This is a genomic window from Ruegeria sp. YKSE079 (assembly GCF_059612845.1).
On sequence record NZ_JBXWRJ010000011.1, the window covers coordinates 1 to 57,671 of the forward strand.

Genomic DNA, 57,671 nt, shown 5'->3' on the forward strand with positions numbered 1-57,671 from the left:
CTCGGTTGACGCCATGGGCGGGGACGCGGGTCCTTCGGTCGTTGTGGCGGGCATCTCGATTTCGGCCAAGAAGAATCCGGAAATCGGATTCATCCTGCACGGCCCGGAAGAGCAGCTGCGCAAACTGGTTGCCAAACGGCGTGTCCTCGAGGGACGCGTCGTTTTTCGTGATTGTACCGATGTCGTCACGATGGAGGACAAGCCAAGCCAGGTTGTGCGCAACGGCAAGCAAACCTCGATGTGGTCAGCGCTCGACTCGGTTCGCGAGGGCGAAGCACATGGCGCCGTGTCCTGCGGCAATACCGGTGCGCTCATGGCCCTGTCCATGATGCGGCTGCGCAAACTGCCCGGTGTGAACAGGCCTGCCATCGCGATTCTGTTTCCGTCGCGAAACCCGCAGGGGTTCAACGTCATGCTCGACGTGGGCGCGGATGTTAGGGCGGACGCCAAGGATCTGTTGCAATTCGCGCTCATGGGCGCCTCTTACGCCCGCAACGGCATGCGCCTGTCACGCCCCCGGATCGGACTGCTGAACGTCGGCACCGAAGAGCACAAGGGCCGCGCCGAGTTAAAAGAAGCGCATGGCCTGATCGCAGAGTTTGCCGAGCAGGCAAATTTTGAATTCGCCGGTTTTGTCGAAGGCAGCGATATCACCGGCAAACGGGCCGATGTGATCGTCACTGACGGCTTTACCGGCAACGTGGCGATCAAGACCGGCGAAGGAACGGCCAGTCTGATCGGCGATCTCTTGAAAGAAGCGTTCAAATACTCTCCGCTGTCCCGTCTGGCGTCAGTTCTGGCGATCACGTCACTGCAGCGGTTGAAGAAAAGAATCGACCCGCGCCGCGTCAACGGCGGCGTGTTCCTGGGTCTGAACGGAACAGTCGTAAAATCTCATGGCGGTGCGGATGCGACGGGTGTTTCCGCAGCGGTGAAACTTGCGTTCACGCTGGCAAAGTCCGGATTCTCGGAAAAACTGGCGGCTCGGGTTGCAACAACCTCGGAGCTTGCTCAAGATGACGGTCAGGCAGCATCGCAGGCTGGACAATAACAAAAGGCGGTAACCGGGCATGGCAAGCCGAGCAGTAGTAGTAGGTGTCGGGCATTATTTGCCGGAACGCGTGGTCCCAAATTCGGAATTCGAAGTGACACTGGACACGTCGGACGAGTGGATTCGCACCCGCTCGGGGATCGAGCGCCGTCATTTTGCCGCCGAAGGCGAAACCACGTCGGATCTGGCGACTTGCGCAGCCGAGGCCGCATTGAAGGATGCGGGACTGACCGCTGAAGATATCGATGCCATAGTACTCGCCACGTCGACCGCCGACCTGACCTTTCCATCCGCAGCGACCATGGTGCAGGCCCGTCTGGGTATGACCAGGGGATTTGCCTTTGATGTCCAAGCCGTCTGCGCAGGTTTTGTCTATGCGCTCAGCAATGCGAACGCGCTGATCCTGTCGGGGCAAGCCAAACGCGTGATGGTCATCGGAGCCGAAACGTTTTCGCGAATCATGGATTGGACCGATCGTTCGACTTGCGTTCTGTTTGGTGACGGCGCCGGGGCAGTGATCCTTGAATCACAAGAAGGTGAAGGCACAGCAAAAGACCGGGGCATCTTGTCGACGGATCTCAACTCGGACGGACGGTACAAGGATCTGCTTTATGTCGACGGCGGAGTTGCAACACAAAACACCGGCTATCTACGCATGCAAGGCAACCAGGTGTTTCGCCACGCGGTGGATAAGCTGGCCAAAACCGCAGAAACCGCATTGGGCAAAGCTGGCTTGAGCAGCGCGGATGTAGACTGGATCGTGCCGCATCAGGCCAATATTCGCATCATTCAGGGCACCGCAAAGAAAATGGGCCTTCCAATGGAACGGGTTGTCGTCACGGTGCAGGATCACGGAAATACGTCGGCAGCATCCATCCCTCTGGCCCTATCCGTTGGTAAGCAGCGCGGACAAATCAAACCGGGTGATTTGATCGTAACCGAAGCAATCGGGGGAGGCCTTGCCTGGGGCGCCGTCGTCCTAAGATGGTAACAGGCGCGATAGCGCTTACACAGCCGCCCGCAATTCATTGATATTGACAGCGAATTTACCCTCCCCCTATGCTTTGCCAACAACAGGGGAAATGGCATGAGTGACAAAACACTGACTCGGATGGATCTGAGCGAGGCTGTCTTTCGCGAAGTCGGACTGTCGCGCAACGAAAGTGCACAGTTGGTCGAAAGCGTACTGGACCATATGTCTGACGCATTGGTGCGGGGCGAACAGGTCAAGATTTCGTCTTTCGGTACTTTCAGCGTTCGCGACAAGACCGCTCGCATTGGCCGTAACCCCAAAACCGGAGAAGAAGTTCCGATCCAGCCACGACGCGTGCTGACATTCCGTCCCTCGCATCTGATGAAAGACCGCGTCGCCGCCGGAAACCGCAAATAACTTCGGGATCGAGAGGACATGAGCAAATCTCCCGACGCATTTCGCACCATAAGCGAAGTTGCGGATTGGTTGGGGGTACAAGCCCACGTCCTGCGCTTTTGGGAAAGTCGCTTTTCTCAGGTCAAGCCAGTCAAGCGGGCTGGGGGACGACGCTATTACCGCCCCAATGATATGCAGTTGCTCGGTGGGATAAAACGGCTGCTGCACGATGACGGCCTGACAATCAAAGGGGTTCAGCGCATTTTGCGTGAAGAAGGAGTCGCCCATGTCGCACGATTGTCGCAAAGCCTGGATGAACCGGCGGTTCAACAGGCCTCGGCCAAGGGCAACGTAATACCCTTCATGGAACATGCGGACACCCGTCCGACGGCCACGCAAATGGACATGGACCTTGGGGACCCTCCCGCACCACGGCCTCCCCTCGGGAGCAATGCGTCGACCGGGCTTGCAGGTGAATTCAAGACTGAGGACGATACCCCAAAAGTTGCGGTTCATAGCGAGATCGAATCTGATGGCACGGAATCGGGAGTTCTGGCAAAACTTTGGTCGATCGATCGGTTTGACAAGAAAAAACTGGTCCTGATTGCTCCACTCGCGCGTGATCTGAGGGCATGGCTGGATAAGGTCGACAATCAGGCAGCGGGATAAGAAAAAGGCAATGTTTTTCTCTTGCTCCTGCCGGGAAAACCATTATGAACACCCCAACGTCGGGCTATGGCGCAGCCTGGTAGCGCGTCCGTCTGGGGGACGGAAGGTCGCAGGTTCGAGTCCTGCTAGCCCGACCAAATCACACCGACGTACCATATCCGCAGGCCAGAACATCTGGCCCACAGGGGGATCGGCATGACAGGCGTATGCCCGAACCAGCAAATCGAGCAGATGATCGAACGCGGCCAGATTGCCGCAACACACCCGATCCTGGCGGCGCAAGTGCAGCCAGCAAGTCTTGATCTACGTTTAGGAATAGTTGCTTACCGTGTCCGCGCCTCGTTTCTGGCGGGCGAAGGCAACACGGTCCAAGACCGGCTTGAAGAATTCGAGATGCACCGCATCGACATCAGCGATGGCGCGGTTTTGGAAAAGGGCTGCGTCTATCTGGTGCCGCTGATGGAATCGCTCGCCCTGCCCCCGGACATGAATGCGGTTGCAAATGCCAAGAGTTCTACCGGGCGACTTGATCTGCTGACACGAACCATCACCGACAGCGGCACCGAGTTTGACCGGATTGCATCGGGTTATGTCGGACCGCTCTATGCTGAAATCTGCCCCCGATCTTTCTCGGTTCTGGTACGTCCCGGGATGCGGCTCAACCAGATCCGGTTCCGTCAGGGTCAGGCGATCTTGTCTGATACCGATCTAAGGACGGTGCACGCCAAAACTCCGCTGGTGGATGGCCCTGCGGTTATTCAGGACGGACTTGGGTTTTCCGTTGACCTGCGTCTACCCAACACTGATTTGGTGGGCTATCGCGCCAAACCGCATACCGGGGTTATCGATTTAGATCGAATCGGTGCCTATGAGCCGTTGGAATACTGGGAAGAAGTGCGCAGCAAGGATGGGCGCATCATTCTTGATCCCGGCGCGTTCTATATTCTCGTCAGCCGCGAGGCGGTTCACATTCCCCCGATGTATGCCGCTGAAATGGCTCCCTATCTCGCCATGGTCGGCGAGTTCCGGGTGCACTATGCGGGTTTCTTCGACCCCGGTTTTGGACATGCGGCCGCTGGCGGTGCGGGATCACGCGGGGTGCTGGAAGTGAGATGCCACGAAGCGCCCTTTGTGTTGGAGCACGGTCAGGTTGTAGGTCGCCTAGTTTATGAACAAATGGCCGAGTTGCCGACCCAGTTGTATGGCGCGGGCATCGCGTCGAACTATCAGGGTCAAGGCCTAAAGCTGTCAAAGCACTTTAAGGCGCCGTTGTAACCTACTACGTTGACTTAAAAACGTATAAACTTCCGCATCTGGCGCGAAATGCGTTGTGCCTGTCGAAATTTCTGTTTTTGATCTCGCGAGAGCTTTTGTCTCGGCTGCGTCTTTTCAGCCGAGGTGGCTTGGTCATCCAATCTGCGGGTCGCGGCGAAATCGACCCCAGTGTCGACGCCACGCTTTAGCAAGTGGCGTATAGCCTCTCGTACAATCCGGTCAATCAACCTGTTCAGGTTCATGTCATTCCTCTTCGAAGAGTTCGGACTGCCCGTCCTCACCTTCTACTTCGTCCCGCCCTTCGCCTATGGGCATCGCTCCGGGTGGTGGACGATTTTCCAACAATCCAGCGGCGCGCAGTTCTTTCAGGCCCGGAAGATCGCGGGCGCTTTCAAGGCCGAAATGGTCCAGAAACTGGGGGGTCACCACAAATGTCACGGGACGACCCGGCGTCATACGCCGCCGGCCCAACCTGATCCATTCCATTTCCAGCAACTGGTCGATTGTTCCGCGCGAGACAGAGACACCGCGAATTTCCTCGATTTCGGCGCGGGTACAGGGTTGGTGATAGGCGATGATCGCCAGCATCTCGATCGCCGCGCGGCTAAGCTTGCGTGTCTCAACCGTTTCCTTCTGCATCAGAAAGCCCAGATCGGGGGCAGTTCGAATAGCCCAGGCCTCACCCACCTGAACCACGCGTACACCCCGTCCTTCGTAACGCTTTTTCAGTAACTCCAGGGCCTGGCTGGCATTACTTCCATGCGGCATCCGGGCTTCGAGATCGGCAATACTGACTGGTTCGGCGCTGGCAAAAAGCACCGCTTCGACCATACGTTCCTGTTCAGCCAAAGGAGGGGCATCGAACAGGTTCCCCGAAGTGTCATTCTGGGTCGCGTCAGTCACGTCGCTCTGTCCTCTTGCGCAATTGGATTGGGGCGAAGGTATCACTTTGGCGGATTTCCATATGCCCTTCCTTAACCAGTTCCAGAGAGGCGGCAAAGGTTGCCGCCGTTGCCGATCGGCGACGCATCGGGTCGGCGTTCCAACCGTTTGGTAAATAGCTGGCCATGTCCGTCCATGTGCCGGCAAAACCGATCAGCGGACGCATACGCTCCAACGCTTGTTCCATCGTGAACACCGCGTCGCGATCCATGACGAATGGGCGGAACTCATCACGGGTGCGAATGCGAGCATAGCCCTGCATCAGATCAAGCAGCGTCGCCGAATAACTGACCGTGCGGATACGTGTGACATCTTCACCCTGGCCGCGCCTGAAAAAGTCTCGTCCCAACTGGTCCCGGGCCATCAGCCGCGCAGCCACATCGCGCATCGCTTGCAAACGTTCAAGCTGGAACGCGAGATGGGCGGCCAGTTCCTCGCCCGACGGGCCTTCTTCATCAGGATCCGGGGGCAGTAGTAGCCGTGACTTCAGAAAGGCTAGCCATGCCGCCATCACGAGATAATCTGCGGCCAATTCAATTCGCAGTGCGCGGGCACGCTCCACGAAGGCCAGATATTGATGCGCCAACGCCAGAACCGAAATCTTGCGCAGATCTACCTTTTGCGTTCGCGACAAAGTCAGCAGCACGTCGAGTGGGCCTTCGAAGCCGTCGACATCAACGATCAACGCCTCGGCCGCCAAGCGATCCGTGACCGAGATCGTATCTTCGGTAAAAAGGTTATCCGACATACACCTGCCCGCCCATGAGGCGAGATAGTTCCGCCTCGGCGGCGTCGATGTCAAGTTCCTGCGGTGACTTGCGCATCGCTAGCGCCTGTTCGGCACGTTTTTGTGCGGCCTCCGTCATCTCTCCGGCGGCTTCCATCACCGCTGTACGTTCCGCGAGGGTTCCATTGCAGTGCAAAACCACATCACATCCGGCAAGGATCGCACGCCGGGACAAATTGCCCAACGAGCCATTGAGAGCCTTCATCGAGATATCGTCGGTCATGATCAACCCGCCGAAACCGATCTTTTGGCGAATAACCTCCATCATACGTGGCGAAATGGTCGCCGGCTCGTTGTCGATACGGTCATAGACCAGATGTGCAGTCATCCCCATCGGTAGATCGTTTAGCGCGCGGAAGGACGCGAAATCGGTTTGTTCAAGCTCTTCCAATGTCCGGCCTACATGGGGTAGGTCGAAATGGCTGTCCAAGGTCGCCCGGCCATGTCCAGGGATGTGTTTGACCACAGGCAACACGCCACCATCAAGATGGCCCTGCGCCACTGCGCGACCCAATCTCGATACGGTATCGGCATCGCGGCCATAGCAACGATTGAGCAGAAAAGAGTGTGTTTCAGGCTGTGCCACATCGACCATTGGCGCGCAGTTGCTGTCGATACCCAAGCCCATCAACTCGTGGGCGATCAGACGGTACCGCAGGTACATCGCGCGTTCCGCGTTATCTCCTGCCCGATCGGCATGATCCAGTGGCGGCAACCACTCCCGCGCAAGAGGCGCATGCAATCGCTGCACCCGACCACCTTCCTGATCGATGGTGATCGGGCAATCACGCCCCACTGCGTCGCGGAAATCACTGCACAAGGCACGGACTTGGTCTGCAGTATCAATATTGCGGGCAAACAAAATGAACCCGAACGGGTTCAGTTTGCGAAACCGCTCTTTTTCCTCAACCGTCAGGCGAAGACCTTCGGCATCGGTAATCGTGGCCCCGAATCTCACCGCACGGAAACCGGGATACAATCAGCCCCCTGTGCCACCAATGCCGCACAGAACTGACGTGAATCACTCAGATCCTCAAACCCCATTGCGCGAAGACGATAGAATGTCCGCCCGCCGCTCGAGGTTTTTTGAATAACCCTTTGCTTTCCATCCATATAGTCGCCGAAACGACCAAAAAGCCGGTCCCATTCAACCTGAGCAACTTCGGCGCTTTCATAAGCGCCAAGCTGTGCAAGTCGTGTTCCAACTGCCAAGGTATCGGGATCAACATCCAGACCTGCGGCGGCTTTGACCGCCGCGTTGATGGCGGCCTGGGTATCGCTGCTCAGCTCGGTCCCGCTTGGCGTGGCCCGCGCAGGCCGACGGATCGGTCGAAGAGATTTGCGCACGCCTGGCTCACTAAGCAGAGCGTTGTCGGGCTGGCTCGCGATCAGATCGGCAGGATCGATGGCCGGTTCCTCATCGGGCAGTTCGAGAGCGGCGAGTTGCAACTCGTCCTGTTCCAGTGCTTCCACCGGGTCTTCGTTGGTGCCCGACAACTCTGCAACCAAAGAATCGACAGTGTCCTGCCGCAGGTCAGCGGCTTCCTGATCAGAGATTTCTTCTTCGACCACCAGTACGGCGGGCGTGGGCTTCAGCAAGCCCATCGGCGCGTCTTCATCGACGAGCGAAACTGGTTTTGGAGCCAGGATGAGACGATCGGCAGGAGGCGCCGCGGACCCCTGCGCCGCAACTGTGTTGACCGCCAATCCCTGATGATCCGCCGGAGTGCCGCCCGGACTTTCGGGCTGGATTCGCATTGGCCCCTCAATCGCACGCACGACCGGAACGCCGCTGACATCACGCATCACCAGTTTGTAACCCCAGATGCTGATACCTGCGACCAGCGCCAGCGAGGCAACGGCACCAAGAACACTGACCATCCGGCCAAAACCGCCCGACGGCGGGAGAGCGTCCGAGAAATCGGAAATGTCCTGATAATCCGGATATTCCTCATCACCCGGAGAATGCATCTGATCCGTATGATACTCGTTCGCGGGGCCTGACAGCCCCGACTGATAGTAACTCGCCATATCCGCCTCACTGCCCGCATGCATCCAGCTCGGACGCGCGGGTCATTTCTTGCCTTGCTCCTCGGGCCGGCGGTTCGGGTGATATTGATTATCGCATCTCCTGCGCCGGCTTGACCCCAAGAATACCCAAGCCAGCCGAAATCACAACCGCAACGGCACGCGCCAAGGCTATTTTCGACTGGCTTGTGGCCACATCGCCATCCTGAAGGAAACGCAGCGAAGTTTCTTCGTTGCCCCGATTCCAGAGTGCATGAAAATCTCCTGCGAGTTCATAGAGATAGAACGCAATCCGATGCGGTTCATTCGTTCGCGCGGCAACTTCCACCAGACGTGGCCATTCGGCCATCTTTCTGGCCACTGCGAGCTCAGCCTCGTGATCGACCCGGGTCAAATCAGCAGCGACAAGTGTCGGAATGTCAGCCTGGATACCGGCCTCTTCGGCGCGGCGCAGTACGCTCATGATACGAGCATGAGCGTACTGAACATAAAACACTGGGTTCTCGCGGCTTTGTTCCAGCACCTTGTCGAAATCGAAATCCAAGGGAGCGTCATTCTTACGTGTCAGCATCACGAAACGGGTCACATCCGGGCCAACTTGATCTACAACGTCGCGCAACGTGACAAAATTCCCGGCCCGCTTTGACATTTTGAATGGCTCGCCATTCTTCCAAAGCTTCACCAGTTGGGTCAACTTGATATCAAGCGACACCTTGCCATCGGACAGGGCCGACACTGCAGCCTTCATCCGCTTCACATAACCTCCGTGGTCGGCGCCAAAGACATCGATCAGAGCGTCATAGCCGCGCGTAACCTTGTCATAGTGATAGGCGATATCCGGGGCGAAATATGTCCAGCTGCCATCCGATTTCTTGACAGGGCGGTCCACATCATCGCCATGCTCAGTAGATTTGAACAGAGTCTGTTCGCGTGGTTCCCAGTCCTCGGGTTTTTTTCCCTTTGGCGGTTCCAGTACACCTTCGTAGATCAGCCCTTTGCTGTCCAGCGACTCCAACGCCGCCTCGATCCGACCGGTGCCGTAAAGAGATTTCTCCGAGAAGAATACGTCCATCTCGACGCCGAGTTCTTTCAAATCGGCGCGGATCAGATCCATCATCGCATCGGTCGCGAAGTTTCGGATATCCTCCAGCCACTCAGATTCCGGACGATCAATCAGGCTGTCGCCATATTTGTCTTTGAGTGCCTCACCGATAGGGATCAGGTAATCGCCTGGATAAAGACCTTCGGCAATCTCGGGACTCAGCCCGTTGGCCTCGCGGTAACGTTCATAGGCCGACCGCGCCAGAACATCGACCTGAGCACCGCCGTCATTGATATAATACTCGCGGGTCACCTCATAGCCGGCATAGTCAAGCAGGCTAGCCAGCGCGTCGCCAAATACCGCGCCGCGTGTATGCCCAACGTGTAAAGGCCCGGTCGGGTTCGCCGAGACATATTCAACGTTAACTTTTTTGCCTTGCCCCATGTCGGAGCGCCCATAACCAGTCCCTTCAGACAGAATCGCCGACAAAACGCCTTGCCAGACCGATGACGCAAGGCGCAGGTTCAAAAAACCAGGGCCAGCAACTTCGGCATCGGTGATACGCACGTCGGAAACAAGTTTTGCAGCCAAAGCTTCGGCGATATCGCGCGGTTTCATCTTTGCTGGTTTGGCCAGCACCATCGCCGCGTTGGTCGCCATATCACCGTGTGCCGCATCACGCGGCGGTTCCACGGCGACATTGTCAAAGCTTAGTCCTTCGGGCAGCACGCCCTCGGATTGCATCTGTACCAGCGCGCCCAGAACGAGGCCGCGGATGTCGGAAAACAGGTTCATCGTGATGTCCTTTTGCTTGCCCGGCGGTTTATCACGCAAGACGACAAGGTCAATGGAACGCTTTGCCTTACTGCATCGCGTTCAGATCCGTTTCAGTTCGCCCCCGGTCAGGCGTGCATGGTCTTGCAGCGCAAACCGGTCGGTCATGCCCGCGATATAGTCAGACACCAATCGGGCCAGCGCGGTCTCATCCTGAGCTGTCTCAATGTCGGTATGCCAATGGCGCGGCAACTGTCTGGGATCGTGCAGATAGATCGGAAACAGCTCGTCTACGACTCTGGCAACCTGCGCGCGCACTTCCATGACGGACGGGGCGCGATACATGCGGGAAAAAAGGAAGGCGCGTATTTCTTTCAACTGCCCCCAGAGTTTGGGAGAGAACTGGATGACGGGGTAACCCAAGGCGCGTATTTCTTCTACGGATTTGGCGCCCGATTGCAAGAACAGTGCAAGTGAGGTTTTGATCACGTCCGAGACCATGACGCCAAAAACGCGCCGCAGCGCCTCGTGCCGACGACGATAGGCGTCAAGTTGCGGATAGGCCCGATCCACCTCGGCATAACAATCGCCCACAATGGGCAAAGCCGCGATTTCCTCGTCGGTGAACAAACCTGCCCGCAACCCGTCATGTAGGTCGTGGTTATTATAGGCGATATCGTCCGACAAGGCGGCCACCTGCGCCTCGGCACTGGCATGGGTGTGCAGTTCCAGGTCAAAGGCGGCATTGCATTCCGCCAGGGCCCAGGGCAACTCGCCAACAACCGGACCGTTATGTTTGGCAATAGCTTCAAGCGTTTCCCAGGTCAGGTTCAGGCCATCAAACTCGGCATAATGCCGCTCGAGCTTGGTGACGATCCGGATTGCTTGGGCATTGTGGTCGAACCCTCCATATGGCTTCATCAGCGCGTGCAGCGCGTCCTCGCCCGTGTGTCCGAATGGCGTGTGGCCCAGATCGTGAGCCAAGGCGACAGCCTCAGTCAACTCGGCGTTCAAACCCAGGGCACCTGCAATAGTCCGTGCTACCTGCGCCACTTCGATGGAATGGGTTAGACGAGTGCGATAGCTATCACCTTCGTGCTCGACGAATACCTGCGTCTTGTGCTTGAGCCGTCGAAAGGCGCTGGCATGGATGATCCTGTCGCGGTCTCGTTGAAAGCACGACCGGAAACTGCTTTCCTCTTCGGGTACGCGCCGCCCTCTTGCACGCTCGGGTGTCGAGGCAAAAACCGCTCTATCCAAAGCTCTAGTCCTTGTGACCTGTTGTTGCGCTTTCTATATTGTAGGTCGCTTGAGAAGAAAACCTTCGGAGATCGTTATGAACCTGCCCCCCAGAGTCACGGATCGCGCCTTTGACCGCCTGGCTGAAATCGGCGCGGCAGAGCAGGGTCAGGCCTTGCGCGTGGCAGTCGAAGGCGGCGGATGTTCTGGATTTCAATACGAAATCGCTCTGGACACACCAAAAGACGACGATCTGGTATTAGAAGGGAACGGCCAAAAAGTCGTTGTGGATGCAATCTCGCTGCCATTTCTGGAGAATGCAACGATCGATTTCAGCGAAGAACTGATCGGTGCGAGGTTCGTGATCGATAACCCAAATGCTACCGCGTCTTGCGGGTGTGGCACCTCATTTTCCATGTAAGCGTCAGTAGGGGCTTTGCCCCCAAACCCCCAAGATATATCCGGCAATGTAAAGCAGGGCTCAATATCCGGATTCAAAGCCAGAGAACTCAAAATTAAGCGAGCATCGGCATCTCCGCCTGAACCACTCAATTGTCTCGAAGAAATTGGCTAAGGATCCGGTTACTAAATCAACTGATGCTCACCCCGGAGCGCGAGGCAGAGCCGCGCAAACGACCTCAGCACCTTGCCGTCGGGTCGGTTCTACGCGATAGGTTGCCTCAGAATTACGGAGGATCGCGCATGAAAATCGCCACATTCAATATCAATGGCATTAAGGCACGAGCCGAAGCCTTGCCCCGTTGGCTGGATGATGCGCAACCAGACGTGGTGCTGCTGCAGGAAATCAAGTCTGTCGACGAGAATTTTCCGCGCGAATTGTTCGAGGAGCGTGGGTACAACGTCGAAACTCACGGGCAGAAAAGCTTCAACGGCGTGGCGATCCTTTCAAAGCTGCCGCTGGAGGGTGTCACGCGCGGATTACCCGGCGATGACCACGACGAGCAGGCCCGATGGATCGAGGCGACAGTTGTGGGCAGGACCGCTTTGCGTATCTGCGGCTTGTACCTTCCGAACGGGAACCCGGTCCCGGGTCCGAAATATGGATACAAACTGGCATGGATGGAGCGCCTTTATGACCGTGCAAAGGCGTTGCTGGCGTCCGAGGAGCCGGCGCTGATGGCAGGTGACTACAACATCATTCCTCAGGTCGAGGATGCCAAGCGCCCGGACGCCTGGCGTGAGGATGCTCTGTTTCGTCTGGAGAGCCGTGAAGCGTTCCGCAAAGTCCTAAATCTCGGCTTTACCGACGCGTTCCGGGCATGCACGCAAGGCCCAGGTCACTACTCTTTCTGGGACTACCAAGCTGGGGCTTGGAACAAGAATGATGGCATCCGGATCGATCATTTCCTGATGACACCACAGGCCGCTGACCTGATGCTGGACTGTCGCATTGACGCCGAAGTGCGCGGGCACAACAAGCCTTCGGATCACGTGCCGGTCTGGCTGGAAATAGATATCTGACCCGATCAGGCGGTCACGTCATAGTCGTAGATCCACTCGTAACGACGGCTGAGCCTCGGCCCAATTGTTGCCAATGCCAATTGCGCAGCCAAACGTAGTGGCCCGCGAAGATGGAAATTTCGCGCATTGTTTGCCGCCGCCGCGACCACCTTTTGTGCACGTTTCACTCTTGCGTCCTCGTACGTCGCGAGAGCTTGCGGGATACTGCTTGCGCTTTCGAACGATCGAGCCAAAACCCATGCGTCTTCCAGGGCCAGACACGCGCCTTGCGCCATGAATGGAAGCGTTGGATGCGCGGCATCGCCCAAAATAGCCATATATTCGTTATGCCAACGGGACGCGACGGGGCGCAGGAAAAGAGCCCAAAGGAACGTATCCTGCACCTCGCTCAGGATCTCGGCAACTTCACCGCCGAAGTCATGGAACCGGGCACGCAGATCATCCGGGTCACCTTTCCGACGCCACCCCTCCTCGCGCCAGTCGGAACGCTCTTCGACAGCCACAATGTTCATCAATGCATGATTTCGCAAGGGATACAAAACGACGTGGCGACCCGGTCCTATTGTGAGGCTGGCGTTCGTCTGCTTGGGTTTCTCACTCCAGGGGATTGTCGCGCGCCAGGCAACCTGATGCGTGAATTCCGGCGCTTCCTGTTCGTTCAACTCGGCCCGTAATCGGCTGCGGCCACCATCGGCAGCTATGACGCAATCAGTCGCGAGTTGTTCGCCGTCATCCAATTCGATTGTTGCGCCGTCCCCATCAGGCCGCGTCGCCACGACCGTTTTCCCAAGATTGATCTGGACCCCGTACCGAATAGCCGTTTCGTACAGCAAGCCGATCAGGTCGGCGCGATGAAAGTAATAGGTAGGCCCGATGCGCGGCACAGGCAATTTGGCGATGCGACGTCCGGTTCGATAATCTCGCACGACGGTACCGCTGGAGCACAGTCCGGCTCGCGGCGCATCGTCTATGATGCCAAGGGCACGCAGGACCACAATGCCGTTCGCACTGATCTGCAGCCCGGCCCCGACCTCGGCGATCTCCGGCGCCTGTTCGAGGATCCGAACCAAAGCGCCACGTTTTCGCAGCGCGATAGCGGCGGCAAGGCCTCCGATACCGCCCCCCACCACGCAAATTCTTAATCCAGTGATATCCATTCCGTTGGCATAACGAAAAAACGCCGAAGCGAAAGGCCCCGGCGTTCAATTCATCAAAGATGACTCAGCGATCAATCGTCGCGGTGAACTTTTTCGCGCCGTTCGTGCCGTTCCTGTGCTTCCAAAGTCATGGTCGCGATCGGACGTGCATCCAACCGCTTGAGCGAGATCGGGTCACCGGTTACTTCGCAATAGCCATATTCGCCCTCGTCGATCCGACGCAGCGCGGCTTCGATTTTGGCGACAAGTTTTCGCTGGCGGTCGCGGGTGCGTAATTCCAACGCGCGATCCGTCTCCTCGCTGGCGCGGTCGGCAACGTCGGGAATATTGCGCGTATTTCCCTGAAGTCCTTCAATCGTGTCGCGGCTTCCCGCCAATAGTTCACTTTTCCAATTCAACAGCTTACGACGAAAATACTCAAGCTGGCGATCATTCATGAAAGGCTCATCTTCGGCCGGACGATAGTCCTCCGGCAGAAAAACTTCCTGTTTCATATCTGCTCCCTCGGCATGGCCGGACGCGTCGGTCATTGTTGCTTCACCTGACAATCGGCTCTCTCCTACTGCGGTGCGTTTATCCGACGGAACGAGGAATGTCACTACACAAACGCCGCGAAATCCGACCCGAATATCAACTTGTCTAAATATGAGACATCTTGCAGAAGAACCTTGTTTTTCTGTGATCTTTGTCTGGCATTTCTGCGGCACCATAGCTAAAGGCAAAGCGCTGTGCGCCGAATCAAGATCCCTTCGGTTACTGGCCAATGAGCGATCCATGCGACCCGGCGTCGGACTTGTAAATCGCCGCACCCGCGAGTAACCCGATGGCATCACCTATTGCTCTGATCAGCCGATTGACGAGAGATTCATGACCACACGTTTTCAAGGTACCGCTGAATATGTGGCGACCGATGACCTGAACATCGCCGTGAATGCCGCCGTAACACTGGAACGCCCCCTGTTGGTCAAGGGTGAACCTGGAACCGGCAAAACCGAATTGGCCAAACAAGTGGCTGGCGCGCTTGGGCTAAAGATGATCGAGTGGAATATCAAATCCACGACGCGGGCACAGCAAGGCCTGTACGAGTACGACGCGGTGAGTCGTCTCAGAGACAGCCAACTGGGCGAAGAGAAAGTTCACGACGTCAGCAATTATATCAAACGCGGCAAGCTGTGGCAGGCGTTCGATGCCGACGAGAAGGTGGTTTTGCTGATCGACGAAATCGACAAGGCCGATATCGAGTTCCCCAATGATCTGTTGCAGGAACTCGACAAGATGGAGTTCCACGTCTACGAGACCGGCGCGACGGTTCGGGCCAAGCATCGGCCCGTCGTGATCATCACGTCCAACAACGAAAAAGAATTGCCGGACGCCTTTCTGCGGCGTTGCTTCTTTCATTACATCCGGTTTCCCGACGAACCGACGATGCGCCGGATTGTCGAAGTTCATCATCCTGGTATTAAGGAAGCCTTGCTCACAACAGCGCTAACCCAATTTTATGAAATCAGGGAAACGTCAGGCTTGAAAAAGAAACCGTCGACGTCAGAAGTGCTTGATTGGTTAAAACTGCTTCTGGCCGAGGATCTGAGCGCTGAAGACCTGAAACGCGATGGGGCCAATGCTCTGCCGAAACTGCATGGGGCGCTGTTGAAGAATGAACAAGATGTTCATCTTTTCGAGCGCTTGGCCTTTATGGCCAGAAGACAACGCTAGACGGAGTTCGCAATATATGTACCCCTGCCCGCTTGCCTTGGCCGGAGCAGGATGCGACCATGCTATGCGATGAGACCAGTGCAGGCTGGCCAAAACCGGGGATATGAGCGTGACCAGTGAACTCCTGATCAGGGAATTGCGCCCAACGGACCGCTCCGAATGGGCCGAGATGTGGCAGGACTATCTGGTGTTCTACGAAACTTCGGCGACGGATGACATCTATGAAAGCACGTTTGCGCGGCTGCTGGGGGACAATCCTCAGGATTTCTCATGCTTCGTGGCCGAGCTTGATGGGCGACTCGTGGGACTCACTCATTACCTGTTTCACCGACACGCGTGGAAGATTGAAAACACTTGTTATCTGCAAGACCTGTATTCCCGCCCTGAAACTCGTGGACGCGGAGTTGGTCGTGCTCTGATCGAGGCGGTCTATGCCGAGGCTGATCGGCAGGGCGCGCCGTCGGTCTATTGGCTGACGCAGGAGTTCAACGAAACTGCACGCAAGTTATATGATCGCGTCGGCAAACTAACCCCGTTCGTCCGGTACAACCGCCAATGATACGTTTCGCCGCCCTGATATTGTCTACGATCCTTGCCGGATGCAGCACCTTTCCCCCGCAAGAAACCGCCACACGCTCGCAGATAGCTAGCAGTGTTCTGCCGCCGATGAAAAGCTTTACGACCGCGCACCCGAAAGCACCAACGCGGTCGAACGCCAATATTGCGGCAGATTTCCTTTCGTTGCATTTCGAGTTGGAAAGCGGACGCGAACTCCCCGTTTTCACGCGCTTTGAAACGCCAATCACGGTACGCGTCACCGGGTCGCCGCCTCCGACCATGACTGCCGATCTGGACCGTTTGCTGACACGGTTGCGCAGCGAAGCCAGAATCGACATTCACCGCACATTCGAAAGCAACGCGAACATTACAATCGAAGCGGTCAGCCGCGACCAGATCCACCGCGCGCTTCCTCAGGCCGCCTGTTTCGTTGTTCCCAATGTCTCAAGCCTGGCAGAATACCGCCGCGACCGGCGCAGCCCCAAGACCAACTGGTCAACCCTGACAAAACGGGAGCGGCTGGGCATCTTCATTCCCTATGACGTCAGTCCGCAAGAGGTCCGAGACTGCCTGCACGAAGAACTGGCGCAGGCATTAGGGCCACTCAACGATCTCTATAGATTGCCGGATTCAGTCTTTAATGACGATAATGTACATACCGTTCTGACCGGGTTCGACATGCTTGTTCTGCGCGCGACCTATTCACCTGAATTGCGCAGTGGCATGGGGCGCGGACAAGTGGCGTCGGTTCTGCCGGGGCTGCTGAGCCGTCTCAATCCGAACGGCGATTTCGTTCGTTCCGCAACATATTTCGAAACCCCTCGCAGTTGGATCGAGGCCGTACAGATTTCTTTGGGACCAAACGCCGATCCATCGCAGCGCCGCCGGGCCGCAAATCGTGCTGCCGTGATCGCCGAGCAATCTGGATGGAACGATCAGCGCCGCGCCTTCCCGCATTACCTTATCGGGCGGATGATCCAATTGGATGACCCCGAGCAAGCGCAGCTTCATTATGGTACTGCACTACATTTTCTATCTCAAACACCGGACACGGAGTTGCACCGTGCCTATGTCGCGGCCCAGACTGCGGCATACGCGATCTCGCAGGGCGATGGCACCACGGCCCTGCGCCAGATCAACCCCAGCATCGACGTGACCGCCCGCGCCGAGAATGCAGCAATGATGGCCACTCTGATGATGCTCAAGGCCGAGGCGCTGGATCTGACCGGCAAACCGGATCAGGCCCGCAACCTGAGGCTGGACAGCATTGGATGGGCGCGCTACGGGTTCGGCTCGGATTGGGAGGTTCGCTCGGTGATGGAAGACATCGCACTCTTGAACCCTCGCAAAAGATTGGGCGGATAAGAACAGATGATCGTTTTGGCTTTGGCCGCATTGGGGGCAATCGTGGGTGGTCTGACTGCCCGTAGACGCAACGGTAGCCGGGCGGATATTGCCCAATATTCCGCCGGATACGCCATTGCGTTTGCATTGGTGGGAATGGTCGCCACTTTGATGGTCCACAGGTTCATGGTTTGACACAATGTTCCTGCCTTTCTTCGAAAATCTCAGGAAAGCAGGCGTTCCCGTATCGCTGCGCGAATATCTGACCTTTCTCGAAGGAATGAAGCGGGGATTGGCTACCTACGACATCGAGGCATTCTATTACCTTGCCCGTGTTTCGATGGTGAAGGATGAACGCAACATCGACAAGTTCGACCGCGCCTTTGCCGCGAGCTTCAAGGGGTTAGAGGAGATCGGATTCGAACGGGTGTTGGAAGCCGTCAACATCCCTGCAGACTGGTTGGAAAAGATGGCCGAGAAACATCTGACCGATGAGGAAAAAGCCGAAATCGACGCTCTTGGCGGCTTTGAAAAGCTGATGGAGACACTGCGCGAACGGCTCAAGGAACAACAAGGCCGACATCAGGGTGGTAACAAATGGATCGGCACTGCCGGTACCTCGCCTTTTGGCGCCTATGGTTACAATCCCGAAGGGGTACGGATCGGCCAAAAGGAAAGCCGTCATCAACGCGCAGTCAAGGTCTGGGACAAGCGCGAGTTCCGTAATCTGGACGACACAGTCGAGTTGGGCACCCGCAACATCAAGGTGGCGCTCAAACGTCTGCGTCGTTGGGTTCGAGAGGGCGCCGCGATGGAACTTGACCTTGACGGAACCATCCGCGCCACTGCAGAGCACGGCTATCTCGACGTCAAGGAACGGCCCGAGCGTCACAACGCGGTCAAGGTGATCCTTTTCCTGGATGTGGGAGGATCAATGGACTCGCATATCAAGGTCGTCGAAGAACTGTTCTCGGCGGCGCGCGCCGAGTTCAAGCATCTGGAATACTACTATTTCCACAACTGCCTTTATGAAGGCGTCTGGCGCGACAATCGTCGCCGTTGGGACGCACAGACACCTACGCACGAGGTTCTGCGCACTTATGGGCCTGACTACAAATGCATCTTCGTGGGAGATGCATCAATGTCACCCTATGAAATAGCTTACCCCGGTGGCGCCAACGAACACTGGAACCCCGAGGCCGGACAAATCTGGTTGCAACGCGCCCGCGAGCAGTGGGCGTCGAACCTGTGGATCAATCCAGTCCCCGAGAAATACTGGGACTATACCCATTCCATTGGCATGATCCGAGAAATCTTTGATGACCGCATGGTCCCGATGACGCTGGCCGGGTTGGAACAGGGCATGCGTGGTCTAACCCGCTGATTGCGACCAGAACCTTATTGATCGATCCTCAGACTTTCCAGCAACGACGGAACACCTGATCCACTTTCGGGCAGTTCAACATCCAGAAGCACTTCTCGTTTGGCCGGTATCTCGCCTTGACGCCCGGAAAACAGCACAAGCCGATGCGGGCGATGCGTCGTTTCCAGATAGAGTGTTGTCGGCTGGCTGTTCTGGAAATTGCCACTTACCATTTCAGCATCGAGCCGGAACTCGACCTGATAATTGTTCTGCACGGTCTCACTCAATCTGCGCGCCTGTTCTTCAGTCATGGGAATTTCGGAAACCTGCGGGAAAAACGTGTTTCTCATACCGAAACCGATCGGCAGCGACTGATAATTCTGATTTTGAACGCTAAAACTTTGTACTGGCAGAACCTTCCTGACAGGGTCGTAGGCGCCGACCTGAAGGGCCCCGCTGAAAGTCATCATTGTCGGCCCTCGGGTTTCACCGAATTCGGTCAAGACCTGTGCAGCGGTTTTTTTCGGTTGTACGCCACTATTCACATAAGTCTGCGCCAGATATTCCGCGACAGCATCACTGTCCGACAATGTTCCGATCGCGCGCACGAAATCCTCGCCGAAGGATACCGGACGCAAGAGAAATTCTGCGACCTGATCCGCCATTGTCTGACGGTCAGCCAAAGCCGGGGTGTAGTCGAACAGTATTTGAGACAGTCCCGGATCGGCAAACAGCGCGATTTGTTCGAGTTCCGTATCGCGCACGTGATGGCGGTTGGAAGCATAATGTTCCAGCGACGGCGGAACGTTTGGCGTTATCCGGGCAAAAACTGCCAGATAGAGACGATTGTCATTGCGCTGCCGCAGATAGTTGTCCAGTTGTCGCGCCTGCTCCACGCTTGCAACAAGTTCGTTCGGCAAGACGATGCCATCAAAGGCATTCGACACTTGCATGTTTCTCCAGCGTGGCGCGTTGTAGCCGCGTAGTTGTTCGCCATTCAATGGGAACGACCCAGTGTTAAAATCATACTCCCCAAGTTGAATCGCAGCCACATGGTAAACGTTGATCGGGCCGGTTTGACGACGTGTATCCAGCCCCTGCGCCAATTGGGTGCGCACCCGGTTGGCCAGATCCCGGCGCTCGAATACGGACCATTGATGTGCCTGTTTACCGGCAAGCGGCCCCTGGAATTGCTGGTATTCCACCGGCGTCAGCATACGTTCCGCGATCTCAACGGCCAGTTCGTCGTTTTGAAGGAATTCAGGGTGCTCGGCATAAGCACGAGCAGCCAATACGCGGGACCAGATATCGTCGTTATTGAGCGGCAGGTATCCTCGAACCGACTTCACCGGTCCAAAAACTCCTGCAAATTGCTCTATCGCCAATCCCGGCTTGATTTCGGGCTCCGCGAATCCTGCCGTTTTTGGCTGTTCGACTTCAGACGCAGTTTGCGCAACCGTCTCCTCAGTTGATTCCTCCGGTTTGTCTTCAACAGTTGGATCGAGTAGCCAGCCATTGTCGCGCTGCACAGTGAATGAGTATTGAACACCACGGTCCTCGCCTGACACCGCCAGTTCTTCAACATCCGGACAGCTTTGCGCCAAGCCTTTTGCCATCTGTGATACCATCCGATTCACTGGAGAACGGTCTTCGGCGAAGAGTTCCGTTGCTGGGCCTTCCAGTATGAATTCGGGTGGTTCCGAACAGTCTATCGATGATGGTGCTGATAACGTCAGCGCACCTTCCGAAATTTCAATGCGATCCTGTGCCTGCGCGATTGTCGCAGACAATGCTAATACAGAAAGAGCACATCCGCCCCTGTGCCAAACATTCATAACCATTTCCCCGAAACAAATTGCTTTCATCGATTGTGCGGCCACGTCTTTGATTGTCAAGAATTTGGAGCTTTTCAAATTCCGGACGTCAAAAGTACGCCTTGCCGGGATTGTCCGCCTGCCCCATATCTAGGTCATGCTTAGAGTAACCCCGATCCTGCTGGCCTTGCTATATGCCATCGTGATGTACCGAATTTCTGTTTGGCGAACGCATCGGGAGCTTGATGCCAAATCGACCGAGCTTGCCGATCCGGTTCTGAAACGGATGACCGATCGGTTGGCCGCCGCCCTCGATCTGGCCCGGATACCTGTCTATATATATGAGATCGACCCGGTAAATGGTCTCGCGGCCCCGGACGGGCGGATATTCATAACCCGTGGATTCTACCGCAAGTTTCGCAACGGAGACGTGTCGGCAGAGGAAATGGCCTCTGTCATCGCGCATGAGTTGGGTCACGTCGCCTTGGGTCATGCTAGGCGTCGAATGATTGATTTTTCGGGTCAGAATGCCCTGCGAACCGTACTGATCATTTTCCTGAATAGATTCGTACCGCTGATTGGCGTCTGGATCGCAAATGCCTTGACCTCTTTGCTGGCCTCTCGCTTGTCGCGGGCGGATGAGTACGAGGCAGACGAGTATGCCGCCGCGTTGCTGACCAAGGCCGGGATCGGAATCGAGGCACAGAAATCCTTGTTTCGAAAGCTGGAAGACCTGACACAAAAGCGCGCGGGTGTGACGCCCGCCTGGTTGATGAGCCACCCAAAAACCGGCGAACGTATTGCCGCGCTGGAAAAACTTGAACAGCGCTGGAAGACAATAAGCTGAGCGTCGAACCCGAAGTTAATAAGGCGCCACAAGCGCCTTACCCAGTTTTGGCAGCCGGGCCTTCTTCATCAAGTTACGCAAGGTCCATTGGTTGCCGGAAAGACGGTTGGCTTCGGTCAGAACACGATCAGCAACCTGTGACAACCCGCTGGGATCATCGCGCCAGAAGCCATGCAACAGCGCGTCCGGGTCAATCCTGTCCAAACCTTCTTCGGCAAGAATGTGCTTTGGAAAATCTCGCGCGTTCAGGGTGATGATGACATCCGCAGCTCCTGAGACAGCGACGGCCAGAACATGAATATCGGCTGCATCCGGCAGCCAAAGCCGCTTTTCCACACCAGGCGCAGGCGGCAGTTCGGAATTGGGCCAGTTTGCACGGGTCAAAGCGATTTCCGCGCGCGCCTGTACCTCGCCTTCTGCGCCGAGTTTGCGCGACGCGCGAGCCCATTCCTCGAGAATTCGTGCGGACCATAGCGGCGTGAAATGACCGAGTCTGGCGGCTCCCAGAAGCATCTCGCGCATAACCGTGGGATAGATCACGCAGGTGTCAAGAACGGCCCTCACAGCCGGAAAAAAACCGCTTTGAGATAGCCGCTTTCGGCAAGTTGTGGCATCTGCGGATGATCTGGCCCCGCAAAGCCCGTATGGATGAGCTGTGCCTGCCGCCCTGCCCGTCCGATCCCACGCGCCGACGCATCTCGGAAGCGCCCCAGATCGGCTGCATGCGAACAAGAGCAGAGACCCAGATATCCACCCGGCTTGACCAGCGGCGCAGCCAGCCGCGCAACACGTTCGTAAGCGCGCAAACCGGCATCAAGCACTTGTTTCGACGGCGCAAAGGCAGGTGGGTCGCAAATCACGACGTCGAATTGCGCGCCTTCTTCACCCAATGCGGTCAGAACTTCGAATGCATCGCCCTGCCGCGTTGCGAACCTGTCTCCGAACCCTGAGGCTCCGGCACCGGCACTGGCCAGTTCCAATGCCGCAGCGGAACCGTCAACGGACAATGCCTGCGCGGCACCACCAGCCAGCATTGCATGGGCAAAACCGCCGACGTGGCTGAACACATCCAGAACCTGTGCCTCAGCGTGTACAAGCCGCGCGGCAAAGGCGTGGTTCAGACGCTGATCGTAGAACAGGCCGGTTTTCTGACCACCTGTCAGGTCGGCCATATAGATGGCCCCGTTCATGGGAACGGGCAACGTTTTGTCCGGCGTATCTCCACGCAGGGTCACACTGACGTCATCTAATCCTTCAAGCGCCCGCGTCCGCCCCGATGCGTTCTTGAGCACAGTCGTGACCCCGGTCACCTTCACCAGAGCGTCGACAAAAAGATCCAGATGACATTCCGCCCAAGCGGCGTTGGGCTGGATCACGCAAACTTCGCCAAAACGATCGATGATCACGCCGGGAAAACCGTCTGCTTCGGCATGGACCAGACGATAATATGGCGCATCGAACAAGCGTTCGCGCAAGGCCAGCGCGTAACTCAGCCGCGCCTCGAACCACGCCGGATCCAGCACCGCGTCGATGTTGCGGTCCAGCACCCGGCACATGATCTTGGAGTTTGGGTTGACCGCAACCAGCGCGATCGGATCCCGCTTGTCATCTTCCAGTACCGCGAGCGATCCCGCCGCAATCTTTCGAGTTCGCCGGTCTGTCACGATGTCGTTGACATAGACCCAAGGAAACCCGTGCCGAACTCCTCGGGCGTTGGCGTTGGCCTTGGGCTTGAGACGGATTCGTGGTCGAATGATGTTTGTCTGCGGCGCTGTCATGTGCGCCCTCATAATTCGCTTGCACGCGCTGGGGAAGCCCCCTTTGTCAGCCATGTCCGCGCGGACGCGACTTCCAACCGCCGCGGCGCTTTGGAGCTTTTGCTGCGCTCAAACCGTCGCTGAGGACCTCGGTCATCGGGTGTTCCGGCGCCTGGGGAGAATACACCGCATGAAGTTCGCGCAAAACCTGAAGCTGATCAAATTCAGCTGGCAGACTGAGTGCCCAATCCAGAAATATGCTACGACATTCGGGTAACGTGATTCCTTCAATGCGATAGGCCTCGCGAATTAGCCCCTTCGGGTCATTCGGATCGTTGCTGCTGGGCATCCATATTCTCTCCGATTGCGGTCTCGATCAGCAACGCCGCCGACCCATAACTTTGCTCCAGCGCAGCCTCAAGGTCTTCGATCCGCTCGAACCCGGTGGACCGGCACAGGAAGGCCGCTCCGCCCTCGCCGATCTTGTCGGTATCGATCGCATTTCCAGAAAGCAGGCGTGTCGCGGTCTGCACAGACCAACATAAGTCATAGTTGCTTTTCAGAGACTGGGCATCTGCGACACCAAGCAGACCGGCAGCGACCGCACCGTCAAGGCCGGCCTGAACATCCCTCTCCGTTCTCCCTGCCAGTAGTGCTCCGGTTTCAGCTACCAACTCGATGTCAAGCAAACGACCTGCCCCTGTCTTGGCGTCCCAGATCCCGGTAGGCGATTTCGCTTCGGCAAGACGCGTTCTCATCTCGGCAACCTCGTGCAGGGCTTTTTGCCGGTCCTTCGGCTGACATATCAGACTGGACCGGAAATCTTCGATATCCCGACACAGACTGTATTCCCCTGTAACGACTCGCGCGCGGGTCAGCGCCAGATGCTCCCATACCCACGCATCTTTCTGCTGGTAGTTCTTGAAACTTGTTAGACTTGTCGCCACCGGCCCTTGATTTCCCGATGGGCGCAAGCGCATGTCGACCTCGTACAACCGGCCCTGCGACATCGGCGCCGACAGGGCGGTGATGAGCGCCTGTGTAAGCCGAGCATAGTATGTTCGAGTTGCCAGTGGACGTCGTCCATCTGAAAAATCCTGATCCTGCGGATCATATATGACGATCATGTCGAGATCGGATTGCGAATGGATACGCCTTGCCCCAAGCGACCCCATGCCCAACACCGCAAGGCCGCGCCCTGGTGCGGGACCGTGTTTGGCCTCGAATTGAGTCATGACGAATGGCAGTATTGCAGAGATCACCGCATCCGCCAGATCGGCATACTGGCGCCCTGCCGTCGCGCCATCGATCAGACCGCGAAGATGGTGGACACCGATTCTGAAATGCCATTCCTTGCACCAGCGGCGCGCCATGTCGAGCTGGGTTTCATAGTCATCTTCCGCCGTCAGCGCCGCGACCAGCTCAGATTGCAAGGCAGTCTTGCCCGGCCAGTCTGCAAAAAAATCTCCACCGATCACCGCATCAAAAACGGAAGAGTTGCGAGACAAATGCCCCGCCAAGGCATGCGATGTGCCAACGATATCGACCAAAAGGTCGATGAGTTGCGGATTGGCGTCAAACAGGGAAAAGAGCTGCACCCCAGCCGGTAGACCCGACAGAAATCCGTCTAACGCCACAAGCGCCTCGTCAGGCCGAGCCGTCTTTGACAGGCGGTTCAGAATCTCAGGTTTCAGTTTTTCGAAGATTCGAGCGCCCCGCTGCGACCGGAGTGCCGGATAGGTTGGCCAGCGCGCCAGAACATTTGAATCGAACTGAAAAGTATCCACAGGCGCAGGCACAGCACCGGACCCAGGGGCGAAAAACCCTTCGGTCAACTCGTGCACTTCGGTCAGCCCTTGCGTCAAATGCTTGACCAGATCGCTGCGATTTATCCCCATCAGACAGGCGATCCGTTCTATCCCGTCTTCGGATTGGGGGACCTTATGTGTCTGCGCGTCGTGAACCATCTGAATTCGATGCTCCACTTCGCGATGAGCCCGGTAATGACCCGTCAGTTTGTAGGCCACGTCCTGTGGTATCCATTCTTTGACCGCCAACGCTGCCAACCCGTCAACCGTTCCGCGCACCCTGAGGTCGCGGTCGCGTCCGCCGGCAATCAATTGCCGTGTCTGAGTGAAGAACTCTATTTCGCGTATGCCACCCCGCCCGAGTTTCATGTCGTGGCCGGGAATAGAGAACGCACCGCCTGTTCCCTTGTTTTCGCGAATTCTCAAACGCATGTCGTGGGCATCCTGAATGGCCGCAAAATCCAGATGCCGCCTCCAGACAAAGGGACGCAAAGCTTCCAGAAACCGTTCTCCGGCGGCAACGTCGCCTGCGCATGGGCGCGCCTTGATATATGCGGCGCGCTCCCAGGTTCGGCCAAGGCTTTCATAATACCGTTCTGCCGCCTCCATCGCGATGCACACCGGTGTGACCGCGGGATCTGGCCGCAACCTCAAGTCGGTTCTGAAGACATAGCCATCAGCGGTTTTCTCGCTCAAAACCGCGCAAAAATTCCGTGTCGCCCTCACCATACTCTGCCGGGCATCGAAAAAATCATCAGGTTCAAACCGGGTTTCGTCAAAAAGCACGATCAGGTCGATGTCAGAGCTGTAATTCAATTCATACGCGCCCATCTTTCCCATCGCCAGAATGGTCATACCCGCCGCAGATTCAATATCATCTTCGGTCATGCCGGGCAGTTTCTTGCGCCGAATCAATGCCGCAATCTCGGCCTTGGCGGCCACATCGGCAGCTAGTGCACCAAAATTGGTCAATGCCGCGGTGACTTTTTCGAGCGACCATGCACCCGACAGATCGGCCAGAGCTGTCAGAAGAGCCAGCCTGCGCTTGGCCTGCCGCAATCCGCCCTTCAACTGATCAGGAGGCAAGGTACGAACACCCTGAAAAATCTTTGCTAAAGCCGCGTCGGGGGTTGCCAACGCCGGCGCAATCCATTCGACCTCGCGATCGATAAGGCCCTTGAGATATGGGCTTGTCCCGGCAGCGCCTGCGATCAATTCTCCCTGTTCGGGTGTAAGCTCGGGTATGGAAGCGCAGGCTTCGGCCCCGAGTGAAGGGTCGAACGGACGTGGCAAGCGGGTAATGGCAAGTGTATCGGTCATAGGCGCAGGTTGTGCACCCGGTCGCGATCAGGTCAATGGGACAAACGATCCAGATTTAGGTCAATCAAACGACAGGCGTGTCTTGGCTAAAAGTGTTGATCCATTTCCCGGCTCGCCGTTCCCACAAGGAAGAGATCAGCATGACCTCCGCCGTAGCATTTCCGGGTCTCCGATAGTCAGCACGATAAGACAACAAAACTGCATCACCGGTCAGTATTCGCAAGCGAACAGCGCTCAGGTGAAATTCAGCCATTGTTGGTGCTTCAGCGAACTGCCCGACGTGTTCGTCCCTTGTTGCGAACCCAGTCGGGTAGACCCCGGTGAAGTCGTCACTGAGCAGCGCCCGATCTGATGTGGCATCGCCCTCGACCAATGCTTGCCAAACCTTCTTTTCCAGCGACAGGATATGGTCCACAATCGGGCCCGAGCGTATTTCGCGACTTTCCATTGACGCAGAATGCGCAGTGAACGTTCCACGGTCAACCGGGGCAAACCATGAGCAAAAGCCTAAAACGTGTCCGAGTAGCCTTGGAACAGGCTGGCTTGCCAGTCGAAATCCGCGAGACCGACAACGCCCGCACTGCGCAAGACGCTGCAAACGCAGTGGGCTGTGCGTTGGATCAAATTGTCAAATCGATCGTGTTCCAAGGCGAACGCTCCGGAGACACCCTTCTGTTTCTGACGGCCGGAGGAAACTCGGTCAGCCCGGAAAATGCTGCGAATGCTGCCGGTGAGGCACTTGAAAAGGCCGACGCCGCTTTGGTTCGCGCTCAAACCGGGTTTGCAATTGGCGGCGTGGCCCCCGTCGGACACCTGTCCCCGATCCGGGCGTTTTTCGATCCTCGCTTGACAGGTTTCGACGTGGTCTGGGCTGCTGCCGGAACACCGCGTCATGTCTTTCCGATTTCACCTCAAGACCTGCTTCGGATAAGCAAAGCTGAACGGGCATATTTTACTGCATAATATTGCAATCAGTTTCGCTTTTTAACCCGTTCAGACTCGTCCTTTCCGGGTTGAGAGCAACAAGTTCGTCTCTGACCGCGTCACACCATCCATACGCCGGATAAAGAAGATGACCTCATCCAGTTCCTCAAGTGTTTGAGTGCCAATCTCGGCGATCAGATCCCAGGTGCCATTTGTCGAATGCACGGTCCGCACTTGCCGCATTGCAGATATTCGAGACATGATACGTTCGGTTCCGCGCCCCTCGATCCCCAGCATCATCAACCCGCGTACCGGGCTTTGTGCTACGTCCCGACGGGTGAGAACAGTGAACCCCACGATTTCTCCGGTTTGCTTAAGCTTTTGCATCCGGCTTCGAATCGTTGTGCGTGTCACACCCAGCTGTTCAGCCAGTTCCGATAGCGAAGCGCGGGCATCCCGATGCAGCGCGTTCAGAAGCCGGCTATCCAGATCGTCCATTTTGATATTCCGTTATGAGTGGATTGGTTCCATTTTGAGCATTTTGCTCTCTTCCGGCAAGACCGCTTCGGGAACAATATCAGGGCATGAAAAACAACGATCTACTTCTCATTGGCGTCCCCATGGACGCGGGTAAACGACGTCAGGGTTGCCGGATGGGACCCGATGCCTATCGCGTTGCCGGTATGATGCAGGCACTTTCAGATTTGGGTCACCGAGTTATCGACCAGGGCGATATCCGACCTGATCCCGTGGATATGCCCGAGCATGAGCACCTGTTCGCTCTGCCGGAATGCGTGGGCTGGGCTCGATCCCTGTCACGCACTGCACAAGATGCCGCAGGCCGAGGTATTCCGGTCTTCATGGGCGGGGACCATGCTTTGTCAATGGGAACCGTCGCGGGAATGGCCGCGCATGCAAAGGCTACGGAACGCCCGCTTTTTGTATTATGGCTTGACGCCCACAGCGACTTTCACACTCCGGACAGCACTGGAAGCGGCAACCTGCACGGCACTCCCGTCGCGTATTTCACCGGTCAACCGGGGTTCGAAGCCTTCCCTGCCCTCGCGGCGCCCGTTCCAACGGACCGGGTCGGGATGATTGGGTTGCGTTCGGTCGATCCGCACGAACGTGCGGCGCTGGAGAGAGACGATGCATTTCTTGTTGACATGCGCAGCATCGACGAGAATGGCATCAAGGTGCCGTTGATGGCGTTCCTGGACCGCGTGCGCGACGCCAACGGCATCCTGCACGTGTCGCTGGATGTGGATTTCCTGGAACCCGCCATCGCGCCCGCCGTGGGCACCACAGTTCCCGGCGGTGCCACCGAGCGAGAGGCCCATTTGGTTATGGAACTGCTGCACGAAAGCGGGCTGGTCTGTTCGCTTGATCTGGTGGAGTTGAACCCGTTCCTCGATGAGCGTGGACGCACTGCGAAACTGATGGTCGATCTGGCCGCCTCGCTGATGGGGCGCCGCATCTTCGACCGCCCGACACGGAGCTTCTGATGCTGTCCTTGCAAGCCCCTTCCGCCGTGGTGATGATCCGGCCGCATGCCTTTGCCTCGAACCCCGAGACGCGCGACGACAACGCGTTCCAGACGCTAGCCAACCGCTCTGCCGCCGCCACCTCGGCCGCCGCGCGGGATGAGCATGACCGCGCCGTGGAACAACTGCGCGAGGCCGGTGTGACCGTGCATGTCTTTGACGATCACGGCGATCGCGACACGCCCGACAGCGTATTTCCCAACAACTGGTTCTCGACCCATCCGGGTGGGCATGTGGCAATCTATCCGATGTTCGTGCCGTCGCGGCGGCGCGAGCGGCGCGCGGACGTGGTCGAGATGCTGAAACAGGACTACCGGGTTCAGGACGTGATCGACTATTCCGGGCTGGAACAGGACGATCTGGCGCTGGAGGGCACCGGGGCCATGGTACTGGATCACGTGGGCCGCATTGCCTATACGGTCAAATCCCACCGCGCCGATCCGGTGCTGCTGGAGCGGTTCTGCACCCATTTCAACTATGAACCCATCGCGTTCGAGGCGCGCGACGCGCAGGGCCGCGACGTCTATCACACCAATGTCCTGATGGGGATCGGCACCAACTATGCGATGATCTGTCTGGACATGATCACCGATCCCAAGCGGCGCGCGACGATCTGCACCCGGCTGGAAGAGACCGGGCGCAAAGTCATCGACCTGACACATGATCAGATCACGGAGTTTGCCGGAAACGCAATCGAGCTGATCGGGCGCGACGGGCTGGTTCTGGCGATTTCATCGCGCGCGCTTGCCGCGCTGACGCCGGATCAGATCGCCATCATCGAGGCCAGCGCCACGCCGCTGCCCCTCTCGGTTCCCACCATCGAAACCGCCGGCGGATCGGTCCGCTGCATGATCGCCGGCATCCACCTTGCCCGCCGATAGGAGTGCGTGATGCAACCTTCTGACAAAGCCCTCGTACCCTTTGTATCCGTAGACAACATGATGCGGCTGATCCATCACATCGGCGTCGAACAGATGATCTCTGAAATTGCCGATCAGATCGAATCTGATTTCAAACGGTGGGAAAGTTTCGACAAAACTCCGCGAATCCCGGCCCATTCACCACATGGGGTGATCGAGCTGATGCCCACCTCGGATGGCGAGGCTTATGGGTTCAAATATGTCAACGGCCACCCCAAAAACACGTCCGAGGGGTTGCAGACGGTAACCGCCTTTGGCCTGCTGGCTGACGTTTATACTGGCTATCCAATCCTTCTGACCGAAATGACCATGCTGACCGCGCTAAGAACGGCGGCCACCTCGGCCCTTGTGGGCAAGTATTTGGCACCCGAAGGCGCTACAACAATGGCCATGATCGGCAACGGAGCGCAGTCCGAGTTCCAGTGCCTTGCCTTCAAGGCCTTGTGCGGTATCGACACGGTTCGTCTTTATGACACCGACGCGAACGCAACCGCCAAATGTGCAGCCAATCTGGCTGGCAAAGGGCTGACTGTGGTGAGTTGCAAGACAGCAGAAGAGGCCATAGAGGGCGCGCAAGTTATCACGACCTGCACCGCCGACAAGAAATACGCCACGATCCTGACCGACAACATGGTCGGCCCCGGTGTGCACATCAATGCCATCGGTGGCGACTGCCCCGGCAAGACGGAACTGCACCGCGATATCCTTCTGCGCTCGAAGATTTTCGTGGAGTACCCCGAACAAACCAGGATCGAAGGGGAAATACAGGCCCTTGAACCCGACCACCCAGTTACCGAGATGTGGCAGGTGATGACAGGCCAGGCACAAGGGCGTCATGATGACCGGCAGATCACCCTGTTCGACAGCGTGGGATTTGCTATCGAGGATTTCTCGGCCCTTCGTTATATCAAAGGTGCTATTGGTGGCACGAATTTCTATGAACCACTGGACATGCTGGCCGACCCTGACGATCCACGTGATCTGTTCGGGATGCTGATGCGGGCAAAAAGCTAAAGGTCGAACAATCTCGTTTTTTGCGCCGGGCAAGATTCCTTGCCCGGCCTTCTGTTTTAACGTCTTCCAAGCATTCATCCGCGCAGGGTGAATTGAAGGGAAATCTGTGTTATCGTAACCCGTACTGATTGTTTCATTTCGATACCGGATATTACCATGCAGGAACTTCTGGAAACGCTTCGCGCGCAGGCATCGGACGTCGGCGCACCTCTTGTTGTTGAATTGGTCTTTATGGAAGAATCCAATTCGAAAGACGTGGAAAAACTAATTGAGCAATCGGTGCCAGGATCCAACTCAATCGTGGAAACCGCGTTTGGTAGTGACAGGGATCAGTTCTTTTTTGCCGAGTTTCCAAACACCGATGTAACAGGACGGGAAACAACTGCCTTTGCATTTACTCGCCACTTGCGAAGTGCCTTGGATGCGGTCGAAGCAAATCCGGTTCTGCCCGAAAGCCTATATGGCGCTGTCTCGGTAGGTGCGGTTACCACGGAGGCCGGGTTGTTCTCGTGCTCAACACCGCGCAGCAGCGCGCAAACGTTCGGTTGGGTGCATAAACTGGTCCGTACGCCGCTGGCCTGGCAACACAGCCGTGGGGCGGGTTCGACGGTTGCAGTGATCGATACCGGGTATTCCACGCACGGAGAGCTTGAAGGCGTGTTGGATCTGACCCACCAGATTAATTTTGTTGAAGGCGGCACCGATGCGTCTGATCGTTTCAGCGACAGTCTGCTGCAACATCCCGGACATGGCACTTTGGTCATGTCGGTTGTCGCATCGCGCGGGGGCGCAGACATGAACGGCAAAACCAGCGGCCCGGGCGCAATCACAGGCTCAGCCCCGGACGCGATGGTGATGCCTATCCGAGCAATCAGGTCTGTCATCAATTTCGAACAGCGAACCCTGCCCAGAGCGATTGCACACGCCATCAACAATGGTGCAGATGTCATCGTCATGGCGCAAGGGGGGCCGATGCGTGTCGCTTCTACCGAACGGGCTCTGCGGTTGGCGGTGGAGCGCGGGCTGGTGGTGATCTGCGCTGCAGGGAATTGCTGGCCCGACGTGATCTTTCCGGCAGCCTATTCGGATTTCGGGCTGGCCACGGCGATGGCCGCTGTGGGTCCGGATCTGAGGCCTTGGGCGCGGACCGGTCGCGGACCGCAAGTAACGCTGTCCGCCCCGGGCGAGCATGTGTGGGGAGCAGCCAAGAACAAGGCGATCGATCACGACTGGGGCATCAAAGCGGCGCAAGGCACGACACTCGCCACCTCTTTGGCCGGAGGTGTCGCAGCGCTTTGGGTCGCGCGGCACGGTGGCCGAGCCACGCTGCGAGCAAAAGCGGCAGCGGCTGGAACCACTGTTCAGTCGATGTGGGTGGCTTGCGTCACGAATGACCTCAGCAAGCCATCTGTCTGGAACGGAGCCACGGATCTTGGCGCGGGTGTTATTGATGCAAAAACGGCTTTGGATGCTTCTTTGCCGCAGTCGGCTACTGGCCACGAGGCTGTTGCGGAAGCTGAACTGGGCAAAGCTGGTGTGGAATCCAGCGCGAATGTGCTTTTGACACAGCTCGTCAACTCGGACCCAACGGCTGCGGCCGAGTTTACAACTGAGCTCGCAGACTATGCCTCGGAAATGCTGTGGCTGCGCTATCGCGCCGGAGCCCGCAAACGCGCGGAAGTGATGCTGGGCGAGGAGAGCACTGCTGGAGGCGACGACATCGGCAAAGAATTGAAGGATGCACTATCCGGCAAGCCTGCACTTACGGCTGCCATCGGTGCGGGCTGAGTTATATCCATGGCTGGAACGGAAACACTGACGGCCGTCCAACTGCAACCCTTGATGCAGGAACACCCGAACATGGTGAACCAAACCGTGGAGGAAGTGTTCCAGTCGGCAGGTCACATTGGGGATATCGACACGTTTCGGATGGTGGCCCAATCGATGCCTGGAACGGCAGTGGCCGGTTTGATCGTCGGACGTCTGGTAGACAAGAAGCTGATGAGCCGGTTCATTGCCGCCCTACGCAGTCGAGGGCTGGAGCCACTTCCACTGGCCGACGATCCGGCGGATCAAGTGGAGCACGTCCCGATCAACGGGGCCAGCCTGGCCCCTGCTGACGCTGATGATCTGGACATCGACCGCATCGGCGAATTCGCCAGCGGCGCCAAGGCGTTTCGGTGCCGGGTTCTGAAACACGATCAGGTTCTCGGAAGTGGCGCACTCATTTCGCCGAGACTGATCCTCACTTCGGCCCATGTTGTGGGTGCCTTCGTGCCGGATGCAGCAAGCGAGTTCGATTTGGACACGATCTCGGACGTCAGCGTACTGCTGTCCGATGGCAGTGAACACAAAGCCCGACCGGTCTGGGTTGCGCCCTGCCTCGACAGTGAGAAGAACGGTGTGCTTCCGGGTGATGGAGATGCCACTACGATGTGCGATGCGGTTCTGCTGCGCATACGTTCGCCGCTTGGTCGTACTCTCGGACACATGTCATTGCCGAACGCGTTGCCAAATTGGGTGGGTACGGAAAGTTTTGTTCTGATTCATTTCCCGGAGGGCGCCGAAAAAGGGATTGCAGTGGGAAAACTCCGGCGAGATAGGCTGGACGAACCGCGCCACCTTCACAGTATCAAAACGCATGGCGGGTCTTCCGGTGGAGCCGGATTTGACCGCCAGTTCAATTTTGTCGGCCTGCATCAGGGGCGATGGAACAATGTCCGCCGACTGGTGCCCTTTCAGCATTTTGCCGCCAATGACGATTTCTGCGCGCAGATCAAGCTGGATTGCCCGCCACGCAGACTTTGGTCACTCAGCGATGATCTGGATGGTCACTTTGTGATCGGGCGAAACAATTTCTTTGACGCACTGACCGCGATTCTGGACAGGCAAGACAAGAACCTTCGTGGCGTTTGGATCAAACGCACAAAGATCGCCGAGAGGCAGGGGTTGAATTTCAGCCATACTCTGCTTGATCGTTTTCTGGAGATCCATGGTGCCCGACATCGCATCGTCAGGATGCAGCCTGGATATGAACAAGGTGATCTGACCGCCAGCCTCAACCGCCGAGCATTGGGCGGAAGCGCATCAATAGCAGCCCAGCCCGGCGTCGCAGCAGACGAAACAACCGGCACCGCGCATGAAGACGACAGAATCCGCACTGTCGTCTCCGAGCTGAGCAGGATCGCCACGGAAAGGAACGAGACCGTTTGGCTTTACTTTGACAATCCCGACAGCGGGTTGATCGACCGCACCCGATATCAACTGGAACACTTGATTGAAGAAGTTCTGGATACTCCGAACTTGCGGCTGATCCTGGCCGGTTTCGAAACCTATGATTTGCGTGCCCGCACCATAACTAATCTGGACAATGTGGAAGTCGATCCGCGACCGAAGCTATTTGTCGACTATATCCGCCCGTTCCTGCGAAAAGACGTCAAAGACTGCGTTGGTCTGATGGTCAGGGCATTGGCGTTGAAATGGACACCTGATGTGTGCGGGCACATCGTTGACCTTGCCTTGCAGGGAATTCCGGCGGAAATGAACCGCTTTGCTATCGCCAATCTTCCGCTCGTCGCCGAACGGTTGCGCACAGAGGCGAGAAAAGACATTGGAGTTCATGATGCAGGCTGATCCGCGAAGTCGTGACGTACTGGAAAAGCTGCGATGGGTCGCGGCGGTGTCAGGTGCATTCAACCCGGTTTCAACCTTGTTGAAGATCGGCGGCAACGAACTGGTGGCCGATACGAACCGAATGCTGGATATCGTTAGCCTCTTACGCCCGGATTGCACGGTGGAGCGGGACGAGTCTCAGGATCTCTGGACCATGCGCAACAGCGTTCGCCGCGAAGTACTGTCCAAACCCTCACCTTTTGCGCCCAGTAGCGAATATGCCAAATCCCCAACCGATGTGGAGCTAGCCCTGACAGGCGCGGCCCAATACTCGCCCGAGGCGATCTCTGATCTGATCGTCAAAGCCGACAACCCGCAACCGTTGCTGGACCTGATTAAAGTGTTGGATCGGAGCGGACCGCAAGCGCCGGGTTATTCACAGGTGGCTGCCTTGCGAGGGACAGTCAACAAGTTGCTTCAGGTACAAGCCAATGAGCAGGCCCTATCAGGTGGTTTTTTCGGCCGCGAAGATGAATTGGGCAAGATTGATCGCTGGATGGCCTCGCCCGACCGCTGGGCAACAAGAGAAGACCACCCAAGTCGAAAGACCGCAGTGAAACTACGCACGTTGCATATTTCAGGCCTGCCCGGAATTGGGAAATCCTATCTTTTGGAGCGTGTCATACAGATGGCTCGCCAACGTGACATGGTCATTCTGCGACTGGATTTCGACCGGTCTTCGCTGAATGTGCAGGACGATCACGCCCTTTTCGACGAGATATCCCGTCAAATCGGAAACGGCCTGCCATATACTGCTAAGCAACTGCGCGAGGCGCGGTTCGAACGGGCCGAAACGCTGGCAGACACCGAGAACCTTTCTCGACGCGGACGGTCTCGGGAGATCATGCAGGCCATCCGAAGCGCCCTGTCCAGCTTTGACGGTACGATCCTTATCCTGCTCGATACATTGGAGGTCTTGCGCCAGCGAGCTGATTCCCGTGTCGTCCGCCTGTTTGAACATCTCGATCGACTGGCCGAATTCGCTGCGTGCCCGATTTGTGTGATCTCAGCCGGGCGCAAGGAATCCATCGTCCCCGCGCAATCCCGGGTCGACAGAGACAGCATCGATTTGACGGGGCTCGAAGATCCGGTGGCTGACAGCATGCTGGAACAACGTGGCGTCGACGCGGCCCAACGGGCTCCGATCCTGGAACTTGCGCAAGGAATTCCCCTGCGCCTGGTCCTCGCCAGCAAGTCTCTGAAAATGGGAGCACGACCTGACCTGCACGTGCCGGCGAATGCCAGCGGCGCGCAGATCGAAGGCTATCTTTATCGCGCCATTCTCAGTCGGGTGCCGCGTACTTTGCGTGAAGTGGCACTCAAGGGTTTGGTCTTGCAGCGGATAAATGTGGGCGCCTTGCGCGAAGTAGTCGCCCCTGCACTTGGATTTGAGCTAAGCAAGAAAGAAGCCGAAGACATTCTAAAAGAGCTGGGCCGCCACCATTGGCTGGTACGGAGAGAGGGGTCATGGATTCTGCATCGTAGCGATCTCCGGGCGGCCACTCTGAAACTGATTTATGAAGAATTCCCGGACACCTCCCGCGAGATCGATCAAAAAGCCGCGGAATGGTTCAAGGGGATAAATCCGGTTGCTGCGCTCTATCACCGGCTTCAGATGTGCCGAGAACCGAAAGTGGACATACCGCAGATTGGCCGCGCTTTGGCTGAAGAGTTCGACGACCATATGCTTGCCGAGTTGCCCGCGCGTGCAAGTGACGCAATCCGTCAGGCAAAACAGGAACGATCGGATTTCGGACGACAGGACCAGGTTCTGCCCGAAGCGGACGACCATCTGGAACCGGAAGATTTCGCCCTGAATCTCGAACAAGAGCTCGGAAGAGATTTCTGGAGCGGCGTCGCTTCCTCGCCTCTGGATGCCAGACACGTGCAGCCGCAACTTGCGTTCGATCCTCAACAAATGCGGTCGACATATGTGAAACCCATTGATGCCGACCTGACTTATCCAGTGGACGATCGCGCGATCAAGGATGTCGAAATCATGCTGGAGAAAGGCGAATTGCGTGAAATACCCGGTATCATGCAAAGCGCTTTTCCCGAACGTTATGAACTGGCCAGCGACGCTGGGTTGATCACGATGGCCTATGCATGGCGCAGCGGACAGTGGACGCTGGCGAGCCAGATCCTTGGCGCTTTGCCGATGCCGTTTTTTCACGACGCGCTAAAAAGAGTCAGCCCGCCCATGACACGCCTTCTATTGGAAGTATGGGCTGAGTTCAGATTTGAGAAATGCTTGGATTGGTTACAGTCGGAGGACCGGTACGAGGTGCTGGGCAAGTGCGCGAACATGCGGCAGGCTTCGATGCTGACAGGGTGCGCGCTGGATTTCATGCTGTTGTCTGTACGGGAAACCGCCGCCTTCCCATGGATTATCGACGAAACACGCGCCTTGATATTTCCGTTCGTTGCCGGCGGCAACGAAGAACTGGCCTGGCGCACACTTGATCGTGCCGACCGACTGCGCGCCAATCTGGGCGTGCAGCAAAATCTGGCCTCCAGTAATGGTATAGAACCTGAAACCCAAGGGCGCAGAGTTGCGCCGCTCAATCCCTATGCCACGCCACTGGTCGAATTTGTCCGGCTCGACCAAATGTTTGACCGTGGTGGTGCGCGCCTTCAGAACGAGCTTGCGCACCTGAGAGAGTTGTTCGGAGAGATCGGGGACTTAGTCGCGCCGGAACTGCAAGGGCTGAACAACATCGCTTCCGGGCTATCCTCCTACGCCTCGGACACGGCAGAGGCACTGGCAAATGCGGGGCTGGCAGCGGAAACACTCGGTGGTTACGCCTTCTTCCGTCCTGACCGTGATCTGCCTGCGCTCGCCGACGCGGCGGAACGGTGGCGGCGAACCGTGAATGGCCTTTGGTCCTATGCCTCGCTCCCACCCGAAGATTGGGTTTCGGACATCCCTGCCGATCACCAAGCCGTGGCTTTGACAGAGCATTTGGGGACACCGGATCGTGCCGAAGCGCTGTTGTGGCTGCTTGCCCCACGCGACCGGTACGGTGCGCAAGCTCGGCGCAGATTGCGACGGCCCTACCTTAACGCGTTTGCCAAACGGAGCCACGGACGGACAGAGGTTCTAAAACTTCTGCAAAAAGATGAACTGCCCCTCGTTCAGGCTGCAACACTAGCGGTGCTCGTCCTGCACGGGGTACCTCCAGAAACCATTTTCCGTTGACTTCTTTCATCCAAGGAGACTTGAAATGCCCAACCGCGCTGAAGAGGAAAGCCTGAACCGTCTGGAGGGGCTGAGGACCCGTTGGAATTTCGACAAGATCAAGCAGGCCATCAACGATGGGTCTCCGGTCTTGAAAGAGTTGGGGCTGGTTGCAGAAAGCACAGCAATAGAGATGATTGACAGCACGCCGCCGCAACTTGAGGCCGCCGGTCATTCGAACTTGATGCTCGAAGCCATTGTACGAGCGGTTGGCCGCCCCCCGCTGTTGATCAAAAACGGCGCAGTTGAGGGGAAAACCCAGCTAGGCGGCGATTTCGCCCCCGGTACGGATATCAAGATCACCAACATCGAGCCTATGATCCCTTCGATAGGTCGTATCGAGTTCCGCAATCACGACATGGCATGGGGTGGCACAGGCTGGATCATCGACGAAGAAGACAATGGCAGCCTGCTGATCGTTACCAACCGGCATGTGGCCAAGATCGTAGCCCGCCGGACTTTTCTGGGCGATGGCGTGTTCAAGTTCGGCCCTGGCAACATCCTTTATGGTGCGGCTATCGATTTTCTGGAGGAAGTCGGCGCCGGGGGGGACAATTCGAAGACCATTCCAATCCGCAAGTTTACCTATATTGCAGACGACATTTCGGCGGATGTAGCCTTGGCGCGGGTCGACAAACCCGACGCCGCAAGTGGTATTTCTCTCGCGCCTCTGCCGCGCGCGATCAAGGATGCCGAAGATGGCGAGATGATCGCCGTTATTGGCTATCCGGCCTCGGACTCGCGCAATAACGCCGCCCAGATGGAGCGGTATTTCAAAGGGCTCTACGACATCAAACGCTTTGCCCCCGGTTTTGCCAGCATGGCCGACAGCAGTTCCCGGCTTGGTCACGACGCCACAACGTTGGGTGGCAATTCGGGCAGTCCAGTCATCAGCCTCGACAGCGGCAAACTGGTGGGGTTGCACTTTGCCGGTCGGTTCGGCATCGGCAACAGTGCCGTTCGGGTCAGCACCCTGACCGCCCTTTTGGATCAGGGTGTAGCCGGACAGGTTCACAGTGTCGCGGCAATCCCTGACGAGGCACCCGCTGGTCACGATCTGAACCATTTTGCGGGGCGCGGTGGATATGACCCTGATTTCCTGCAGGTGGTTCCAGTGCCCCTACCCAAGCTCAACCCTCAAATTCCGCTTAGCACACCAAGCGATGCGACACCTGAACGCCAGCACGAACTGCGCTACCAGCATTTTGGCGTGCTTTATAGTGCTGCACTCAAGGGGCCGCTGCTGACCGCCCTGAACATCGATGGAGAACAGACCATCAGGATCAAGCGAAGGTCGACGACATGGCGCAAGGATCTGCGCATTCCAGCCAACCAGCAACTCGATGCCGAAGCCTATGGCCATGCCGATATTGACCGGGGCCACCTGATACGTCGTGCAGCAACCAATTGGGGTGATACCCGCGAAACCGCGGAACAGGCTGACGCGGACACGTTTCATTACACGGTATGCAGCCCGCAGCATCGCCTTCTTAACCGCAACTCCGAAATGTGGTTGGGACTGGAAGACTACATCCTCGATAACGTTCGCACTCACGGTTTTCGCGCGAACGTGTTCAGTGGCCCGATCATATCTGGAACCGAGCCTCTTCTGGGCAACACAGGCGCACCCGTGCCGCTGGAATTCTTCAAGGTGGTAACAATGTTGGCCGAAGCGCCCGAAGAGGGCGACATCCTGCGCCTACACGCGACGGCCTATATCCTGTCTCAGGGCCAGTTGATCCACCGGATGTTGTCCGAACGTGGACGCGTCGAAGCAGTTGAAGGGTTTGAATTCGGCGAGTTCAAAACCTTCCAGGTCCGGATCAAGGACCTGGAGCACGCTACGGGGCACGATTTCGGCCTGCTCCGCGATTTCGATCCGCTGGGCAAGGTGGGCGAGAGCGAAGCCGGAGAAAGCGTTGCAATCACCGTGTGGGATTATGAGAATATCTGCCTGTAGACAGCAGGGCTGGTCCCCTTGCCCTAACTGGCCAGAGACGGCAGATAAAGAACAATTCCCGGGAAGGCGACCAGCAAAGCGATGGTCACGGCATCCGCCACAAAGAACGGGGCCACGCCGCGGAACACATCTTGAACGCTCAGGTCGGGGCGCACGCCCGCGACTACGAAGCAGTTAAGGCCAATGGGTGGAGTGATGAGGCAAAACTCGGCCATCTTCACCACCAGAATGCCAAACCAGATCGCACACATCGGACCAGACATGCCAAACGTACTGTCCGCAGCGCTGACTGCTTCACCTCCGTTCAGCGCCATGACTGCAGGATAGACGACCGGCAGGGTCAGCAAAAGCATCCCTATGGCATCCATGAACATGCCCAGAACCGCATAAGCCAGCAGGATGCAAATCAGGATCAGCATCGGCGACATCGTCAAGCCGGTGATCCAGTCTGAAAATGCTCCCGGCAAGTCGGCAAAGCCAAGAAACCGAACATAGATCAGAACACCCCAGATGATCGAAAAGATCATCGCGGTTAGTTTGGCGGTCTCTAGCAGCGCTGATTTCAGTTCCGCCCAGCGCATCCCATGCCAGAGCGCAAAACAAAACACTATGAAAGCGCCGATTGCACCGCCTTCGGTGGGCGTACCCCAAGCCTGATCGCCAAACGGGTTGTAGACAAAACAGATGATGATGACGATCACAAGGACAATCGGCATCGCAGCAGGAAGCGAAGCAAAGCGCTCGCGCCAGGTAAAACCGGAAACTGGTGGACCTACCGACTTGAATGCCAAGGCTATGCCGACAATCAATGTGCCATAGATGACCGCCGAGAAGGCGCCGGGGATGAATCCGGCAAGTAACAGTTTCCCGACGTCCTGCTCTACAATGATGGCGTAGATCACAAGAATGGCGGAAGGCGGAATAAGAGACGCCAAAGTACCACCCGCCGCAACGACACCCGCGGCGAACCTCTTGTTATAGCCAATCTTCAGCATCTCGGGGATCGCAATACGCGCAAACACCGCCGACGTGGCCACGGATGCGCCTGACACGGCGGCAAATCCGGCTGTGGCGAACACGGTTGAAACCGCCAATCCCCCCGGAACCCAGGCAATCCAACGTTTGGCCGCTTCGAACATCGCACGGGTCAGCCCGGCATAATAGGCCAGATACCCGATCAGGATAAAGGTAGGGATCAGGCTGAGTGTGTGTGATGCCACCTTGGAATGAGGCACCTGCCCCGCGGTTTTGACTGCGACCGTAACCGCTTTACCGAACCGGTCCGGATCGTACCCGAACTTGGCCCAGAATATCCAGATTAGTCCGACAAGCCCGGCCAGCCCTGCGGCAAAGGCCACGCGCATCCCCGTGAGGACCATGACAAGAAGAAAGCCGGTGACCCAAAGACCAATTTCGATGGTGTCCATGCTTATTCCTGCCCTTCGAACTGTTCGGCCTCGGCTGCTGCCTGCGCTGCCGCGTCCTGTATGAGCGGAACTGCAACGGGTCTATCCACACCCCGCACAAATGCGCGGCCATAGCCCCAAGTCTGCAAAAGCAGTCGAAAACACAACACTGAGAACGCTAACGGGGCGAGCAGCTTGGCTGGCCAGATTGGAATGCCGATATCGATCGAGCTATCACGGCTCCACAGCGGTGCACCCCAGTCAAAGGACCGGTCGAAATGCGCCCAACTGCCCCAAACCAGCGCCATCATCAGGATCAGGATCAGAACAACCGAAACCAATTCAAACAACCACAGTGCGCGGCCATGCAGTCGCGCGATAAGGATATCCATCCGGATATGACCGCCATTTCGCTGTACGAACGAGATTCCAAGGAACGCAATTAGCGGCATTGCCTGTTCGATCCAGTCCACGTATCCGGGCAGCGGCGCATTCATCGTATTGCGTCCACCAACAGAGACGACCGCAAGAACCATCAGGCAGAACACGCCAATGCCGCTGAGCAATGCCATTAACTTTTCAAGCCGCAATAGGGCCAGATCCAAACGGCTCAGGAGGCTGTCATCCTCCAGTACCGTGGCATGTCCTGCCATCTCGTTTTCTCCTGATGGGCGATTGAAGTGACCGGGCACAAGGGCCCGGTCGATAGAATCAGCTTCCGCCGCGCTGATCGCTTAGCGTTGACTGCACCAGATCATAGAGTTCCTGCGCCGGCAGACCCTGCGCCGACATATCGGCAATCCACTGATCCCGGATCGGGTCGGCGGCCTTGGCACGGAATTCTGCAATCGTCTCGTCCGAGATCATCACCTTCTCGACGCCCTTTTCTTCCAGCACGCCATCCCATTTCTTGAGCAGCTCGCCATAGTTGGCCAGGTAGTGAGCAATCGCTTCATCAATCGAACTCTCAAGTGCTTCGCGGTGCTCTGGACTCAGCGCCTCGAAGGCTTCGATATTCACCACCACTGGGCAGTTGACGGTGCCTGGATTCAGATTGGCTGTCCACCAGTCGGCCTTGTTGATGGTGCCGAACGAAAGATGCGCGTGTTGGGCAAAGGCTACTGTATCGACAACTCCAGATTCCATTGCGTTATAAGCTTCGGTCGCTGGAACCGAGGTGGGCACGCCACCAACCGCTTCGAATGCCTGACCCAGTCCACCAGTTGCGCGAACACGCATGCCGTCGAACTCCGCGAGCTCATCACGCGGATCGCCGGTTCCAACCAGGTTGTATTGTGGCATCGGCGAGGTCATGAGAATTTGCGCGTTCCACTGCGCCATCTCGTCCTTGACGGCTTGATGCCCATAGACCGCATGGCTGACCGCTACTTCCTCCTCTAGGGTGTTCACTCCGAGGAACGGCAACTCCAACACGGTAATCGCCCGGTTCTTGTCGCGGTGATAGCCGGCACAAAACTGGGCCATTTCGAAAGCCCCGATTGAAATGCCGTCGAGGTTTTCCTTCGGTTTAGACAAGCCTCCGTAACTTACATTCATCGTGAACTCGCCGCTGGTTTTTTCGCTGACCAGTTCCGCCAGTTTTTCAACATGTTCGGTAAAAGCCCGCCGTTTGCCCCAAACCGAAACGTTCCATTCGGTCGCTGCAGCTTCGGTGACAAAAGCAAGGCTCAGGGCGGCAACGGCCGCTCCGCTCAACATCTTGTTCATAATGATCTCTCCCTTGACCGCGAACCTCATGGCAGGCCGCTTGCAAGAGAAGCTAGCGCCAACATTCACGACTGCCAACCCCTGGGCTCCTGACGGCCTGTCACCCAGAATTCACGGTTCACCAGAACCGCGAGCGCAAACGGGAACAAAATGTCGCGCGACCCGTCAAGGTAATTTTCGCGCGGAAGGCCGCCATGACGCGAGAGAGGATTGAAACCAAGCCCGTGTCATTGACTCTCTATCAATTGAAAACAAAGGATTTTATGATAACTTTCTTGCCAAAAATTTACTATTTTACCGATATGGAAAAACTTATTTACACACAAACCATTGGATTACAGCAAGTTATTTCCTTATTTTCAGATATGACTATTATCCGTCGCAGGGTAGGAACCGGATCGACAATGCTCTCCATGCGGGCGAAAACGGTCCCGGAACATTCAGTGACAGGGAGGAGCCCAAGAATGAACGCCGCTGCTCATTCAGAAGCCAAAGTTTATCCGCCATCTGCCGAAACCGTAGCACGTGCGCACGTAAACGCGGAAAAATATGCCGAATTGTATGCCGCCTCGATCGCCGATCCAGCCGCTTTCTGGGATGAACAGGGCAAGCGTGTTGACTGGATAAAGCCATACACCCAAGTAAAGGACGTTGACTACAGCTTTGGCAAGGTCTCGATCAACTGGTACGCCGATGGCACACTGAATGTGTCTGCCAACTGTCTTGACCGTCATCTGAAATCCCGCGGCGATCAGACTGCGATCATCTGGGAGCCGGACGAGCCGACCGACGACGCCCAGCACATCACCTACGCCGAATTGCACCGCCGCACCTGCCGGATGGCCAATATTCTGGAGTCTATGGGCGTGCGTAAGGGTGACCGCGTGGTGATTTATCTGCCGATGATCCCAGAAGCCGCCTATGCAATGCTTGCTTGTGCGCGGATCGGCGCCATCCACTCCATCGTTTTCGCCGGCTTTTCCCCGGATGCGTTGGCGGCCCGTGTCAACGGCTGTGACGCCAAAGTGATTATCACAGCCGACGAGGCCCCGCGCGGTGGCCGCAAGACCCCCTTGAAATCCAACGCCGACGCCGCCCTGTTACATTGCAAGGACACCGTGAAATGCCTCGTGGTCAAGCGCACCGGCGGCCAGACGACTTGGATAGAGGGTCGTGATTTTGACTATAATGAAATGGCGCTTGAAGTAGACGACTATTGTGCGCCGGCAGAGATGAGTGCAGAGGATCCGCTGTTCATCCTGTATACGTCTGGTTCAACCGGTCAGCCCAAGGGAGTGGTACACACTACCGGCGGGTACCTCGTTTATGCGTCAATGACTCATGAAATCACCTTCGATTATCATGATGGCGATGTGTACTGGTGCACTGCCGACGTAGGCTGGGTGACTGGTCACAGCTATATCGTATACGGCCCGTTGGCCAACGGCGCGACCACGCTGATTTTCGAGGGTGTGCCAACCTACCCTGATGCATCGCGCTTTTGGCAGGTTTGTGAAAAGCACAAAGTGAATCAATTCTATACCGCGCCCACCGCGATCCGTGCCCTGATGGGCCAGGGTAACGAGTTTGTCGAGAAATGCGATTTGAGTGATCTTAAAGTCTTGGGCACAGTTGGCGAGCCGATCAATCCCGAAGCCTGGAACTGGTACAACGAGGTTGTAGGAAAGGGCAAATGCCCGATCGTCGATACATGGTGGCAGACCGAGACCGGCGGTCACCTAATGACGCCACTGCCAGGCGCACATGCGATGAAACCAGGGTCGGCAATGAAGCCATTCTTCGGCATCCAGCCTGTCGTTCTCGATCCTCAATCGGGTGTGGAAATACAGGGCAACGATGTCGAGGGCGTGCTGTGCATCAAAGACAGCTGGCCTGGTCAGATGCGCACCGTCTGGGGTGATCACGAACGCTTCCAAAAGACCTATTTTGCCGACTACAAAGGTTATTACTTCACTGGCGACGGCTGTAAGCGTGACGCCGATGGCGATTACTGGATCACCGGTCGGGTCGATGACGTGATCAACGTCTCGGGCCACCGTATGGGCACCGCCGAGGTGGAAAGCGCACTAGTGGCCCATGCCGCCGTGGCCGAGGCAGCTGTGGTGGGTTATCCGCACGAGATCAAAGGGCAAGGCATCTATTGCTATGTCACCCTGATGAATGACCGCGAACCCTCCGAGGAACTGCGAAAGGAATTGCGCCAGTGGGTCCGAACCGAGATTGGACCGATTGCCAGTCCGGACGTCATTCAATGGGCCCCGGGCCTGCCCAAGACCCGTTCGGGCAAGATCATGCGCCGTATTCTTCGAAAAATCGCAGAAAACGACTTCGGATCTCTGGGCGACACTTCGACACTTGCCGATCCTTCAGTGGTCGAAGACCTGATTCAAAATAGGGCCAGTAAGTGAGGGTGTGATGGACACGGCTGTGACAACCACTCCCGCCGTTTTGATCCTTCTCGGCCCTCCGGGCGCCGGAAAGGGAACTCAGGCGCGAATACTGGAAGAAAGATTTGGTCTAGTGCAGCTTTCGACGGGCGATTTGCTGCGCGAGGCGGTTGCTTCCGGGACACGGGCAGGATTGGCAGCAAAGGCTGTCATGGAAGCAGGTGATCTGGTGAGCGACGAGATCGTCATCGCAATCCTGCGTGACCGTATGGCGAAACCTGACTGCGCCCAAGGCGTTATACTTGACGGGTTCCCACGCACTACTGTGCAGGCCGAGGCACTTGATGCTTTGCTTGCTGAGACCGGACAGGAGATTGGCGCAGCCATCAGCCTTGAGGTGGAGGACGCCGAAATGGTCAAGCGCATTTCCGGTCGCCACACCTGCGCCGGCTGTGGCGAAGGCTATCATGACAGTTTCAAGCAACCAGTCGAAAACGGCAAGTGCGATAAGTGCGGCGGCTCGGAGTTTAGCCGCCGCGCGGATGACAACGCAGAAACCGTCGCATCCCGACTATGCGCATATCATGAGCAGACCGCGCCCTTGATTGACTATTATGAACACAAGGGCCTTCTGAAGAAAATTGACGCCATGGGCGGGATAGACGAGATCGCCCAGGGCCTCGCAACCATCGTCAAGGGGGCGATGGACTAAGCGAGCAATACCGGGGACGGTTAACGCCACCCCTCCCCCTTGAATATTTAACCGGATCAACCGCCTAGGCGGACCGGTAATGGTATGTCTGATCGTCTTGATACGGCGGCAGGCACGTGGAGAGGGTTTGTCCGCTCAGCGGGCAGCCTTGGAGGAAGCAAGGAGGAACCGCCATGGCGGATCGTACTACAAACTCCGTACAGACGGCCGAAGCCGACAAGAGTTATTGGCAAGCCAATGTGCGGATCATCATCGTCAGCCTCATCATATGGGCGCTGGTATCCTTTGGGTTTGGCATTCTGCTGCGCCCGATGCTATCGGGAATCACCGTAGGTGGAACCGATCTGGGCTTCTGGTTCGCCCAGCAAGGTTCGATCCTGGTCTTTTTGGCCCTGATCTTTTTCTACGCCTGGCGGATGAACCGGCTCGACCGCGAATACGGCGTCGAAGAGGAGTAAGCCGCCATGGATCAGTTTACCATAAACTTGCTGTTTGTGGGCGCGTCCTTTGCGCTTTACATCGGCATCGCAATCTGGGCCCGCGCTGGTTCCACATCAGAATTCTATGCCGCCGGTCGCGGTGTACACCCGGTCACTAACGGTATGGCGACAGCAGCCGACTGGATGTCGGCGGCCTCGTTCATTTCAATGGCAGGCCTCATTGCCTTTACCGGATACGATAACAGCTCGTTCCTGATGGGCTGGACCGGTGGTTACGTGCTGCTGGCCTTGCTTCTTGCTCCCTATCTTCGCAAGTTCGGCAAGTTTACTGTGTCGGAATTCATCGGCGACCGTTTCTACAGCCCCACTGCGCGCATCGTGGCGGTAATCTGCTTGATCGTCGCATCGGTGACTTACGTGATCGGTCAGATGACTGGTGTCGGCGTGGCCTTTGGTCGTTTCCTTGAGGTCAGCAATACCACCGGTCTGTTGATCGGCGCCTGTGTGGTCTTTGCTTATGCCGTGTTCGGGGGCATGAAGGGTGTGACCTATACCCAGGTCGCCCAATACTGCGTTCTGATCACCGCCTACACCATTCCGGCGATCTTTATCTCGCTGCAACTGACCGGCAATCCTATCCCGGCCCTTGGCCTGTTCGGCGACACTGCGGGCGGAGAGCCGCTTCTTACCAAACTTGACGCAATCGTGAGCGAACTCGGTTTTGCCGAATATACCGCTCATCATGCCGACACCTTCAACATGGTGCTCTTCACCCTGTCTCTGATGATCGGTACTGCAGGTTTGCCACACGTCATCATGCGGTTCTTTACCGTGCCAAAAGTGGCCGACGCACGCTGGTCGGCAGGTTGGGCGCTGGTCTTTATCGCGTTGCTTTATCTGACCGCCCCGGCTGTTGGCGCCATGGCCCGTCTGAATATCACTGATATGATGTGGCCCAACGGTACCAACGGCGAAGCCGTCTCGGTCGAGCAGATCGAGAACGACGCTCGCTATGACTGGATGGCAACCTGGCAGAAAACCGGCCTACTTGGCTGGGAAGACAAGAATGGTGACGGCAGGATCCAGTATTACAACGATGCTTCCGAAGCCATGCAAGCAAAGGCAGCCGAAAAAGGCTGGGTCGGCAACGAGTTGACCAACTTCAACCGCGACATCCTGGTTCTGGCGAACCCAGAGATTGCCAACCTGCCAGGTTGGGTGATCGGTCTGGTTGCCGCTGGTGGTCTGGCCGCCGCATTGTCGACAGCCGCAGGTCTGCTGTTGGCTATCTCTTCGGCTGTCAGCCACGATTTGATCAAAGGTTCGATCAACCCGTCGATCTCGGAAAAAGGCGAACTGCTGGCTGCGCGGATTGCCATGGCCGTCGCCATCGTCGTTGCCACCTATCTGGGTCTGAACCCGCCGGGCTTTGCCGCGCAAACGGTTGCTCTGGCCTTCGGACTGGCTGCCGCCTCGATCTTCCCGGCGCTGATGATGGGGATCTTCTCGACCCGCATCAACAACACCGGCGCTGTCGCAGGCATGCTGGCAGGCCTGATCGTGACCCTGGTTTATATCTTCCTGCACAAGGGCTGGCTGTTCATTCCGGACACCAACTCTTTCACCGATGCCGACCCGCTGCTGGGTACGGTCAAGTCGACCTCGTTCGGCGCCATCGGTGCGGCTGTCAACTTTGCCGTGGCCTATGTGGTCGCCGGCATGACCAAAGATACCCCGCAGGAGATCAAAGACCTGGTCGAAAGCGTGCGCATTCCGCGTGGTGCGGGTGCTGCGCAGGATCACTGAGGTGTCGGGCCTCTGGACTGGTTCCCTCCCGTATGAGGCCTGCCCTCTTTGACCCGATGGTCCCGCCCGATTATTCCGGGCGGGACCTTTCCGTTTCATTTCAAGGTTGCCCTAATGCCATTGTCACCAGAACAGATCATCAGGTTTCTGAAATCGGTACACCCCTATGACGCGCTACCGACCGACGTGCTGGTGACAATCGCAACACGGGCAGACGCATGGGAGGTCGAAACCGATTTCGCCGTTTACGACCTTGGCGAGACGTTGCCGGGGTTGTTCATTGTCTACGAAGGTCAAATCGAAATCAGTGATGAGAATGGTGTCGTCGTCTCTCACCTCGGCATGCGTAATTCTTTCGGGGAACGCGGGCTTTTGCGCGATGGCAAGGCAGTTACCAGCGCCCGCGCGGACACACATTCCGTTCTGCTGTTGCTACCGCCGAACCTGTTTCATGATCTGATTGCCCAACACGAAGTATTTGCCAAGTTCTTCAACCGCGCGCGAAGCCCGAAACCGCAACAAGACAGTCTGGCAACAAGTTCGGTTGATACTTTGATGGCGCGAAATCCCGCCACCTGCCCACCCGAGACACCCGTTCAAGACGCAGCGCTTATAATGCGCGACAGGGGAATTTCCTCGATTTGCATTACCGAGAAAGAAACCCTGAAAGGCATAGTAACGGTACGGGACCTGTCCGGGAAGGTCGTGGCAGAAGCGCTGCCCGCCTCTACACCCATTTCTCAGGTCATGACTGCACACCCTTTGACTCTGTCACCAAGCGACATCGGCTCGGATGTGCTGCACGCAATGATGGAAAGGCATATCGGACATATTCCGATCACTGAGAGTGGTCGATTGGTGGGTATGGTCACCCAAACCGACCTAACCCGTTTCCAGGCGGTCAGTTCTGCGGAGCTGGTCAGTGCCATCTCACGGGCGACCAACGCAGAGGAAATGGCGAAAGTCACCGCCGAAATTCCGCGCCTGCTGGTACAACTTGTGGCAGGCGGCAACCGGCACGAAGTTGTCACGCGCCTGATCACGGATATCGCCGATACCGCCACGCGCCGTCTGCTAAGCCTGGCCGAGGAAAAGTTCGGCCCGCCGCCGGTGCCATATCTGTGGCTAGCGTGCGGTTCACAAGGTCGGCAAGAACAAACCGGGGTGTCAGATCAGGACAACTGCATTATGCTGGATGATGCCGCCACAGACGCAGACATGCCCTATTTCAAGGCGCTGGCGGAATTCGTGTCTGGTGGCCTTAATATCTGTGGTTATTTTTTCTGCCCCGGCGACATGATGGCAACGAACCCGCGCTGGTGTCAGCCTGTGCGCGTGTGGAAAGACTACTTCGCCGGCTGGATCGCCAAACCCAACCCCGAGGCGCAAATGCTGGCGTCTGTCATGTTCGATCTGCGCCCTATCGGCGGTACATTCGATCTGTTTTCCGACCTGCAGACTGACACCCTGAAAGCGGCCAGCCGAAATTCGATCTTCGTGGCCCATATGATCGCGAATTCACTGAAACATACACCGCCGCTGGGTCTGTTGCGCGGTTTTGCTACTATCAGGTCGGGTGAGCACCGCAACACGCTCGACCTCAAACACAATGGGGTTGTGCCCGTGGTGGACCTTGGGCGGGTCTATGCGTTGCAGGGAAAGTTGACTGAGGTGAATACTCGTGCGCGACTCAAGGCAGCCGAAGCGGCCAGCGTGCTCAGCTCGTCCGGCGCACGCGATCTTCTTGATGCCTATGACCTGATTGCGGAAACCCGGCTTGAGCACCAGGCGGCACTGGTGCGAAAAGGCGTCGAGCCCAATAACTATCTGGTTCCCGCGGACCTGTCCGATTTTGAACGAAGTCATCTGCGCGACGCCTTTGTCGTGGTAAAAACCATGCAATCAGCGGTCGGACACGGCAAGAGCATGCTGAGCTGACACAAGACGGATTGGGAGAACAAGCCATGTTTCTGGAGCTGATTGCAACGGTCTTTGCGGGCATTGCCATCGCTGGATTGGTGATGATCTTCAACCGTGCGACCGGAGGCCGTTTGCCGCGCTGGCTGGCCCCGGTGGCCGCAGGATTAGGGATGATCGGCGTAACGATCATCAGCGAATACTCTTGGTACGACCGAACCCGCGCCGCCCTTCCCGAAGAGATGATAGTCGTGCAGGAAGTCGAAAGCCGTGCGGTCTACCGCCCCTGGACATATTTGGCACCATTTGTCGTACGCTTTGCCGCAGTCGATGAAGCTTCGGTTCAAACAAATTTAAAAGTCCCTGGTCAACGCCTTGCCGATCTCTATTTCTTCGGCCGCTGGGCGCCGGTGTCCAAGCTGCCTATAGCCGTAGATTGCAACCAGTTGCGTCGGGCAGACCTTTCCGATGGTGTTGAGTTCGCCTCTGATGGAGAGGTGCTGAATGCCAACTGGATAGAGGCGGACAAAACTGATTTGGTAATTTCAGCGACGTGCGAGATACAGCAGTGATGGCCCACTTAAGCCTGCGACTTCGCGTGTTTTTATTTTTTTGCCTGCTCGCTTTGGGCGGGTTGAGCGTGACCGGCGCCGCTTTGTGGTTGGGCTATAGCCGAGCAAACGCACCGGACATGCTGGATGCGTTCGTCTTCAGTGGGTTGCTTGTCGCCTTTGGATTGCTGGGATTGATTGTCGGGGTTTGGTTGTTATTCGACGAGAATGTCGCCAAGCCGATTGAACGCTTGTCCGCGCAGATGCGGGCGCGGGCGTATGCCGGAGTGGCCACCGATCTGGATATGCATAACGCCCGCTATCTGGGTGATCTTGCCCCGGCCGCCGCCGGGCTTGCCGGCGTTCTGTCCGAGACGGCCATGAACACCGCCGAAGCCGTAGCTGCTGAAACTGCGCGATTGACCGCCGAAAAGGAACGCTTGACCGCGCTCCTCACCGAAATTCCGGTGGCCATGGTTCTGGCCAGCCCAAAACACCATATCGTGCTCTATGACGGGCAGGCTGCCGAGGTGTTGGCGCAAATCGCTCCTCCTCGCCTAAACGCATCCCTGTTTGACTACCTGCGCCGCGATGCACTGGAGGCGGCATACGCGAAACTCATCAAGACAGGTAGGGATGTATCCTGCACTCTGACCGGTACAGACGGAACGCAATCTTACGCGGTGCGAATGAAACCGCTTGGGAGTGCGCCTGGATACATGCTGATTTTTGATGAAGCCACAGCGCAAATATCGCCCGAATCCGAACGCCCGCTGGTCTATGATTTCGATCTGCTGGAATCGCATCTTGATGAGGCGTTTGAAAACCGACGTCTCGCTGATTTATGCTTTGTTGTGTTCGACACCGAAACCACCGGCCTTTTACCGCACAAAGACGAAATCGTGCAAATTGGGGCTGTCCGGATCCTGAAGGGACGGATTATCTCGGGAGAGAGTTTGGATACACTTGTGGATCCGGGAATACCAATCCCTCCTGCTTCCACCAAGGTGCACAAAGTAAGTGACGCAATGGTTCGGGGCGCGCCGGATATCGTCGAAGCTGGCCGAGCCTTCCATCACTTTGCTCGCGATGCAGTAATTGTGGCGCATAATGCACCTTTCGATATGGCCTTTCTTCGTCGGCATGCGAAACCTATGGAGGTCGTCTGGGATCATCCGATCCTGGACACAGTACTACTCTCCGCCGTTCTGTTTGGCGCCAGCGAGGTTCATACACTCGACGCTCTGTGCGACCGGCTAGACGTCGCGATTCCAGAATCTTTGCGACACACTGCGCTGGGCGACGCGCAAGCTACGGCAGAGGTGCTGGTCAGGATGCTTCCCATGCTTCAGGCCCGCGGCATGCAGACCTTTGGCGATGTGATTGCTGAGACCCGCAAACACGGTCGCCTGCTCGAAGACCTAAACTGACGTAAAGGCGCCTTGCGTGCCCTGCTTGCATGGACAAACTGCCCAAGGCATGGCAGGTGGGACCGACTCAGGAACACGAGCGCGCGCGATGACTGAAAAAACCTTTGTTCCCGGCACGGAGGCGACCCTTGCCTTTCGCGAGGCATTGGGCTGTTTTGGAACCGGCGTCACAGTCGTCACGACGGCAGCACCGACCGGTCAGGTCGCAATAACGGTCAACTCATTTTCTTCGGTTTCCCTGACACCACCACTGGTGCTTTGGTGTCTGGGCAAGGACTCCAACCGGTTCGAAGCGTTTAGTACATCAACCCGGTATGCCATTCACGTCATGGCCGAAGACCAGCAGGGTCTGGCGCTTCGTTTTGCCCGCAATGGGTTCGATTTCACTCATACCACTTGGACACCGGATACGAACGGCACCCCTTTGCTATCGGGTTGTCTTGCCCGGTTCGATTGTCGGTTGAACGCCCGGCACGAAGCAGGAGATCACTTGATCATAGTCGGAGAGGTAGAGCAGGTCATGTACCGCACCGGCAAAGGCCTGATGTTTAAACGGGGCCAGTATGGAGCTTTCAAAGACCTTCTCTGAACTCACCAACCGCCATATCGTTATTGCTCCCAAACACAAAACGAGGGAGTGAATTACCTACAGGACAAGAGAGGCCGCGTCCCCTGGAAAAACTCAGTCGTCCATTATCCCATGAACTGCAAATGCCGCCAACTCTGCCTCTTGAGGAGTAATTACGCGGTAAGTTTCATGAACTCCAGCATCTCCCAATGTGCGGGCGACCGTAAGCAAGGTGTTTGGAGAGTGGTCGTCACAAAGATCGGCCATGAACACGATTTCATCGCGCGCGACATCCAGTGCCGCTTCGACGGACGGTGCGCCATAAAAACTTACGAAGTAGTCGGCCAGTCCCTTGATCAATCGCTCAAACTCGGTCTGTTCCACTTGGGTCACTGCAACGAACGTCACGCGCCCAAACGTTTCTAACCCAAGCCAACCATTGGAAAACGCCTGCTTCGCCTTACCCTCCAAATCGGCTTGCGACCAGTTCGAAAACTCGAATCCACCGGAAATACACCATTCACCGGTGCGCGCCGGGGAATGAAAGACATTCAGGTCGCTTTCATCGAAATGGATTGCGCGCGCGAGTTTCATTCCCTCCCCTCCAACACCGTTTCCATCGGTAACAAATGAGTGTCGGCTCCTTCCCGGATCAACATACCGAACCGATCGTCCGTTCCAACAAATATCCCGTGAATCCCTGATTGAGTGACCGGTTCACCGACGCCGCGCAAAAGTCCCATCCATTCGCCGTGCAAGGGGCCGTTGCCGTCCTCTTGCCATCGATTGAGCCAGGTCAGCATGTGTCGCGACCAGCTTTCGATCAGCCCGACAGGAGATACTTCGGCGCAACCTTCATCATAAAGCGCAGTATTATCAAGCATGTCACCCGGCGCGTCAGTTTGCATCAAGGCCAAGGTCCATCCGATCACGAGCCAATCGGGTGCCTGTTCAGAGTCGGCCGTGGAGGCCGCGGCGCGAAAATACCCGCAAGTAGCTCCATTGACGCATATCAGCCCGTCCCAACTCAGGTGAACCGCCACCTCTGGTGGCGCTTGCACGCCCAGGGCATTCTGGAACCCCACAGCGCATAGAGGTAGCATCGCCATTGCGTCGCTCAGCGGAACTTCGGGCGCGAAAACAATCGCCACCCGCAGTAAGTCGGCCTGGATGTTATAGGTCACGGTGCCCGAATCACAGCCTAGTTCGGCAAGGGCCTGAGCACGAACAAAAGGATCTTCCCCACCCCGCACGGGATGACCGGCCAGCAAGGGAGGAAAGACCGGCTGATTCATGCGTGCCCTTTTGCGATCAGATCGCGGGCGATACGTCTGAATGCGTCAGCTTGTGGGCTTTCGGGCTTGCTGACCACAATGGGGGCCCCACCATCCGCCGCGATCCGGATATCGAGGTGCAAGGGGATTTCCCCCAATAGCGGCACATCCATCGCCTTGGCCTCGGTCGCAACGCCACCATGACCAAACACGTGCTCTTCATATCCACAATTGGAACAGATATGAGTCGACATGTTTTCGATCATCCCGTGGATCGGCGTCTTGAGTTGACGGAACATATCTATCCCTTTCCGGGCGTCGATCAAGGCCACGTCCTGTGGGGTGGAAACGATGATTGCCCCATCCACCTTGAACTTCTGACTGAGTGTCAGTTGCACATCGCCAGTCCCTGGCGGCAAATCGACGATCAACACATCAAGCGCGCCCCACTGCACCTGACCCATCATCTGTTGCAAGGCGCCCATCAGCATCGGACCGCGCCAGACCACGGCCTGGCCTTCATTCACCATCAATCCCATAGACATCATGGTGACACCGTGATTTCGCAGAGGCAAAATCGTCTTACCATCAGGGCTTGCCGGACGGCCTGACACGCCCAGCATCCGCGGCTGCGAAGGACCGTAAACGTCGGCATCCAACAACCCAACTCGCCGACCTTCCGCGGCCAGTGCACAGGCGAGATTGGCCGAAACCGTGGATTTGCCCACCCCCCCCTTGCCTGAAGCAACTGCAATGATGCGATCCACGCCCGGCACTGCCTGCGGCCCGGATTGGGACGGCTTCGGTTTTGGTTTCAGGTCCGGCGGCGTCTTTTCAGAATGTGCGGTCATCATGGCCGAAACCTTTTCGACGCCCGAGACCATTTTTGCCGCCTGCTCGGCCGTGGCACGGATAGGTTCCATCCGCTCGGCCTGTTTGGGATCGATTTCCAGAACGAATCGTACGGTATCGCCTTCGACATTCAGCGCGCGAACAAGCCCAGCGCTCACGATGTCCTGCCCGGAAACTGGATCAGTGATTTTCTTGAGGTTGGCCAAAACGGCATCACGAATGCTCATGCGTTGTCATCCTTAATCTGGCCCGTCACAACGTGCTCGACTTCCAGCCCTTCGATGGTCAGCACAACCTTGGCCTCAAAGCTCTTGCCCAACGGATTGCCTGCCTTGCGCAGCCCTTCTTCGATGGCCTGTTGGCTGGTCACGCCGACCTGCTTGAGGAATTTTCGCATCGACATGTTGTAGTCACAACTCATCGCATGTGTCTCCATCTCATACTGTTCATTTGACGCATTCGTCCAAATCCTTCTAGGCTTGTTCCATGCGCTTTGCCCCGTTGTGCCTGAGCCTGATGCTCTACGCCAGCCCCTCTTGGTCGCAGGAGGTATTGGGATTGTCTGCACCTGATGAAGTTGTTCAATCGGGTTTGTTGAAATATATTCTTCCACGCTTTTCCCTCAAGACCGGCGTTAAGGTTGTTGCAGACTCAAACGGACCGATGTTGATCGTCACTGAAGCGCCAGGGGACCCCGTGTTCCAGCGTGGCGGCACGCTGTATTTTTTAAGAACTGAAGCAAAAGCGGGTCAGCAACGATTTCGGAAGTGGCTTCTGTCCGACATCGGCAAACGAACAGTCGAGAGTTATCGGCCTCATGACGGCATCCCTTTTGCCGCGAGTATTGATATTGCGTCCATTGATGAAACAACCGATTTCGAAGGCAATGCGCAACTTGGCGCGAAACTCTCTCTGACTCATTGTGGTCGTTGCCATGTGATCGGGCCGGAAAACCGAATGAACGGGCTTGGTTCGACACCCTCATTCGCAGTGTTGCGGTCATTGCCTGACTGGTCCACGCGATTTCAGCAGTTTTATGCGCTTAATCCGCATCCAGCCTTTACCCAGATCGAAGGGGTAACGTCGCCTTTTGATCTCGGACGTCCGCCACCAATCCATCCAGTAACGATTACCCAATCCGAACTGGAAGCGATTCTCGCTTTTGTCAGCGTGGTTGCTGCTGCAGATCTTGGCGCGCCTTTGCAAACTCAGTGATCCTTGCGCTTGCTGAAGTAGTCTTCGGTAGTGACAATCCGCGGTTTAGGATTGCCGGTGAGCGGGTTGTTTTTGCTGTTAAATTGGGCCTGAACACGGCAATCGTCGCACATCTGGATTAGGCGCGCTTGTTCCGAGGACGCGAACATGGGATGGCTGCCCGCCAGTTTTTCCATGATCCGCTTGATTGTGGATGCCACCCCGAAAGGTGTTCCGCATTCGATGCAGGTAAAAGGCTCCTCTTCGTTCAGAACACATTGTGACAGAGCAGCATCCATTAGGTTTAGTTGAGGCACCAACGTGATCGCTTTCTCCGGGCACGCCGTCCGGCAAATGCCGCATTGGAGGCAGGCATCTTCTTGAAAGTTCAGTTGTGGTTTGTCCGGGTTGTCGATCAGTGCGCCCGAAGGGCACAACGACACACAGCTGAGACAAAGCGTACAGGCGTCGGTGTCGACGGCAATCGCGCCATAAGGGGCCGTCGCAGGCAGCGGCAATGGATCGGGCGCATCGGGATTCAGCGCCTTTGCGGCAAGTCGAGTAATCTGGCGACGGTTGCCAAGTGGCAAAACCGGAGCGGATAGAGGGACCGGCACAAGCTGAGAGTACAAAATCTCCGCCAGCACGTCCGGGTCGGATTCGTCTATCAAACCGACTGCGTTCTCTCCTGCAATTGCTTGCGCCAATACCAGTTCGCGCAGCAAGGCATCACGTTCCGTTTTTAGAGAGATTAGTACGTCCACACGTGCAAATCCGTGCGCCAGAGCTGCCAGCATCTCTGCATGTCCAAAACCGGACACGACGCCCAGCTCAAGCGGGATCACACTGGCTGGCAACCCGCGCCCGAACCGGGCCGCCAGTCGGATCATCTCGCCCCCAAACCCATCATGCACCAATAGGCGCGGCGACAAGCCACCAGCCTGACGATAGGTGCGTGCCAGAATCTGTATACGCGAAATGAGCGACGCGAGTGGAGGATCTTCATAGGTGATTGCAGTCGACGGACAAAGCGCTGCACACTCACCACATCCTGCACAAATCATCGGATCGATTTGAATGTGGTCGCCCGCTGCGGTTATCGCCCCGGTCGGGCAAATGTCGAGACAATTCGAACAGCCGGACAGCCCTGCACGGGAATGAGCGCAAAGACTTTCATCAAGACGAACATACAAGGGTTTCTCGAATGTCCCGACCAGTTGCGCCGCTTCAAAAGCCAGTCCAGCGACCGCAATAGCATCGCGAGGGTCGGCCCGGAGATATCCCTCGCGTTTCTGAGGCGACTGCACAAGGGCCTGTTGGCCCGTCAGATCGATCACAATGTCGCATTGCGACCGGGCACCATCACGCGGCGCAGACCACTCAAAGGTGTCACGCCCGCCAGGACAAAGTTGCTGCATCGCATCAAGGCGCAACTCGAAATCACCAAGTGCGCCACGAACTTGCCTGATCTTTCCACGTACAGCATCGAATGCCCGCGACACAGGTGTTGCATTGTCCGTTACCAATACAGTGACGGTCAAACAATCCGACAACCGCAATGCAAGGTCAAAAGCCACGTCGCCCGGCCCGACGATAAGGCAGACTCCTTCGCTGACGACATCCCGGCTGGGCGTTGTTGGAATAGGCAGCATGGCTTCGGCAGTTAGTGCCGCCATTTTCGGCATCGCGTTGGCACCTTCATCCGACCACCCTGCCCGATCGCGCAGATCCACGAAGCCGACGGTATCGGCACCAAGTTCTTCCGCCAGTTCCT

General features: G+C 57.0%; 53 protein-coding genes and 1 tRNA gene (1 of these 54 running past the window's edge). 31 read left to right on the plus strand and 23 right to left on the minus strand.

Annotated elements, in window-relative coordinates:
- From plsX to AC2FMY_RS11665, 6 genes are all read left to right on the plus strand, one after another.
- A partial coding sequence (gene plsX / locus AC2FMY_RS11640; protein WP_496807424.1) for a phosphate acyltransferase PlsX occupies positions 1-1,051 on the plus strand: 1,051 nt, incomplete at its 5' end.
- Positions 1,052-1,070: 19 nt separating this feature from the next.
- Positions 1,071-2,042 carry a beta-ketoacyl-ACP synthase III gene (locus tag AC2FMY_RS11645; RefSeq protein ID WP_496747327.1) on the plus strand — a complete coding sequence of 324 codons (972 nt, stop codon included), beginning with the start codon at positions 1,071-1,073 and terminating at the stop codon, positions 2,040-2,042.
- Between the two features lie 96 nt (positions 2,043-2,138).
- Positions 2,139-2,441 carry an integration host factor subunit alpha gene (ihfA, locus tag AC2FMY_RS11650; RefSeq protein ID WP_480601149.1) on the plus strand — a complete coding sequence of 101 codons (303 nt, stop codon included), beginning with the start codon at positions 2,139-2,141 and terminating at the stop codon, positions 2,439-2,441.
- A gap of 18 nt (positions 2,442-2,459) precedes the next feature.
- Complete coding sequence (locus AC2FMY_RS11655) at positions 2,460-3,089, plus strand: MerR family transcriptional regulator (RefSeq protein ID WP_480749959.1); 630 nt, start codon at positions 2,460-2,462, stop codon at positions 3,087-3,089.
- Between the two features lie 60 nt (positions 3,090-3,149).
- Positions 3,150-3,226: transfer RNA gene (locus tag AC2FMY_RS11660), tRNA-Pro, on the plus strand.
- A 58-nt stretch (positions 3,227-3,284) separates the two neighbouring features.
- Complete coding sequence (locus AC2FMY_RS11665) at positions 3,285-4,364, plus strand: 2'-deoxycytidine 5'-triphosphate deaminase (RefSeq protein ID WP_496747325.1); 1,080 nt, start codon at positions 3,285-3,287, stop codon at positions 4,362-4,364.
- Positions 4,365-4,607: 243 nt separating this feature from the next.
- On the opposite strand, the gene scpB is transcribed toward AC2FMY_RS11665, so the two are convergent.
- From scpB to AC2FMY_RS11695, 6 genes are all read right to left on the minus strand, one after another.
- A complete protein-coding gene (scpB, locus tag AC2FMY_RS11670) occupies positions 4,608-5,267 on the minus strand; it encodes an SMC-Scp complex subunit ScpB (protein WP_496747323.1) in 660 nt (219 codons plus the stop codon).
- Positions 5,260-6,054: a segregation and condensation protein A gene (locus AC2FMY_RS11675; protein ID WP_496747321.1), complete on the minus strand. Its 795-nt coding sequence runs from the start codon at positions 6,052-6,054 to the stop codon at positions 5,260-5,262. The genes scpB and AC2FMY_RS11675 overlap by 8 nt, the downstream gene beginning before the upstream one ends.
- Positions 6,044-7,051 (minus strand): beta-N-acetylhexosaminidase, encoded by a 1,008-nt coding sequence (nagZ, locus tag AC2FMY_RS11680; protein WP_496747329.1) that lies wholly within the window; start codon positions 7,049-7,051, stop codon positions 6,044-6,046. The genes AC2FMY_RS11675 and nagZ overlap by 11 nt, the downstream gene beginning before the upstream one ends.
- Entirely contained in the window at positions 7,048-8,124 is a 1,077-nt protein-coding gene (locus AC2FMY_RS11685; RefSeq protein ID WP_480749954.1) for an SPOR domain-containing protein, read from the minus strand. Before AC2FMY_RS11685 ends, nagZ begins: the two co-directional genes overlap by 4 nt.
- An 88-nt stretch (positions 8,125-8,212) precedes the next feature.
- On the minus strand, positions 8,213-9,958 hold the full coding sequence (gene argS, locus AC2FMY_RS11690) for an arginine--tRNA ligase (protein ID WP_496747319.1): 1,746 nt from the start codon (positions 9,956-9,958) through the stop codon (positions 8,213-8,215).
- An 81-nt stretch (positions 9,959-10,039) separates the two neighbouring features.
- Positions 10,040-11,197 carry a deoxyguanosinetriphosphate triphosphohydrolase gene (locus AC2FMY_RS11695; protein WP_496747317.1) on the minus strand — a complete coding sequence of 386 codons (1,158 nt, stop codon included), beginning with the start codon at positions 11,195-11,197 and terminating at the stop codon, positions 10,040-10,042.
- Positions 11,198-11,273: 76 nt separating this feature from the next.
- Here AC2FMY_RS11695 and AC2FMY_RS11700 point away from each other — a divergent pair, with 76 nt between their 5' ends.
- On the plus strand, positions 11,274-11,597 hold the full coding sequence (locus AC2FMY_RS11700) for a HesB/IscA family protein (RefSeq protein ID WP_480749951.1): 324 nt from the start codon (positions 11,274-11,276) through the stop codon (positions 11,595-11,597).
- Between the two features lie 281 nt (positions 11,598-11,878).
- Entirely contained in the window at positions 11,879-12,658 is a 780-nt protein-coding gene (gene xth, locus AC2FMY_RS11705) for an exodeoxyribonuclease III (RefSeq protein ID WP_496807425.1), read from the plus strand.
- 5 nt (positions 12,659-12,663) lie between these two features.
- On the opposite strand, the gene AC2FMY_RS11710 is transcribed toward xth, so the two are convergent.
- Positions 12,664-13,815, minus strand: a complete 1,152-nt coding sequence (locus AC2FMY_RS11710; protein WP_496807426.1) for an FAD-dependent monooxygenase — start codon at positions 13,813-13,815, stop codon at positions 12,664-12,666.
- A 71-nt stretch (positions 13,816-13,886) separates the two neighbouring features.
- A complete protein-coding gene (gene dksA / locus AC2FMY_RS11715; protein ID WP_480750007.1) occupies positions 13,887-14,309 on the minus strand; it encodes an RNA polymerase-binding protein DksA in 423 nt (140 codons plus the stop codon).
- Positions 14,310-14,682: 373 nt separating this feature from the next.
- On the opposite strand from dksA, the gene AC2FMY_RS11720 reads away from it, so the two are divergent.
- From AC2FMY_RS11720 to AC2FMY_RS11740, 5 genes are all read left to right on the plus strand, one after another.
- On the plus strand, positions 14,683-15,528 hold the full coding sequence (locus tag AC2FMY_RS11720) for an AAA family ATPase (RefSeq protein ID WP_480749948.1): 846 nt from the start codon (positions 14,683-14,685) through the stop codon (positions 15,526-15,528).
- A gap of 103 nt (positions 15,529-15,631) precedes the next feature.
- On the plus strand, positions 15,632-16,087 hold the full coding sequence (locus AC2FMY_RS11725; protein WP_480749947.1) for a GNAT family N-acetyltransferase: 456 nt from the start codon (positions 15,632-15,634) through the stop codon (positions 16,085-16,087).
- Complete coding sequence (locus tag AC2FMY_RS11730) at positions 16,084-17,451, plus strand: DUF2927 domain-containing protein (RefSeq protein WP_496747311.1); 1,368 nt, start codon at positions 16,084-16,086, stop codon at positions 17,449-17,451. Before AC2FMY_RS11725 ends, AC2FMY_RS11730 begins: the two co-directional genes overlap by 4 nt.
- 6 nt (positions 17,452-17,457) lie before the next feature.
- The gene (locus AC2FMY_RS11735) at positions 17,458-17,625 is read left to right on the plus strand and encodes an apolipoprotein acyltransferase (protein ID WP_496747310.1); all 168 of its coding nucleotides are present in this window, start codon (positions 17,458-17,460) and stop codon (positions 17,623-17,625) included.
- A gap of 4 nt (positions 17,626-17,629) precedes the next feature.
- Positions 17,630-18,814, plus strand: a complete 1,185-nt coding sequence (locus AC2FMY_RS11740; protein WP_496747308.1) for a vWA domain-containing protein — start codon at positions 17,630-17,632, stop codon at positions 18,812-18,814.
- Between the two features lie 14 nt (positions 18,815-18,828).
- Here the strand turns inward: AC2FMY_RS11740 and AC2FMY_RS11745 are convergent, their stop codons facing one another.
- Complete coding sequence (locus tag AC2FMY_RS11745; protein ID WP_496807427.1) at positions 18,829-20,688, minus strand: hypothetical protein; 1,860 nt, start codon at positions 20,686-20,688, stop codon at positions 18,829-18,831.
- Positions 20,689-20,764: 76 nt separating this feature from the next.
- On the opposite strand from AC2FMY_RS11745, the gene AC2FMY_RS11750 reads away from it, so the two are divergent.
- Positions 20,765-21,454, plus strand: a complete 690-nt coding sequence (locus AC2FMY_RS11750; protein ID WP_480749942.1) for a M48 family metallopeptidase — start codon at positions 20,765-20,767, stop codon at positions 21,452-21,454.
- Between the two features lie 15 nt (positions 21,455-21,469).
- On the opposite strand, the gene AC2FMY_RS11755 is transcribed toward AC2FMY_RS11750, so the two are convergent.
- From AC2FMY_RS11755 to AC2FMY_RS11775, 5 genes are all read right to left on the minus strand, one after another.
- Entirely contained in the window at positions 21,470-22,018 is a 549-nt protein-coding gene (locus AC2FMY_RS11755) for an RSP_2648 family PIN domain-containing protein (RefSeq protein WP_496747304.1), read from the minus strand.
- Positions 22,015-23,232 carry an RSP_2647 family RNA methyltransferase gene (locus tag AC2FMY_RS11760; protein WP_496747302.1) on the minus strand — a complete coding sequence of 406 codons (1,218 nt, stop codon included), beginning with the start codon at positions 23,230-23,232 and terminating at the stop codon, positions 22,015-22,017. The genes AC2FMY_RS11755 and AC2FMY_RS11760 overlap by 4 nt, the downstream gene beginning before the upstream one ends.
- Positions 23,233-23,278: 46 nt before the next feature.
- Positions 23,279-23,560, minus strand: coding sequence for a hypothetical protein (locus AC2FMY_RS11765; RefSeq protein ID WP_480749939.1), 282 nt, complete (start codon positions 23,558-23,560; stop codon positions 23,279-23,281).
- On the minus strand, positions 23,535-26,339 hold the full coding sequence (locus tag AC2FMY_RS11770) for a [protein-PII] uridylyltransferase family protein (RefSeq protein ID WP_496747299.1): 2,805 nt from the start codon (positions 26,337-26,339) through the stop codon (positions 23,535-23,537). The genes AC2FMY_RS11765 and AC2FMY_RS11770 overlap by 26 nt, the downstream gene beginning before the upstream one ends.
- A gap of 64 nt (positions 26,340-26,403) precedes the next feature.
- Positions 26,404-26,787: a DUF4440 domain-containing protein gene (locus tag AC2FMY_RS11775; RefSeq protein ID WP_480749937.1), complete on the minus strand. Its 384-nt coding sequence runs from the start codon at positions 26,785-26,787 to the stop codon at positions 26,404-26,406.
- A 47-nt stretch (positions 26,788-26,834) separates the two neighbouring features.
- On the opposite strand from AC2FMY_RS11775, the gene AC2FMY_RS11780 reads away from it, so the two are divergent.
- Positions 26,835-27,302 carry a YbaK/EbsC family protein gene (locus AC2FMY_RS11780; protein WP_480749936.1) on the plus strand — a complete coding sequence of 156 codons (468 nt, stop codon included), beginning with the start codon at positions 26,835-26,837 and terminating at the stop codon, positions 27,300-27,302.
- A gap of 30 nt (positions 27,303-27,332) precedes the next feature.
- On the opposite strand, the gene AC2FMY_RS11785 is transcribed toward AC2FMY_RS11780, so the two are convergent.
- Positions 27,333-27,761, minus strand: a complete 429-nt coding sequence (locus AC2FMY_RS11785; RefSeq protein WP_480749935.1) for an Lrp/AsnC family transcriptional regulator — start codon at positions 27,759-27,761, stop codon at positions 27,333-27,335.
- Positions 27,762-27,847: 86 nt separating this feature from the next.
- Here AC2FMY_RS11785 and rocF point away from each other — a divergent pair, with 86 nt between their 5' ends.
- The 7 genes from rocF (at position 27,848) to AC2FMY_RS11820 (ending at position 39,611) form a co-directional block, all read left to right on the plus strand.
- Positions 27,848-28,768, plus strand: coding sequence for an arginase (gene rocF / locus AC2FMY_RS11790; protein ID WP_480749934.1), 921 nt, complete (start codon positions 27,848-27,850; stop codon positions 28,766-28,768).
- On the plus strand, positions 28,768-29,688 hold the full coding sequence (gene ctlX / locus AC2FMY_RS11795) for a citrulline utilization hydrolase CtlX (protein WP_480749933.1): 921 nt from the start codon (positions 28,768-28,770) through the stop codon (positions 29,686-29,688). The genes rocF and ctlX overlap by 1 nt, the downstream gene beginning before the upstream one ends.
- 6 nt (positions 29,689-29,694) lie before the next feature.
- Positions 29,695-30,741 carry an ornithine cyclodeaminase gene (gene ocd / locus AC2FMY_RS11800; RefSeq protein WP_480749932.1) on the plus strand — a complete coding sequence of 349 codons (1,047 nt, stop codon included), beginning with the start codon at positions 29,695-29,697 and terminating at the stop codon, positions 30,739-30,741.
- Positions 30,742-30,897: 156 nt separating this feature from the next.
- Complete coding sequence (locus tag AC2FMY_RS11805) at positions 30,898-32,529, plus strand: S8 family serine peptidase (protein ID WP_480749931.1); 1,632 nt, start codon at positions 30,898-30,900, stop codon at positions 32,527-32,529.
- Positions 32,530-32,538: 9 nt separating this feature from the next.
- Positions 32,539-34,374, plus strand: a complete 1,836-nt coding sequence (locus AC2FMY_RS11810) for a S1 family peptidase (protein ID WP_496746229.1) — start codon at positions 32,539-32,541, stop codon at positions 34,372-34,374.
- Complete coding sequence (locus tag AC2FMY_RS11815) at positions 34,364-37,612, plus strand: ATP-binding protein (RefSeq protein ID WP_496807428.1); 3,249 nt, start codon at positions 34,364-34,366, stop codon at positions 37,610-37,612. The genes AC2FMY_RS11810 and AC2FMY_RS11815 overlap by 11 nt, the downstream gene beginning before the upstream one ends.
- A 25-nt stretch (positions 37,613-37,637) precedes the next feature.
- Positions 37,638-39,611, plus strand: coding sequence for a DNA/RNA non-specific endonuclease (locus tag AC2FMY_RS11820; RefSeq protein WP_496807429.1), 1,974 nt, complete (start codon positions 37,638-37,640; stop codon positions 39,609-39,611).
- 23 nt (positions 39,612-39,634) lie between these two features.
- Here AC2FMY_RS11820 and AC2FMY_RS11825 read toward each other — a convergent pair whose 3' ends face one another.
- From AC2FMY_RS11825 to dctP, 3 genes are read right to left on the minus strand one after another with little or no spacing between them, the layout of a single operon-like run.
- Positions 39,635-41,038, minus strand: coding sequence for a TRAP transporter large permease (locus tag AC2FMY_RS11825; RefSeq protein WP_496746223.1), 1,404 nt, complete (start codon positions 41,036-41,038; stop codon positions 39,635-39,637).
- Between the two features lie 2 nt (positions 41,039-41,040).
- Positions 41,041-41,670, minus strand: coding sequence for a TRAP transporter small permease (locus AC2FMY_RS11830; protein WP_496746221.1), 630 nt, complete (start codon positions 41,668-41,670; stop codon positions 41,041-41,043).
- 58 nt (positions 41,671-41,728) lie between these two features.
- On the minus strand, positions 41,729-42,745 hold the full coding sequence (gene dctP / locus AC2FMY_RS11835; RefSeq protein ID WP_480749925.1) for a TRAP transporter substrate-binding protein DctP: 1,017 nt from the start codon (positions 42,743-42,745) through the stop codon (positions 41,729-41,731).
- Positions 42,746-43,209: 464 nt separating this feature from the next.
- On the opposite strand from dctP, the gene acs reads away from it, so the two are divergent.
- From acs to AC2FMY_RS11875, 8 genes are all read left to right on the plus strand, one after another.
- On the plus strand, positions 43,210-45,174 hold the full coding sequence (acs, locus tag AC2FMY_RS11840) for an acetate--CoA ligase (RefSeq protein ID WP_496746236.1): 1,965 nt from the start codon (positions 43,210-43,212) through the stop codon (positions 45,172-45,174).
- Positions 45,175-45,181: 7 nt separating this feature from the next.
- The gene (locus AC2FMY_RS11845) at positions 45,182-45,865 is read left to right on the plus strand and encodes an adenylate kinase (RefSeq protein WP_496807430.1); all 684 of its coding nucleotides are present in this window, start codon (positions 45,182-45,184) and stop codon (positions 45,863-45,865) included.
- Positions 45,866-46,038: 173 nt separating this feature from the next.
- Complete coding sequence (locus AC2FMY_RS11850) at positions 46,039-46,323, plus strand: DUF4212 domain-containing protein (protein WP_480749922.1); 285 nt, start codon at positions 46,039-46,041, stop codon at positions 46,321-46,323.
- A gap of 6 nt (positions 46,324-46,329) precedes the next feature.
- Positions 46,330-48,111: a sodium:solute symporter family protein gene (locus AC2FMY_RS11855; RefSeq protein ID WP_480749921.1), complete on the plus strand. Its 1,782-nt coding sequence runs from the start codon at positions 46,330-46,332 to the stop codon at positions 48,109-48,111.
- A 114-nt stretch (positions 48,112-48,225) separates the two neighbouring features.
- Entirely contained in the window at positions 48,226-50,049 is a 1,824-nt protein-coding gene (locus tag AC2FMY_RS11860; protein ID WP_496807431.1) for a DUF294 nucleotidyltransferase-like domain-containing protein, read from the plus strand.
- A gap of 26 nt (positions 50,050-50,075) precedes the next feature.
- Positions 50,076-50,600 carry a hypothetical protein gene (locus tag AC2FMY_RS11865; RefSeq protein ID WP_480749919.1) on the plus strand — a complete coding sequence of 175 codons (525 nt, stop codon included), beginning with the start codon at positions 50,076-50,078 and terminating at the stop codon, positions 50,598-50,600.
- Positions 50,597-52,009, plus strand: coding sequence for a 3'-5' exonuclease (locus AC2FMY_RS11870; RefSeq protein WP_496746234.1), 1,413 nt, complete (start codon positions 50,597-50,599; stop codon positions 52,007-52,009). Before AC2FMY_RS11865 ends, AC2FMY_RS11870 begins: the two co-directional genes overlap by 4 nt.
- An 88-nt stretch (positions 52,010-52,097) precedes the next feature.
- The gene (locus AC2FMY_RS11875; RefSeq protein WP_480749917.1) at positions 52,098-52,598 is read left to right on the plus strand and encodes a flavin reductase family protein; all 501 of its coding nucleotides are present in this window, start codon (positions 52,098-52,100) and stop codon (positions 52,596-52,598) included.
- A 93-nt stretch (positions 52,599-52,691) separates the two neighbouring features.
- Here AC2FMY_RS11875 and AC2FMY_RS11880 read toward each other — a convergent pair whose 3' ends face one another.
- From AC2FMY_RS11880 to AC2FMY_RS11895, 4 genes are read right to left on the minus strand one after another with little or no spacing between them, the layout of a single operon-like run.
- Complete coding sequence (locus tag AC2FMY_RS11880; protein ID WP_480749916.1) at positions 52,692-53,171, minus strand: DUF6505 family protein; 480 nt, start codon at positions 53,169-53,171, stop codon at positions 52,692-52,694.
- Positions 53,168-53,872, minus strand: coding sequence for a biotin/lipoate--protein ligase family protein (locus AC2FMY_RS11885; RefSeq protein WP_496746214.1), 705 nt, complete (start codon positions 53,870-53,872; stop codon positions 53,168-53,170). Before AC2FMY_RS11885 ends, AC2FMY_RS11880 begins: the two co-directional genes overlap by 4 nt.
- Positions 53,869-54,930 (minus strand): Mrp/NBP35 family ATP-binding protein, encoded by a 1,062-nt coding sequence (locus AC2FMY_RS11890; protein ID WP_496746212.1) that lies wholly within the window; start codon positions 54,928-54,930, stop codon positions 53,869-53,871. The genes AC2FMY_RS11885 and AC2FMY_RS11890 overlap by 4 nt, the downstream gene beginning before the upstream one ends.
- Positions 54,927-55,124 (minus strand): DUF6494 family protein, encoded by a 198-nt coding sequence (locus AC2FMY_RS11895; RefSeq protein WP_480749913.1) that lies wholly within the window; start codon positions 55,122-55,124, stop codon positions 54,927-54,929. Before AC2FMY_RS11895 ends, AC2FMY_RS11890 begins: the two co-directional genes overlap by 4 nt.
- 65 nt (positions 55,125-55,189) lie before the next feature.
- On the opposite strand from AC2FMY_RS11895, the gene AC2FMY_RS11900 reads away from it, so the two are divergent.
- A complete protein-coding gene (locus tag AC2FMY_RS11900; RefSeq protein ID WP_480749912.1) occupies positions 55,190-55,918 on the plus strand; it encodes a hypothetical protein in 729 nt (242 codons plus the stop codon).
- Here AC2FMY_RS11900 and AC2FMY_RS11905 read toward each other — a convergent pair.
- A protein-coding gene (locus AC2FMY_RS11905) for a 4Fe-4S binding protein (protein ID WP_496807432.1) crosses the window boundary here: on the minus strand, positions 55,912-57,671 show its 3' portion. 196 nt of this gene lie beyond the right edge of the window; only the last 1,760 of its 1,956 coding nucleotides appear in the window; the start codon falls outside the window, past its right edge; its stop codon occupies positions 55,912-55,914. The two genes, AC2FMY_RS11900 and AC2FMY_RS11905, sit on opposite strands and share 7 nt — an antisense overlap.

What these genes read in the sequence shown, in the direction of transcription:
- AC2FMY_RS11645 (WP_496747327.1), top strand. Translation starts at nt 1,071, where the DNA reads ATGGCAAGCCGAGCAGTAGTAGTAGGTGTCGGGCATTATTTGCCGGAA.
- ihfA (WP_480601149.1), top strand. Translation starts at nt 2,139, where the DNA reads ATGAGTGACAAAACACTGACTCGGATGGATCTGAGCGAGGCTGTCTTT.
- AC2FMY_RS11655 (WP_480749959.1), top strand. Translation starts at nt 2,460, where the DNA reads ATGAGCAAATCTCCCGACGCATTTCGCACCATAAGCGAAGTTGCGGAT.
- AC2FMY_RS11665 (WP_496747325.1), top strand. Translation starts at nt 3,285, where the DNA reads ATGACAGGCGTATGCCCGAACCAGCAAATCGAGCAGATGATCGAACGC.
- AC2FMY_RS11675 (WP_496747321.1), bottom strand. Translation starts at nt 6,054, where the DNA reads ATGTCGGATAACCTTTTTACCGAAGATACGATCTCGGTCACGGATCGC.
- AC2FMY_RS11685 (WP_480749954.1), bottom strand. Translation starts at nt 8,124, where the DNA reads ATGGCGAGTTACTATCAGTCGGGGCTGTCAGGCCCCGCGAACGAGTAT.
- argS (WP_496747319.1), bottom strand. Translation starts at nt 9,958, where the DNA reads ATGAACCTGTTTTCCGACATCCGCGGCCTCGTTCTGGGCGCGCTGGTA.
- AC2FMY_RS11700 (WP_480749951.1), top strand. Translation starts at nt 11,274, where the DNA reads ATGAACCTGCCCCCCAGAGTCACGGATCGCGCCTTTGACCGCCTGGCT.
- xth (WP_496807425.1), top strand. Translation starts at nt 11,879, where the DNA reads ATGAAAATCGCCACATTCAATATCAATGGCATTAAGGCACGAGCCGAA.
- AC2FMY_RS11710 (WP_496807426.1), bottom strand. Translation starts at nt 13,815, where the DNA reads ATGGATATCACTGGATTAAGAATTTGCGTGGTGGGGGGCGGTATCGGA.
- dksA (WP_480750007.1), bottom strand. Translation starts at nt 14,309, where the DNA reads ATGAAACAGGAAGTTTTTCTGCCGGAGGACTATCGTCCGGCCGAAGAT.
- AC2FMY_RS11720 (WP_480749948.1), top strand. Translation starts at nt 14,683, where the DNA reads ATGACCACACGTTTTCAAGGTACCGCTGAATATGTGGCGACCGATGAC.
- AC2FMY_RS11725 (WP_480749947.1), top strand. Translation starts at nt 15,632, where the DNA reads ATGAGCGTGACCAGTGAACTCCTGATCAGGGAATTGCGCCCAACGGAC.
- AC2FMY_RS11730 (WP_496747311.1), top strand. Translation starts at nt 16,084, where the DNA reads ATGATACGTTTCGCCGCCCTGATATTGTCTACGATCCTTGCCGGATGC.
- AC2FMY_RS11735 (WP_496747310.1), top strand. Translation starts at nt 17,458, where the DNA reads ATGATCGTTTTGGCTTTGGCCGCATTGGGGGCAATCGTGGGTGGTCTG.
- AC2FMY_RS11740 (WP_496747308.1), top strand. Translation starts at nt 17,630, where the DNA reads ATGTTCCTGCCTTTCTTCGAAAATCTCAGGAAAGCAGGCGTTCCCGTA.
- AC2FMY_RS11750 (WP_480749942.1), top strand. Translation starts at nt 20,765, where the DNA reads ATGCTTAGAGTAACCCCGATCCTGCTGGCCTTGCTATATGCCATCGTG.
- AC2FMY_RS11760 (WP_496747302.1), bottom strand. Translation starts at nt 23,232, where the DNA reads ATGACAGCGCCGCAGACAAACATCATTCGACCACGAATCCGTCTCAAG.
- AC2FMY_RS11765 (WP_480749939.1), bottom strand. Translation starts at nt 23,560, where the DNA reads ATGCCCAGCAGCAACGATCCGAATGACCCGAAGGGGCTAATTCGCGAG.
- AC2FMY_RS11770 (WP_496747299.1), bottom strand. Translation starts at nt 26,339, where the DNA reads ATGACCGATACACTTGCCATTACCCGCTTGCCACGTCCGTTCGACCCT.
- AC2FMY_RS11775 (WP_480749937.1), bottom strand. Translation starts at nt 26,787, where the DNA reads ATGGAAAGTCGCGAAATACGCTCGGGCCCGATTGTGGACCATATCCTG.
- AC2FMY_RS11780 (WP_480749936.1), top strand. Translation starts at nt 26,835, where the DNA reads ATGAGCAAAAGCCTAAAACGTGTCCGAGTAGCCTTGGAACAGGCTGGC.
- AC2FMY_RS11785 (WP_480749935.1), bottom strand. Translation starts at nt 27,761, where the DNA reads ATGGACGATCTGGATAGCCGGCTTCTGAACGCGCTGCATCGGGATGCC.
- rocF (WP_480749934.1), top strand. Translation starts at nt 27,848, where the DNA reads ATGAAAAACAACGATCTACTTCTCATTGGCGTCCCCATGGACGCGGGT.
- ctlX (WP_480749933.1), top strand. Translation starts at nt 28,768, where the DNA reads ATGCTGTCCTTGCAAGCCCCTTCCGCCGTGGTGATGATCCGGCCGCAT.
- AC2FMY_RS11805 (WP_480749931.1), top strand. Translation starts at nt 30,898, where the DNA reads ATGCAGGAACTTCTGGAAACGCTTCGCGCGCAGGCATCGGACGTCGGC.
- AC2FMY_RS11810 (WP_496746229.1), top strand. Translation starts at nt 32,539, where the DNA reads ATGGCTGGAACGGAAACACTGACGGCCGTCCAACTGCAACCCTTGATG.
- AC2FMY_RS11815 (WP_496807428.1), top strand. Translation starts at nt 34,364, where the DNA reads ATGCAGGCTGATCCGCGAAGTCGTGACGTACTGGAAAAGCTGCGATGG.
- AC2FMY_RS11820 (WP_496807429.1), top strand. Translation starts at nt 37,638, where the DNA reads ATGCCCAACCGCGCTGAAGAGGAAAGCCTGAACCGTCTGGAGGGGCTG.
- AC2FMY_RS11825 (WP_496746223.1), bottom strand. Translation starts at nt 41,038, where the DNA reads ATGGACACCATCGAAATTGGTCTTTGGGTCACCGGCTTTCTTCTTGTC.
- AC2FMY_RS11830 (WP_496746221.1), bottom strand. Translation starts at nt 41,670, where the DNA reads ATGGCAGGACATGCCACGGTACTGGAGGATGACAGCCTCCTGAGCCGT.
- dctP (WP_480749925.1), bottom strand. Translation starts at nt 42,745, where the DNA reads ATGAACAAGATGTTGAGCGGAGCGGCCGTTGCCGCCCTGAGCCTTGCT.
- acs (WP_496746236.1), top strand. Translation starts at nt 43,210, where the DNA reads ATGAACGCCGCTGCTCATTCAGAAGCCAAAGTTTATCCGCCATCTGCC.
- AC2FMY_RS11845 (WP_496807430.1), top strand. Translation starts at nt 45,182, where the DNA reads ATGGACACGGCTGTGACAACCACTCCCGCCGTTTTGATCCTTCTCGGC.
- AC2FMY_RS11850 (WP_480749922.1), top strand. Translation starts at nt 46,039, where the DNA reads ATGGCGGATCGTACTACAAACTCCGTACAGACGGCCGAAGCCGACAAG.
- AC2FMY_RS11855 (WP_480749921.1), top strand. Translation starts at nt 46,330, where the DNA reads ATGGATCAGTTTACCATAAACTTGCTGTTTGTGGGCGCGTCCTTTGCG.
- AC2FMY_RS11860 (WP_496807431.1), top strand. Translation starts at nt 48,226, where the DNA reads ATGCCATTGTCACCAGAACAGATCATCAGGTTTCTGAAATCGGTACAC.
- AC2FMY_RS11865 (WP_480749919.1), top strand. Translation starts at nt 50,076, where the DNA reads ATGTTTCTGGAGCTGATTGCAACGGTCTTTGCGGGCATTGCCATCGCT.
- AC2FMY_RS11875 (WP_480749917.1), top strand. Translation starts at nt 52,098, where the DNA reads ATGACTGAAAAAACCTTTGTTCCCGGCACGGAGGCGACCCTTGCCTTT.
- AC2FMY_RS11880 (WP_480749916.1), bottom strand. Translation starts at nt 53,171, where the DNA reads ATGAAACTCGCGCGCGCAATCCATTTCGATGAAAGCGACCTGAATGTC.
- AC2FMY_RS11885 (WP_496746214.1), bottom strand. Translation starts at nt 53,872, where the DNA reads ATGAATCAGCCGGTCTTTCCTCCCTTGCTGGCCGGTCATCCCGTGCGG.
- AC2FMY_RS11890 (WP_496746212.1), bottom strand. Translation starts at nt 54,930, where the DNA reads ATGAGCATTCGTGATGCCGTTTTGGCCAACCTCAAGAAAATCACTGAT.
- AC2FMY_RS11895 (WP_480749913.1), bottom strand. Translation starts at nt 55,124, where the DNA reads ATGAGTTGTGACTACAACATGTCGATGCGAAAATTCCTCAAGCAGGTC.
- AC2FMY_RS11900 (WP_480749912.1), top strand. Translation starts at nt 55,190, where the DNA reads ATGCGCTTTGCCCCGTTGTGCCTGAGCCTGATGCTCTACGCCAGCCCC.